This window comes from Erwinia psidii, from assembly GCF_003846135.1.
Taxonomy (GTDB): domain Bacteria; phylum Pseudomonadota; class Gammaproteobacteria; order Enterobacterales; family Enterobacteriaceae; genus Erwinia; species Erwinia psidii.
The window spans coordinates 1-51326 of record NZ_RHHM01000022.1; the positions used below are offsets into that span (position 1 = coordinate 1).

Below are 51326 nucleotides of genomic sequence, written 5' to 3' on the forward strand. Positions count from 1 at the left end.
AATACTCGCTTTGCCAGATCAATTCCGATAATTTGTTCCACGGGGTACCTCTTTATTTTGCTGTTGGTTTGCACTTACAGCATGGCTCAATGAAGCCGGTAAAGGGAGGTGTCCATTTCATTAATTCAGGATGTGAGCGATCTGAAGGTAAAACCCACATTGCAAGAGAACAGTCCTGAGTTTATGCATTTAAAATGTGAATAAAGTCTGAATAATTTAAATGGATTTATCAGGTTTGCGACACAGATAATGAGTTATTGCCTTTTTTTAATGGTAACTTGCTGTTTAATGGTTGTATTATTTAGTTGGTGACATAAAATGACAATATTTGACGATATCCTTACAGAAGGGTAAGCTTGAAATTGCCTTGTTGAAAAGTGAAAGGAAATATTAATTCAGGTTGAATTTACAAGGGGTTATTATGCGTGAAATTAGCCATCTTTATTTTTCCGTTATCTCTGGTGCCAATGCTAACAGTAATTACGAAGGCATAGGGGGGAATAATGGCAGAACGAAAAGTTCAAATAAAACCGGGCGTTCTGGCGGCGGATATTACGCGTCACTCGGTGAAGATGTCAACGCCTGTAATGATGGAATAATTGGGGGCATGGTGGCAGGTTCACCAGGCGGGTTCTGGGGACTTGCAGCTGGTCTTGTTGGCGGTGCTATAGCTGGTGGATGCTTCAGGGATCATGGAGACGGCAATGGCGGCGGTTCTGGCTCAGACACAAATTGTTCAGATAATTCTTGTTCCTGGTAAAGGAATTCAAAGTGAAAAGTAATCTGATACGATGCATATCTGTTTTTTTAGGAATACTCATTGCATCATCATTATTAAGTGGTGCGAAGGTCATTTTTCTTAACTGGTATGCCTTCCCCGAAGCACTATCTAAGTTTTTCGTGATGTTACTTTGCTTTTTCGGTGTAATAAAAATAGTGGAGTTGATTTTTCTCGTCTTTCTTAAAAAGGACCTGTAGTGTAAATTATAATTCAGGGCCGCTATGTGCGGCCTGTTTTGTTTCTGCAAATAGCGGCGCTAATAATTAGCGGGGAGACGGTAATTTAAATTGTGTCTCTGCCTGTTTTTGATATGTTCACTCCAACAACGGAGACAGGCAAATTATGGATGAGAAGAAACTTAAAGCACTGGCTGCTGAACTGGCTAAAGGTCTTAACACCGAAGCCGATCTCAACCAGTTTTCCCGTATGCTGACGAAATTAACCGTCGAAACGGCACTCAACGTTGAGTTGACTGACCACCCCGGACACGAAAAAATGCAGCCAAAACAGGCCCGTATACCCGTAATGGCTACTCGTTGAAAACAGTACTTTGCGATGATGGCGAGATTGAGCTGAATACGCCCCGCGACCGCGAAAACACGTTCGAGCCGCAGCCGATAAAGTAAAATCAGACCCGGATCGCGCAGATGGACAGCCAGATTTTATTCCTGTACGCCAAAGGCATGACCACGGGTGAAATCGTCGCCACATTCAAAATGTACGATGCCGATGTGTCGCCAGCGCTGATATCTGAAGTCACCGATGCGGTTAAAGAGCAGGTCACTGACTGGCAAAATCGGTCGCTGGATGCGTGGTATCCCATTGTGACCGTATCGTGGTAAAAGTTCGTCACAGCGGTAGCGTGATTAATAAAGCCGTATTCCACGCACCGGGTATTAATACCGCAGGCCAGAAAGAGTGGCAGGGTATCTGGCTGGCGGAAAACGAAGGGGCAGATTAAGCTTCATCTGATGATATATAAAATCAACACAGCCACGCAGGTTACAAAATAACATATCCCAGCAAACATCCACAGCCTTGACAGATATAACATCCAGCGACTCACAGTGATTTCATTTTCACTAAAAAATAAGTAAGCAGGATCTTCATGGCTGAGGAAATATATACGTTTATTTTTACCCAACTTAATGAAAAATCTGCACACTTGGTATGCGCCAAAAAAACCAACCATATGATAAAAAGAATAGGGGGCAGGGAACTTATATTTCTTCAGGAAAAGCGAAATCAGATCGTCATATTTCTTCCTGTTGAAAGCATAAATAAAGAAAGATATGAAAATAAGAAAGCTACCCAATAGCCCAGAGAATAAGCCCGCCCTGAATATGTAAAATTCAGTCACCAGTTGATCCCAGTAAAAAATCCACCGCCTTTTCCCCCACCTTACTGCCCAGATAACCACCGGCAAAGGCACCCACAGCCGCACAAGCAACACCTCCGGTCATTATACCTGTAACCGCGCAACCCGCTAATCCTGCGGAGCCTCCCCATGCACCACCATACATTCCGGCACCAGTACCAAGGGCAAATTTTGAATACTTACGTACAGCTATTTTCCCACACTCTCCTTCACGCCCAATCGTACAGGTATTGACCACACCATTCGTCACACCTGCAAACGAAAAGCCTATACCAATATACCCACCGGCCTTGAGGAAACGCGCTGCTCTTGCCGCATTGCCAACATAATATGAATACCCGGGAATACCACTCATTCCCACCGTAGACCATTCATGCACAACAGATTTGCTGGAGAGGTTTAACGCTTTTTTCATATTTTCATACTGGCGGAATTTCACGCTATAGCGGGCAAGGGATTTCAGCAGCGGTTTGTTAACCAGGGATTTCAGCTGATTGAGCAGCTGATTGCGTTCAACATAAAACTGTTGGCTGATTAGCGTCCCCTGCGTGCGAAACTGGTTTTGATAGCTGGCTTGAGGGTCTGCTCAATGCTGTTGAAGTATTTTTCACCGGCATCCCCGGCGGTGCTGAAGACTTTATCCCCGATAGCGGTCAGCGCGGCAATGGTTGCGTAATGTCTTTGCATAAACCCGGCGTCATCAGCGTCCACGCCGGTAAGGGCCGCACTGGTGGCATTTTTGGCCTGCCTCAGCGTGGTAAGCATGTGCGCGGTCAGTGGGGCGGGGGTATCGGGGTCGGCCACAATCAGAATCTGTCCCGGTTTCAGATAGGGCGTATCCGCATTGAGTTGCATAAACAGGCTGGTGGCAGGGGAGCGGGTGTTTCTGAACAGTTCCCGCGCCTGATTCTCCAGCGATCCCTGCCTCTCAACGATACAATATCCGGGTGCAATGTTACGTGCCATGAGTCCTTTCTCCGTCCGGGGTAAATGTCAGTGCCACAGGTTTAATAAAAACTGCGATAAATATAAATAAATCTGGTGCGTTAGGCAAAAAGAGTTGTAACCATGCAAGGCAGTGGTTACTGCGACACACCGCTTAATCATCGAAACCTCGTCATCTGGCGCGAATACCGTTGCGTCCCCCTGAAATCTCTGAGCTGCACCCGGAATACGGGTCATGATTGTCGTCGCCAGCGTTAAAGCGAGCTGTGGCAGATGAAACTTTTGCCAGAACAACCTCGACCCTGCCAACGGCCTGCTTCACCGCGTGAGAACGTTTTAGCCAATAACCGTGTTTTAACAGTAACTGTTTACCCTGTGCATGATTAAACAATGGTACAAAAATAGCGGCGGGGAGATGATTTAATGCTGGTCGCATCCATATCTCTTTAAAAAGATATTACAGAGTGGAAATATAAAATATGATTCTGATTATCAGAGAAAACGCCATTTTTAATCTGATGGAAAATCAGTTTTTTATTTCTGCTGGTTTTTTTGTTGTAACAGCATGATAAGGATAGTTTTAGTGCCGTTTTTATCTTAAAAGTTTTTCTTGTTGTATTTAAATAAATTTAAGATGTTGACCATTGCTATTTGGTTAGTTTAAGTTGAAGATAAATGTCATTTTAAATGAATAATTTTACTTATTTTTATAATTTTTTATTAAAAGTCTTTTTTTATAAAAATACAGGGGATATCGGGTATGTTTAATCAGCAGAACAGTATGTGTTTATACACTGCTGTCACAGGCAACTATGAAGAGTTAAACGAACTGACACCAGACATTGCCGGTGCTGGCATTGATAAAATTTGCTTCACTGATGATCCAACACTGACCAGCGAAACATGGGATGTCCGTGTTGTTAAACCCGCATTTGCCATGGACTCTGTACGCAGCCAGCGTATGCTGAAGATATTACCCCACCGAATACTGGCAGAATATAGATCCTCGCTTTATATCGATAACTCCATCAGCCTGAAACAGAACCCTGTAGATATTATCAATTTTTTCTGTGGCATTAGCGATATATCTGTACCACTTCACTCTTACCGCGACCATCTGTATGAGGAGTTTATTGAGGTTGCCAAAAGTGGCCTGGACGATCCTGCACGTATTTTTGAACAAATGAATCATTATCAACTGACCCACAGCGAAATGCTGCAAGCTAAACCTTACTGGGCTGGCATCATGATCCGTAATCATATGAATAGCAATGTTATTAATATGATGGAAACCTGGTACCAACATATTTTACGATACAGCAGGCGGGATCAGCTCTCACTGAAATATGCAGAAAAAGAGTCGGGGATTAAAATTAACCCAGTTATTATTGATAATTTCACATCAGAATATCATCAGTGGCCGGTGATTAATAAAAGGGATGATAAAAAGAGAGCGTGGTCATCAGGATTGTCGGGAGGAATGGACATTTTTGAAAAAATGCAACAGGCAAAAGAACTCGAAAAATCACTCGACATTACAATCCATGAGCTTGCTGGCGAATATGCCGAGATAAAAGAAAAATATGCGCTAAAGAAAGTACCCGCAGGTTTTATCCGGGAACGTTACTATGTGTTAAACCCGGATGTGGCCGCTGCCGGGATGGATGCGGCCCAGCACTATCTTAATTTTGGCTGGCGGGAAGATCGAAAATGGAAATAGTATTGAGCCGTAACAGGCTCAATACTTAAAATAAGGTTAAGATTTTAATGCGCTAACGCACCAGGTCTCTGCGTGATGCTGATGCAGCCAGCACCTTCTTACCCAGTAAAATCCCCGGTTTCTCCACGAACTTAAACAGCAGTGCCGCCAGCAGATAGGTGGGGGGGATAGCGATAGCACATACGGTGGCAAAGCGAATCAGATCGCTACTGTCATGCAGGCCTGTGTGCTTCAACAGCAGCGCAATGGTTGGGATCACAATCAGCAGATGTAACAGATAGACGGAGAAAGAGACGTCGCCCAGCCAGGTGCTGAGGCGGTTATTCAGCAGCCAGCGCGGTACCGCGACCAGCCGCGCTGCCAGGCCTCCTCCCTCGTGCTGCCAGAGAATGGCTGCCATACCAATAATCATTATCGCTTCCATGGCAATTTGCAGAGGAATGGCCTTTGGACCGATGATTATGCTGGCGACCGGGCCGAGCAGGGCCAGGACGACATAAAGCAGGGATTTGCGGCGTACCGCTTCGGCCAACAGCATTCCTGAGATAAACATATTCAGTTTAATCAGGATCATTGATGGCATTTCAAAGGCCAGATAATAATCAGACAGCAGGTAACGTCCCGCGCAACACAAAACGATAACCGCAATCAGCGCGGTGGCGTAGCCAAAGCGCATAACGGCCAGCATGATAAACGGGAACAGCAGATAAAACTGCATCTCCAGTCCAATACTCCAGTCAGGCAGAACGGTATTGAAACTCCACCGGGGCAACATGCCAAACAGGAAACTGAAATGGGTCAGGATATTCGCCAGAGACTGGTCGCTGTAGCGGGAGCTTTCCGTTGAGGTTCCGGCATAGAAGTGCGCAATGATATCGCGCATTTCACCATACCAGGGGCCGCAAATCAGCGCCACAATCAGCAGCAGATAGTAAAGCGGCGCAATACGAAAAAAGCGGCGCGTCCAGAATTTCCTGATGGTAGCGGAACTTTGCCACGGCTCTTTATGTTGACGTTCTGCATAATTTTTTGCCATCAGATAACCGGAGAGCAAAATAAAGAGATCGACACCGATACCCGGTGAGGAAATCAGCATGATATGACAGTGGGTCAGCAGGCTGATATGGCCCACCAATACCCAGAGTGACGCAATACCACGCAGTCCTTCCAGTTCTGTGGACCAGCCCCTCACAGACGACATATTTCAACCCCTTTGGTTAGTTTTTCCTGCTGGAATAGTAAAATAGTTGTAACAATTGGCAAGGCGTTGTGTTCCTAAAGTAAAATTTATCGGATTTTCCCTGGGGTAAAATAAAAAATGGTTGCAATACAGGCTGGACTGAACACGCATGGAAAGGCGTTAATAGACTGAAAATTAATATTTTCTTGCAATTTACGTCTTTCGTTTCTTTTGGAATCCCGTACAACAGGCTGTTTTGTTTTTACAGCAGATTAATGAGGGTTTTCCGTTGAAGAAGTGTCAGTTTGTCACCTTTGGTCTGGTTATGGCCGTTGCCTCAATGACGAGGGCAGACCAAAATTCGTTAGCCTTCCCCCTCACGCCTCCCGCGATTGATGCCGCCTCCTGGGTATTAATGGACGCCACCACCGGGCAGGTACTGACCCAGGGTAATGCTGATGAGCGCCGTAACCCGGCCAGCCTGACCAAACTGATGACGGGATATGTCGTGGATCGCGCCATTGACAGCAAGCGCATTAGCCGTGATGACATGGTGACAGTCGGAAAGGATGCCTGGGCTACCGGCAACCCTGATTTTGAAGGTTCATCGCTGATGTTTCTGAAACCCGGCGAGAAAATTTCGGTACGTGATTTAAGCCGGGGCGTGATCATTGATTCCGGTAATGATGCCTGTGTGGCACTGGCGGATTATGTTGCCGGCAGTCAGTCTGCTTTCGTGCAGCAGATGAATCAGTATGTGCAAAAGCTGGGACTGGCCAACACCCATTTCGAAACGGTACACGGGTTGGATGCGCCTGGTCAGTACACCACGGCGGGAGATCTCGCCAAACTGTCGCGGGCCATTATTTACGGTGAACCGGATTTTTATCAGATGTACAGCGAGAAATCCCTGACCTGGAACGGCATCACTCAGCAAAATCGTAATGGCCTGCTGTGGGATAAAACCCTGCACGTTGACGGGCTGAAGACCGGCCATACGCAAACGGCTGGTTTTAACATTATTGCATCCAGTGTTGATGGGCAGCGTCGTTTGATTGCTGTCATTATGGGTGGAAAAAGTGCCAAAGGGCGTGAAGAACAGGCGCGCCGGCTACTGGTCTGGGGACAAAATAATTTCGACACAGTCCAGCTGTTCCACGCCGGGAAAGAAATTGGTCATGAAAACGTCTGGTATGGTAACCCTCATCAGGTCGCGGTGGGTAGTGAAAAAGATGTCTTCTTCGCGCTTCCCCGTGAGGACGTGAAAAAACTTAAAGCGAAATATGTCATTGATCGCAAGGATTTACAGGCTCCGCTTGCACTGCATGAGCAGGTAGGCACCATTCAACTGGTCGATGGCGATAAGCAGCTGGCTTCCTGGCCGCTGGTGACACTGAATCCGGTGGCCAACGCGGGTATTCTGACCCGGATTGAGGATTACTTCAGGCAGAAGCTGTGAGAACAGGGCGGCCTTGCAGGTCGCCTTACTTTATGGATAAAGGTCGCATTTACCATGCCAGCAAGCAAGCTGTTCGGCATTTACTTATCCGGTGCCGAACTACTTTACGCTGGCCGGCACCGTTTGCAGGCAAATGATGCCACCCGGCACCGCGTAAAATCCTGCCAGCGAGGTAGTCAGTCGGGTTTACATGCGCGCGGCCAGTGGATGGGAAACGGCGGCAGGCCGACTTATGCAAGCTGCTTAACTGCACTGACGACGCACCATCAGGCGGCTTCAGCCATTAGCTCTGCGATATCACCTGACGCTGACGTAGTAAGCCGGCATCAGAGTCACGCTTTTGGTCATCAGCTTAACCCCGGCCATTGCCGGAACCACCCTCGCACAGTCAGTCGGCTTTCCCCCTTCAGAAGCGCTTAAAATGGTTAGATAAAGTAACGCCTTACGAACCACTGATTATGGTTCTCTGCAAATCAGTCGGGTGCCGCCCGGCAATAAATGGTGTCCCGATGTGTGTGATGCGTGGGGATCAGCCAGCACAGATCAATCTTCCGGCATTTTTATAAGGTATGATCGCCAGGTTTAACGTTCTCAGGAGAGATCTTTGCGTCCCGACAAGCCGCTATCGGCCCTTGAATTTACCCTGTACCGCAACTATCGCATTGTGCACGGCATTCGCATTGCACTGGCTTTTGTGTTGACCTTTTTACTGGTGCGACTGCTGGCGATCCCGGAAGGTACCTGGCCGCTGATCACCCTGGTGGTCGTCATGGGGCCCGTTTCGTCATGGGGAAATGTACTACCACGGGCGGTGCAGCGCATCGGTGGCACGCTGTCTGGTTCGGTCTCCGGGCTGATTGCCCTGAAGCTGGAACTGTTTTCACTGCCGGTGATGCTGGTCTGGTGCACGTTGGTGATGTTTTTGTGCGGCTTTTGGACGCTGGGCAAACACCCCTATGTGGCGCTGCTCACGGGTATCACGCTGGCGGTGATTTGTGGTGCGCCCGCGGGCGATATGACCACGGCACTGTGGCGGGGTGGGGATGTGGTGTTTGGTTCAGTTCTGGCGTTGTTGTTTACCAGCATCTTTCCGCAGAAAGCCTATATTCACTGGCGGATAAAACTGTCTGACTCACTGCTGGAAACGGCAAAAATTTACCATGCCGCGTTTTCGCCTAATCTGGTGGAGAAGCCCCGCCTGACGCGGCCATTACAACGACTGATGACCGGCGTGGTGAAGATGCGCGCGCTGATCGAACCCTCCAGCAAGGAAACGCGCACACCCCGCTCGGTGTTCGAAGGTATCCAGACCCTGAACCGTAATATCGCCTGTACCCTGGAATTGCTGATTAACGCCTGCTGGGCCTCGCGCGAGAGCCATCTGATTATGCTGCATGCGCCGGCGCTGCGGCGCGCCCAGCATATGACGGAGAGTACGTTGCGCGCGCTCTCCAGAGCCGTGATTGAAGGGCGCCCGGAGAACATCGCTGCCAACAGTGCGGTGCTGGCAGATATCAGTCGCGAGCTTCGCACGCTGATCGGCGAGTCCACCAGCAATGAACTGGTAGAGACGCCAATCCACGGCTATGTCTGGCTGAATCTTGAAATGGCCGGACAGCTGGAAAGATTGTCAGATTTAATACGGTTGGTACTGCGTAAATAAATGATTTGCATAACCTACTGCACGCGATGTCGCTTCGCGGTAAGATAACCACAGTCCGACTCAAGATTGCCACCGGCAGCGGTCATCCGTTAAGCCGGTGGTGATGATAATAACGCCTGTGTCAACAGGCCTGAATGAAAGGTGTTTCCATGGAAAATGCAAAGCAATCATTTCAGGACGTACTGGAGTTCGTCCGCATGTTTCGTCGTAAAAACAAGTTGCAACGCGAAATCCACGACAACGAAAAGAAAATTCGTGATAACCAGAAACGCGTTCTGTTACTGGATAACCTGAGCGAATACATCAAGCCGGGTATGAGCATCGAAGCAATCCAGGAAATTATCAGCAGTATGCGCAGTGACTATGAAGATCGTGTTGATGACTACATCATCAAAAATGCCGACCTGTCGAAAGAGCGGCGCGACCTGTCGAAAAAACTTAAGGCAATGGGTGAGCCAAAAGCGCACTGACCGTCTGACCGATCCTGCACGGACAATGGAAAAACGTTAAGGGCAATATTTTGTCTCTGCGCTGCGGTTAATGGCATTTTAACCGGAGACAGGCGCTTGAACATCGTGCATTGTTAGCGTTTGTTTTCTCAGTACCCCGTTGATGGGGTGCTGAAAGCAGCAGGTGGAGAGATGATCTGCTTTTTTACTGTTGCACTCAGCTCACCAGCCCCATCGTTGCCAAACCTGAATACTGTCTCTTATTGCTTTCATCAGTACGGATATTCCATCATTATCATGGCATGGGAAAGTATGATTCACCGGCAGGACATACGGTGGCATCGTCTGCTAATCTTCCCCTCATGCCGTTATCCGTCTCCTGCTCTCTGACAGAGCCAGTTTGCTTCCCGTACCCGTCCTGAAAGGCCGGTGTGGTGGCTGAATAACCGCTTATCCCCGTCCTGATGCCTCTGTGTCAGTCGGACCATGCAGGTTTGCGCCACCTGTACCTGATGTCTGATGTCTGATGTCTGATGTGGCAACGTCTCCCTTCGCCCGTGGTAGTGGCGACGGACAACCCTCACCGTGCATGGTTTTTTCAGCGAACTGTCCCGCGTGGTATATTCCCGTACGATGTGTGTTGATAACTGCATGCCGGGTGATGGTTTTTCCTGAAGCCTTAAATGGTACAGGGTGAAAAGAAACCGCGAAAAAGGCTTTGCATATTACGCAGGCTTTACCCATCATTTGCCAGAGCCTTCTTAACGCTTCCTCTTCTCTGGCAGGCATAACCTTGCAAAACTTCATCGCGACTCTGCTTCAGGCAATCAGGCATTCGGCGTGGTATCAGAAACGACATTCCTCGCGGGTTTTATTCTGGCGTGAGATTACCCCGCTGGCGGTGCCGATCTTTTTTGAAAACCTCTGTGTCCTGCTGATGGGCGTACTCAGTACCTTTCTGGTGAGCTGGTTGGGTAAAGAGGCGATGGCCGGTGTGGGGCTGGCGGACAGCTTCAATATGGTGGTGATCTCCTTCTTTGCAGCAATAGATCTGGGGACGACGGTGGTGGTGGCTTTCAGCCTGGGGAAACTGAACCGCGAACGGGCACAGGCGGCGGCGCGACAGTCACTGGTACTGATGACACTGTTTGCCATCCTGCTGGCGGCGGGGATCGAGTTTTATGGCGAGCAGATTATCGATCTGATTGCGGAAAATGCCGACCCCAGAGTGAAAGCGCTGGCGCTGATTTACCTTAATATCACCGCCTGGAGCTATCCGGCGGCGGCTATTGCGCTGATAGGCTGCGGTGCGCTGCGCGGTGCGGGCAACACCAGGATCCCGATGTTGATCAATGGTGGCATGAATATCCTTAATATCATTTTCAGCACCGTGATGATCTATGGTTGCTTTGGCTGGAAGGGAATGGGCTTTGCCGGCGCGGGGCTGGGGCTGACGCTTTCACGCTATGTTGGTGCAGTGGCGGTGATTTATGTGCTGGCGATCGGTTTTAATCCTCAACTGAAAATTACCCTGCGGAGTTACTTCTCCCGGCTGGACAGCAGCATTCTGCGGGAAGTGCTGGGTATTGGTGTGCCTGCCAGCATTGAGTCGGTACTGTTTAACGGTGGCAAATTACTGACACAGGTCTTTGTGGCGGGCATGGGCACCGATGTGATTGCCGGCAATTTTATCGCGTTTTCAATCGCATCAATCATCAACCTGCCGGGTAACGCGCTGGGTTCCGCGGCCACCATCATCGTTGGCACCCGGTTGGGAAAAGGTCAGCTTGGTCAGCCTGAACGTCAGCTGAAGAATATTTTTTGGTTATCCACCGTTGGCCTCTGTCTGTTGGCCTGGCTGTCCGTGCCTCTGGCCGGGCTGCTCGCCTCTTTTTACACCAAAGAAGAAGATGTTATCCATGTGGTAAAGGTACTGATTTGGCTTAACGCCGCCTTTATGCCGATCTGGGCAGCATCGTGGGTACTTCCTGCCGGGCTGAAAGGGGCGCGGGATGCACGATTCACCATGTGGGTTTCGATGCTGGGTATGTGGGGGTGCCGGATCGTGGCAGGGTACACGCTGGGTGTGGTGCTGGGCTTTGGCGTGGTGGGGGTCTGGCTCGGCATGTTTCTTGACTGGATGGTGCGGGGCGTCTTCTTCTACCGAAGGATGACCAGCGGACGCTGGTTGTGGAAATACACCAAACCGGCACCCTGATACTGTGTTGGTGAATTATGTCGCAGAGATAACGGACAATCTCAATATGACCATCCTTAATCAGGGCCTGACCGTTACTGAGGGCCATCATGACGATATGCAATAAGGTCGGCGCCGGATGTTTACCGGTTTCTCCTGGGGCGGAGAGCTTCCTGTTCACTTCATGCTGGAAGAGTCTGGTAACCGAGGGGCGGCTTATCTCAGTGGAAACGCCAGCCAGCCAGGGGGATAAACTGGAGGGGGCGTTCCAGCAGGCGGTACGCAGTGCGTTTGCTGCCGCAAGGGCAACGGGCATGGTACGGCCACTGCTGGTGGGGGCGATCCCTTTTGATACGCGCCAACCATCCGCGCTGTTCATTCCCCGGCACAGTTATTTTTTTAACCGACGGCAGTGGCAGCCAGCAGGCATACCAAATGGCGGGCAGTGGCCGCCGGAAGCAACTGAACAAAGGGCGCTACCGGAAAAAGCGGCTTTTATGGCGATGGTGGCAAAAGCGGCGCAGGCCACCGCAAGGCCGGGGCTGGATAAAGTGGTGCTGTCGCGGCTGATTGAGATAACTACCGCCCAGCCATTACACCCCGCCGCCGTTGTTCACCGGCTGGTGGCGCTGAATCCGGGCTGCTACCATTTTTATCTGCCGCTGGCAGACGGCAGCAGTTTACTGGGCGCCAGCCCTGAACTTCTGTTACGTAAATCTGGCCATCATTTTTCCTCGTTGCCGCTGGCCGGTTCAGCGCCGCGCGACCTTACCAGCCTTCAACAGGATCATGATATTGGGGCACGGCTGATGCGTTCGCAGAAAGATCGCTTCGAGCACCAGCTGGTGACGCAGGCAATGCGGCAGCTGCTCCAGCCTCGCAGTTTATCGCTCGATATATCGCAACAGCCAACGCTGATTACCACCCCGACACTATGGCACCTTGCCACGCAGATTGAGGGCGAAGTGCGATCTGAGCAGGAAAATGCCCTGTCGCTGGCCTGCCTGCTGCACCCCACGCCAGCCCTGAGCGGCCACCCTCACGTGGCGGCCCGACAATGGATTACACAGCTTGAGCCGTTTGACCGCCAGTTGTTTGGTGGCATAGTCGGCTGGTGCGATGAAGCAGGTAACGGCGAGTGGGTGGTAACCATTCGCTGTGCCACGCTTGCGGGTAACCGCATTCGGCTGTTCGCTGGGGCGGGGATTGTTCCGGCTTCGGAACCGGAAGCAGAATGGAATGAAACCGGAACAAAACTCAGCACCATGCTGAAGGTTTTTGGTCTGCGATAAAAGAGGGGGCAATGTTATTCTCACCCAACCAAAGACTGCATATTCTGGCGGTTTGCCAGATGCCAGATGCCAGATGCCAGATGCCAGATGCCAGATGCCAGATGCCAGATGCCAGATGCCAGATGCCAGATGCCAGATGCCAGATGCCAGATGCCAGATGTGGGGAATATGGCCTGACGCCCGGCGGCACAAGGGATGAAAACTACCTCTGTTGCGTAGGGTGTTGCAATACGGCCAGGAGAACTTGATCCCTGACGGAGAATCTGCGGCTGATTTGGCTTAACATCAACCCCGTTCAATCAATGAAAAGGAGTTTAACCCGCATGACGGTAAAAAAACGCTTTCCTGAGGGGTTTATGTGGGGCGGAGCCACCGCCGCGAATCAGGTCGAGGGTGCTTATGATGACGACGGCAAAGGGCTGTCAATTGTTGATACCATCCCCGGCGGCAAAGCGCGTCTCGCCATTGTCTCTTCCCCTGATTTTGACTTCGCGCTGGAGCCTGAGCGCTACACTTATCCCAACCATAAAGGCATCGATCACTATCATCGTTTCCGCGAGGATATTGCACTGTTCGCGGAGATGGGATTCAAATGCTATCGCTTTTCCATCGCCTGGACCCGTATTTTCCCAAACGGCGTTGAAGAGCAGCCAAACGAGGCCGGTCTGCATCACTACGATCGGGTGATCGACACATGCCTGTCTCATGGTATTGAGCCGGTGATCACTCTTTCCCACTATGAAATGCCGCTGCATCTGGCAAAAGCGTTTGGCGGCTGGAAAAATCGTGAGGTGATCGATCATTTTGCTCGTTTCGCCAGCACGGTGCTGCAACGCTATGGGCAGAAAGTGAAATACTGGATGACCTTTAATGAGATCAACAGCGCGGCACATTTCCCGATGATGAGCCAGAGTCTGACGGTGAAAACGGGCGCGCTGGAAGCGCAGGCGAAGTATCAGGCGTGGCACAACCAGTTTGTAGCCAGTAGCCTGGCGGTGAAAATGGCCCATGAAATTAATCCGCAGACCCGGATTGGCTGCATGATCCTTTTTGCCACTACTTATGCCTGGGACTGTAATCCGGTTAACCAGCTGGCGGCGCTGAAGGAGAATCAGGCCTTCAACTATTACTGTACCGATGTGCAGGCAGGCGGGAAATACCCTTATTACGCACAAAACCTGTGGCAATCGCTGGGCGTGACGTTGGATATCCGGCCCGGTGATTTACAGCTGATCGCCGATAATACGGTGGATTACATCGGCTTTAGCTACTATATGTCCACCACGTTGAACAAAACCGACGATCTAAAAGCCGAAACGCAGGGGAATCTGCTGGGCGGGGCGCGCAATCCGTTCCTTGAGGCCAGCGACTGGGGCTGGGAAATCGACCCGACCGGTCTGCGTATTGCGCTGAACCAGCTCTATGATCGTTATCAGAAGCCACTGTTTATCGTGGAGAATGGCCTGGGCGCGGTGGACAAGCCGGACGCCGGTTTCAATATTGTTGATGATTACCGCATCAGCTACCTGCGTGAGCATATTCTGGCGATGGCCGATGCGATTGACGATGGTGTCGAACTGATGGGCTACACGCCGTGGGGGTGTATCGATCTGGTAAGTATGTCCACCGGCGAAATGAGCAAGCGCTACGGCTTTATCTATGTCGATCTGGATGACGCTATTTCCGGCAGCGGTAATCGCTACAAAAAGAAATCTTTCCACTGGTACCGGCAGGTAATTGCCTCTCACGGCGAGGATTTGAGCTGACTGAGCGGGGCGGCTGCCGTGGAATGCACGGCAGCCTGAATATTACATCCTTTCTTCACTGTTCAGGGCAAACAGCCAGGGCGCCACCGAACTCAGTTTTTCACTGGTTTCCTCCCATTCCCGTTCTGGCATTGACTGTGCTACCAGGCCGGCACCGGCACGCAGCCAGCAGCGCTCACCATCACAATAGGTGGCACGCAGCACCAGTGCGGCATCCAGCTGTCCATCGCTGTCGGTAATCAGTACACAACCGCTATACAAACCACGTCGTTCACGCTCGTGGCGACGGATACTTTCCAGCGCTGCCGCCTTTGGAATACCGGATGCGGTCACGGCGGGAAACAGTTTCTCAAAAGCGGTCCAGGGGCTGGCATCATCAGCCAGAATGCCACTCACCTCTGAGGCGAGATGCTGCACGCTGCCGCGCTCCAGCACCGACATAAACGCATTTACCGTCACGCTCCCCGGGCGACAGACCTGCTCCATTTCTTCTGTCGCCAGTTTCACCGAAACGGCGTGTTCGGCAATTTCCTTGCTGTCGCTGAGCAGCTGCTGTCGCAGTTGCGCATTGGTCGCGGCATCGCCGGTCAGGGCACGGGTACCCGCCAATGGCTGTGTGGTAACCTGTCGGTTGGCGTCCACCGCAACAACAATTTCCGGGCTGAAGCCATAGGCCTGAAAGTTACCCTGTTGTAACAGAAAAGATCGCGCTGGGGTGTTACGTTGTCTGCCTGCATAATAGCTCCCCACCATATCCACCGGCGTTGTCACCTCCACCGTCCGCGAGAGGATCACTTTCTGATAACGTCCTTCCTGCATATCCTGAACAGCAGAGGCAACCTGCTGCTCATAAGACTGTCGTCCTGTGGCACGGACATCCACGCTGACCGGCGTGATGCCGTGCGGCAGGGGAAGCCGCCCGACATCGCTCAGCTGTTGTCTTATCCATGCCATATCGTCGTCGTTCAGTGCGCGTAACTCGGCCACAGAGGGACGGAGACGAATTTCGTAACGAGGGAGGGTTAGCGTCATTAACCTGCCTGGGTGAGGGTGATGTGCCACACCACAGGCAAGATAGGACAGCTCGAAATCGGCATGTCCATAGGCTCGCCAGCCGATAAAGGGTACTGTTGCCAGTGCCTTGTCGAGCGCGGCGGCGGGAGAGGCGGCCTGCCAGCACTCACCGTCACTGCGTCTTACGCTGCCATCGGCCTCAACGGTGATCTCCATCACCGACCCTACGCCGAGCGCCCACTCGCCATGCCGTTCATAAAGTGCCACACTGCTGTTTTGCTGTCGCAGATACCCGAACAGCTTTACGGCAAGATCAAGAGGCGTATCGCTGATAGCCACGCTCTCCTGTTGGTAATGCCTCATGTCGCTCGTTGTTGCGATACGCTTTATGGCAAGGGTGACCAGCTGACGTTTGTCTATTTTCCTGGCGGCGGTCAACGGCCATTCTGCGATGGCCTCAATCTGATCCGGTATCTTATAGTCGCTTATCCCCCGTTCGCGTAGTTCTGTCTTGATATACGCCGGGTTGATTGCCCGTCCGGTGGTTTTGATAAAGACACAAATCCTCTCTCCCATCAGGGGATCCGGCACGCCTACGGCGACGGCAGCGTGAACGCCATGCAGGGCGCTGATTGCCTCTTCCACCTCGGCGGCAGAGATTTTTTCCCCGGCGCGGTTGATTTGCTCCTTGATGCGCCCCTCAACGATCAGATTGCCCAGCGCATCGCGGCGTACCAGATCGCCAGAACAGTAATAGCCATCCATCGTGAAAGAGGACGCGTTGTGTGCTGGCGCACGGAAATAACCCCGGATCGTGTAAGGGCCACGCGTCAGCAGCTGGCCGGTTTCACCCTCTGCCACGTCATTATCCTGCTCATCGACAATGCGGATTTCATCTTCCGGCGACAGCGGTCGCCCCTGAGTTTGGATAATGGTGTCCAGCGAGTCGTCAAGGCGGGTGTAGCAAAGTAACCCTTCTGCCATGCCAAACACCTGCTGTAACTGACAGCCCATCACTTCCACCAGCTGGCGGGCCAGTCCGGCCTCCAGTCTGGCACCTCCAACCTGAATCACCTGCAGGCTGGCAAGAGAGCTGTCTTCCCACTCACGCCCCTCCACCCAGAGTTTTGCCAGCGGCGGCACCAGTGCCACATGGGTGACGTGCTGTTTTTCTATCAGCGGCATGGTTTCGTCACAGCTGGCTGAGGTGGTAGTGACCACCTTGCCACCACACTGCCAGGTGCCGAGTACACCCGGGGATGCCAGGGTGAAATTATGTGCCGCAGGGAGAACGGCCAGAAATACCATACGGCTGTTAAATCCACACAGCCTGGCTGACGCCGTAAAGTTGTAGAAGTAGTCGTCATGTGTCCGTGGGATCAGCTTTGGCGTTCCGGTGGTTCCGCCGGAGAGCAGCAACAGTGCGGTATCACCCGGCTCTGGTTCTGGCTGTGGACAGGTCGCACCCCACATTTCAGTCAGACTGGCGATGCTCGCGCTGCCCGGGCCATCGCTGACCAGTAGCCGCAAAGTAGGGTGTTTTTGCTGCATCCGGTTGGCGAGAGCCAGATATTCCGGTCCGTCCGGGATAAAAAAGGCTACCGGTGTCGCAAGCTCAATCAGAGCATTAATATCCTGTTCGCGCTGGTTGGGCATTGCCATCACCGGGATGGCGCCCAGCCGCAGCAAGGCAAAGAAGACCGTGTAAAAACCCAGGGTGTTAGGCATCTGCACCATGGCATGATCGCCTGCCCGCAGGCCTCTGGCATACAGCCCGGCAGCAATCTCTTCGACGCGCTGATACAGCTGCCGGTAAGATAGGGTCTGTTCCTGCTCGTTCACCAGCGCAATCCGGGAACCATACAGCTGTGCCCAGTGTTGCAGGCAGTGACTGAGGAGAACCGGTTGAACGGTCTGTTCTGGCAATAAAACTGCGTTGTCGGTCATGACAATATTCCTTACCTGAAAGCGTATGAATCGCTTCTGTCAAAGCAGCGCCTGATGTGTTCAAGAAAAGCGGCAGGACGCCGCGTGATGTAAAAATGGTCGCCGGAAACGGATACCGGTCCCAGTGGGTTGTTGAGCCACGCTTTCCAGTCAGCAACCTCAGCGGGCGATGCCTCAGGATCGGCACTGCCGCAGACCAGCAGAGTCGGTGTCTTCAACCGGTCAGCAGCAGAGGGCAGTGACGCATGGCGGTACTGCTCCGTGGCGGTAAAATCTGCCCGTAGCATGGGCATAAAAATGGGCCACAGAGCAGGCTCGTCAGTCAGCGTCTGCGAACAACCGCCCATCGCCACCAGTCCGGCGATAAACTCATGATCGGCGAGATGGCCGATCGGTTTTCGCCCGGTGAGGTGTGGTGCATGGCAACCAGAGAGCACCAGGCCGCGTGGAAAGATATTCCGGTGCTCCAGCTGTCGGCACACTTCAAATGCTACCTGAGCACCCATACTGTGACCGGCAATCACCAGCCGCTGCGGCGCAATGCTGTTAAAACTGCGTTGCTCAAGCAGATCCTTAGCCAGCGCATTGATGCTGTTCACACAGGGTTCTTTCATCCGGCGATCGCGCCCCGGATAGACCGCCAGCGACACTTCAATCCCTCCTGGCATACTGTCGCGCCAGCCCTGGAAGGCGCTGGCGCTGCCACCGGCAAAAGGACAGAGCACCAGATGCAGCCCGACGGAACATTCTCCGACAGTCTGCCCCGCCAGCAGCTTATCCATTTGCTTCTCCTGTCGTGGGTATGGCGTCGGTCAGCGCCTTGCAGCTAATCAGCGGTGGTGGTGTCAGCTGCCTGGTTACGGCGGGAACGGCCTGCACGATGTCGAGCCACAGGCGGGCCAGCGACAGCTGATACCCTGAGTCAAAGGCTGCGGGAACCGGACTACCTGCCAGCACCTTGCTCATTGACTGTAATATCTGCCCGATGGCGGTAGCGGCCTCCACTTCAAAAACATCCCGCCAGCAGCTCTCCACCGGATGTAGCACCACCGACGTGGGTTGTGCGTAACTGTCGACTTCACTGGCGTAGCGATATAGCGTGCGGTCGCAGTTATGGTGCTGTGCATCGTGGAAAGCGCCCGTCCATACCACCGGACCGTGGCTTGCGGCCAGCGTCAGATAGCCGGATCGCCAGAACAACGTGGCCTGATGCATTACCAGGCTGAACATATCCGGGTCGGCAGGGTCCAGCCAGGATTGCAGGTGCAGTGTCGCCTGGCCTGCACCGGGCAGTTGCAGGCCAACCAGTGTGAAGCCGTCGTTTGCGTCACCCGCTGTGGCGACAGTGACCTGTCCTGCATCTGTCACACCGCAGGTCTGTAATAGCAAATCCAGCGTGGAATAGAGCAGCTGGCGGCTGGTGGCAAGATGAGCGGCGACGGGACGTTCACCGTCCAGCAGTGCCGTAACACGCTGTGCCTTATCAATCCAACAACGGCATGCCGGAAGATGAGGGTAGAAACTGTTCACCCAATAAAGCAGATTGCGTTGCTGTGCCAGCTTCTGCAGACGGGCAATATCGTCAGGATGTAACGGATGCTCCTGTAAAACATGGATACCGCGCTCCAACAATTCAGCTGCCAGCTGGCTACCTTCTCCCCCGGCAACCGTTGAACGGATCACCACGCAGGCGATGTCAATATCGTCCGGGATCTGTTCCGCGCGGGTCCACAGCGGGATGCCAAAGGCGTGCGCCAGTTGTTGAGCGCGGCGGCTGCCTCTGGCATACAGCCCGGCCAGCTCAAGCCCTGCCTGCGGCTGCATAAAAGCGTTAAGGTAAATTTCACCGAATTTGGCCCCGGCGACTAACACCCGGCGGTTCTTTTTGACAGCGGTTGTATTCATGGCATTTGCTCCTGACAGGATATCTGGTTCAGCCACTGAGTGACCAGCGAGGCCAGCTCTCCGGCGATTTCCGGGTCATCCATTAGTTGCCAGTGAGTGGCGTCGACAGTATGACGTTGAGATGATGCTTTCCATCCGGCCCAGTCCTCTTTCGTGGGCGTCCAGTGCGACGGACGAGATCCTGCCTCCAGCCATAAGCAGGGCACCGGAACCGCCGGACCTGGTTGATACTCCGCCTGCAGCGTGAGCAGATGTAAGACGCGCGTCAGCCACGGCCGCGCTTCCCCGGCGCTCATTGGCTGGGCTATCATGCCAGCGGCCAGTGCATGGGTAATAAAGGCATCAATGCGGGCATTTTCCGGTAACCGCTCCCAGCTGTCCGGCAGGGAAATATGGCGTTCCCTGAGCATCAGGCGCATCAGCGCCGACAGATCGCCTGGCGCGAAATCCCTGCCACACACCGGATCAATCAGTACCAGCCGGATAGCCCTGCCGCGCTGATGTAGCAACTGGGCTATGGTCGCAGCGACGCTTGCGCCATACGACCAGCCGACCAGGGTCAGCGTTTGTCCTTCGGCCAGGTCGTTAATTGACTGCACGTAGGCTTCTGCCAGCGCGGTCAGGCTCTTTTCCGTGATGGTTTCCGCGGCCTGAAGTCCCCACACCGGCTGCGTCAGCGCCTGTGCGAAGCACAGATACGGCGTCACGCCGCCATCCGATGCATGGCAGACCAGCACGGTTTCTCCGCTGCTGCCCTGGGTCAGCGGCACCAGCAGCGGATTGATGGCCTGGCGGCGACCGCTGAGGGTGCGGCAAAAACCGGCCAGCGTCGGTTGATCAAACAACGCCTGCAAACTGGCTCCGGCAATACCGGCACGGTTAAGTTGCGCGATCGCTCTGGTGGCAATCAGACTGTCGCCGCCGCTCTGGAAGAAGTCCGTTTGTGCACTGACCGGCCTGCCAAGCAGCGACTGCCAGACCCGCGCAACCTCTTTGATTAACGTCTCATCCTGCGGTGTAATGTTATCGGACGCGGGTATGGCTGAGGTGCCCACTTCTGGCTGAGAGGGGCGCGGAGTATCGTCGTATGCACACAGCGTCAGCGGTTCGCATTGCACCACCGATAGTGCGGGAGCGGTCGCGGCGAACTGTCGCTGTAGCACCTGTTGCAGTGCGGTGCAGTCCGCCTTCGCTGCCCGGGTCATCCGCGCCACAATCACATGCTGATGCAACGGAGAGACCGCCTCGTATGGCCAGGCAAGCTCAGGAATAAACCCGGCCTGTTGCAATGCGTCGTGCCATTGCTCAAGGTTCAGCATGGCGCGATCTTCAAGCAGGCGGTAATCCTGATAGTTGCCCAACCCTTCGATAAAACCGACGCTGGCCATCTGCAACTGGCTGTCGCGGTTTGTCGCTTCAATCAGCAGCAAGCGCGCACCCGGTTTCATCAGGCTGGCGAGACGTTTCAGCGAACGAACAATATGACTGGCGTCGTGCATTACCTGTGCCGCCACTACCAGGTCGTAACCTTCGGCGGGATGCTGCGTATAGTCCACCGGCTGATTGATATCAAACAGGCTCCATGCCATATCGTCCCGTGTTGCAAAACGCGTGCGGGCATCATCAAGAAACAGGGTGGAGACATCAGTGAAATGATAGCGATGGCACTGGTCACCAAGCCCGCTCAGCACCGACCCGGTGGTGGCACCCGTACCCGCACCGACCTCCAGAACTTGCCATGGCGTGGCGGAGGTGGACTGTGCCGTCAGGGTATCCACAATGTGTTGCACATTTGCTGCAACACATTGTGCTGCCGGGTTGTCGGCGTAGAGCGCGCGGGTTACCGCATGGTCGTCCACAAAGAAGAGTTCCAGCGCTGAGCAGCTGCCCTGCAATAGCGCACTATGCTGCCCTATGCTGCGATCGAGATAGGCGCTCAGTGCATCGCCCCATCGGGATGAAGGTATCCCGGACGATGCTGGTACCTGCCTGAGCGAACGCTGACAGGTGAATGTAGTTCCTTCCTGGGTTAGCCACCCGGTCTCTGCCAGCGCGCGTAACCATTGCCGCACCAGGCGTTGGAACTGCGGCAGTACCTTCAACCGCTGCCAGACTTCATCCAGCCCGGCCCGCTGTCCCTCACGGATAAACAGGTCGTGCTTCACCAGTGTCATGGCAATGCCATGCAGGGCATGGGCTTCCAGCCCGTGCCATATCGCATCAAATTGTGCCTGCGCCGTGGCATCCAGCCCGTTCAACATGGGAAGAAGTGATGAAAGCGCTGGGCTGTGTGACACGGAATAAGCACGTTCAGCCGCCACCACTCTGACGGACAGTTGGTCGGTTTCAGCGTTGCATTGTGCCGCTGCCAGCAGAATGCCGGGCTGTTGACGGGCGGCCTGCTCCACATCACGCAGGCTAATGGGGGAGCCAGGAATCACCGCTGGCCAGCAGGGAGGTACGGTGTCGGAAAGCGCTCTCTGCCACTGACGGGGTTGTTCCATAAGCGCCGGGTCTTCTGCTACCGCCAGCAGCAGGGCGCCGAAATCATTGAACATCGCTTCTGCCGTGCCTGCGGCGAGCACCTCGTCCATGCAGTACCAGCTGAACACCAGCTCACCGTCAATTTCCATCACCTGGTGATCGAGCCAGACCTGCGGCGTCTGGGTAAAGACATGGACCGGATCGCCGAGTAAACGAGTCATTGCCTGGTCAATCGCCAGGCCATCAAGGGTCATCCCCAGCATACTGGTGAAGACCACCGGCATCAGCGGCTGCCGTGACTGTCCACGCAGACGCCCCAGTTCACGCAACAGCTCCACGCCATTTACCTGACTGTGCGCCAGGCGTTGCCGCAAACGGTGCTGGGTCTTTTCAATAGCCTGACGCAGACTGACGGATGCATCGTCCAGATCAAAGTCAATCAGCAGCACTGAAGTGAAATCACCAATCAGTTGCTGCATCTCTGAATGCACCGCCCGACGGTTGAAAAAGGTCAGATTAAGGGTAAAGGCGGGCCAGCGCGCCCAGCGTTCCAGCGTGACGGCGAACAGTGTCATCAGTGCCGCTGATGGCGTCACGCCCCAGCGCTGACAGGCCTGTTTTATTTTTGCCCAGCGGTCGGCGTCCAGCCGGTCCTGCCAGGTGGTGAAGTGCGGCTGGGCGCGGGTCTGCGTTGGCGACAGCGGCAGGGCCGGCGCCGGGGGCAGATCGGTGAGCAGTGTCTGCCACCAGCACCAGGAAGTCAGCCAGGCCGGTTGCAGGCGCTGAGCCTGTTCGTTAAGAACATAATCGCGAAAGGTAATCTGCATCGGTTCCGGGTTTTCACCCTGGTAGAACGCAGTGAGATCGTCCATCATCACCTTGAAGCTCTGCACATCGAACAACAGCAGATCGAGATTCATATGCAGCCGGTAATGTTCGGGGTCGCATTCGCTGGCGATCAGTTCAAACAGCGGCCAGCGGTCGGTTGGCAAAACGCGCGAGCAGAGCGCCTGCCGCGTGGTCTCAAGTGCCTCCTGGCGCTGTTGCGCCGGCAGATGGATTAGCGTGTGCCGGGCGATTTTGTACTCTGGCACCTCTGCCAGAATGCGCTGCAGCCCGTTGTCGGCAATCACCATGCGTAACATATCATGGCGACGCACCAGCGCATTCCATGCCTGTTCGAGACGGGGGAGATCAAACTGGTCATGACGTAAATCCCACTCAAACACGACATGGCAGGCGACGCCACCAAAGTCGATCAGGCCAGTACGTCCCATCCAGTAGGCATGTTGGATCGGTGTCAGTGGGAACGGATCGAACCGTCCCGCCGCGTCGTGTTGCAGCTGTACGCTGTTGTCTGGATGGGGTCGGGCGCTGTCTGCCTCACTGATGATCAGCTGGCTCAGACCGTTTACCGTTAAGTCTGCGTATGCTTTTTCGGCGTCGATTTTCACCCCAAGACGTCGTTGAATAGTACTGTTCAGTTCAAGGAACAGCAGCGAGTCCAGCCCCAGCTGGACCAGATCCCGCTCAGGTGCCACTTGTGCGGACGTATCCAGACGTAGCTGTGCCGCAATCTGCGTCATCAGCCACTTCGCAACCGCTGCCGCATCACGCAGTTGATCGGCTGGCAAATCGCGGGTTGTCTTGCTGACGCTTGCAGGTGATGGAATGGGCTCATCAACCGGGAGAGGCGTTGGCTGATGCAGCCCCAGAAGTCGCTTACGCGTTTCATCCAGCCTGTCTGGCAGCATACGCATTGCCAGACGCCAGGGTGCCGCACGGGAAATGGCCTGTTCCAGATGCCACACGCCTTCGGCATCGCTCAGTACTCCCATCCCTTCTGCGGCAAGGCGTTGCTGCATTCCGGCCTGTGCTGCATGACCGGTTTCGCCCCAGGCTCCCCAGGCAATCGATATAACCTGCACGCGTTCGCCGCGTGAGGCATACGCCAACCCGTCGAGATAAGCACAGGCCAGCGCATGGGCCGCCTGGCCTGCACTGCCCAGGGTGGCAGCGGCAGAGGAATAGAGTAACAGCCATGCCGTTTGGTCTCTTGCGGCCAAATAACGGTGCAGCGTGGTGGCAGCATCGGCCTTTACCGCCAGCACCGGGGCCAGCCGCTGAGGGTTAAGCGCCGTGACAGGATGGTCGTCAAGAATACCTGCGGCATGGATCACCCCGGCGATACCACCGTCGCCGTCAAGTTTCGCCAGCGTTGCTGTCAGCGCCGCAGCATCGGCCACGTTGCACACCAGACAAACAATTTTGCAGACAGTGCTGTGTTGCAAGTCGGCGAGCAGTGCGGCGCTGTCTGCATTTTCCTGCCGAACCAGCAGGGCAACGCGGCGTGCACCTCGCTCAATCAGCCAGCGGGCGCTAAGGCGTCCCAGCCCACCCAGCCCACCGGTGACGATATACCAGCCATTTTCCGCCAGGCTTTCTGCACTCAGTGCAGGTGCGGCCCACGGTTGAGGTACCAGACGCGGGAACCAGGCTTCACCCTGACGGACAACAACGCCCGGTTCGCCGCCGCTTATCGCTTGCAGGCCGATGGCCAGATCCTGGCAGCCCGATGCGGGTGAAAGATCGATCATCGAGACGGAGCGACTTTGCCTGCCAAGCTCGGTGGCGGCGGTGCGCATCATCCCCCAGATCGCGTGCTGAATGGCGTCCACCGTCTCCCCTGTGTTGGGTGCCCAGGCCGAATGTGTCACGACCACAATGCGCTGGATGCCCGTCTCTGCGAGTATGTCGGGCAGCGGGGCGGACACGCCAGCCAAATCCCCGGCACGGGGAACAAGCACCAGCACCGCGTCGCTGGCCGGCATTACTCCGGCCTTCCTCAGTGCGGTGGCCAGCTCACCATCGGTATCTCCGACCAGACGGAAGTTACCCGCTGACAATACTGCAGGTGTTCCGCTATTTCCGGCGCGCTGCCATGACCAGTCATAGTGCGTTTCGGGCACGGAAGCCTGCGGCAGGAGGGAGTGAGGGGTGAGGGATTGCCAGTGTCCATCCGGGCGACAGAGAGCCACTTCCATCCACGGCGTTCCCCCCGGTCTGCCGTGCCATTGCAGCCGGACCAGACTGAGCCATTCCGGTACATCCGTTGTGGGCAAAGGCGCTGAACGCCCGTTGCCATGACGACGGGCCATTTCCGCACAGGCGGCCTCCAGGCGATGCCGCCAGGCCTCCTGTTGTCCGGCACAGTCTGACCAGTCCGCCAGATAACTGCCTTCGTTGCTTAGCGGCTGGCCCAGCATTCCCTCTGCCAGCGCCAGCGTACCCTGTGTGGCAACGCTACCGGGCGCCGTCGCCAGCACAATATGCTCACTGATCCCCGCGGTGGGCGTGCCATCTTCCGGCAGCCATTCCACCTGGGCAAATCCCGCCGCCAGGCACTGTTCGCGCCAGCGTCCTGTGGTGAGGAAAAGTTCGCCGCCGCGCGCCGCTTCATCGTGCAGTGGCAGTACCAGCGGTCCGAAAACGAAATCAAACAGCCGCATTGGTCGGGTGATTTCGCGCATCAGCAGTTTGCCCCCCGGTTTGAGTAGCGGCAGCAGATTTGCCAGCGTGTTCCCCACATGCTGGGTGGCGTGGATCACATTGGCCGCAACGATCAAATCAAAGCTGCCCGGATCAAAACCCTGGCCGGCGGCCCCTTTTTGCAAATCGAACTCGCGGTAGCTGACAAAGTTGTAATCAGCGAACTTTTCTGCGGCGCGCCGGGTGAACAGTGGCGAAATATCGCTAAAGGTATAGTGGACACCGGTATGTTCTTTCAGGGCAGGCAGCACCCATGCCGTTGTGCCGCCAGTACCGCCACCCACCTCAAGGATACGCCAGGAGCTGGGTGGCCGCCCGCCGCTCCGATGCTGGCGCAGCAGGTCGGTTACCACCCCTGCCGCAATCTGGTTGAAGTAACGACCAAAGCTGAAATCCTGGTAGAGTACTTCGACGCCGCGGGATGCGCCTTCCGGGAATATCACCGCAACGGGTTCCACTTCCCCACTCATCATGGCGTAGAGGTTTTCTCCGGCGCGCTGCACCGTGTCCGGGATAACATCCAGACCTTCACAGCAGGTCTGCAGGCTGTCCAGCAGCGCCGGGAGATCGGCATGGGGCGCGGGAACAAGCGTGGTATAGCTATCGTCGCTGCGTTGCAGGTAGCCATCTTCGACACAGGCATTAAGCAGACGCACCAGAAGCTGGCGGTGGCGCGGCAACAGCCTTCCGCGGCGCAGGATCGCCAGCGCGGTGACGCCGCGATCAACAGCGTCTCCAACGCAGCGGCGCACCAGCCGGTCGACATAAATCGCATGCAGGCGAATGACGCAGCGGTAGAGCGCCTCCAGACGGGGAAGATCCAGCTCGCGCCCTTCGCGGTCCACCACACTGTGCGCGCTGGGCAACTTTGTTGGCAGGAGAACGGTTTCCCTCCCGATATCCATGCCAGCGTCACGCCAGTAGCGCTGTTGTGCAAAAGGATAGAGCGGCCCGTGGCATTTTCTGCCGCCAGCTGGGAAGAGCGACGGCCACGGCAGTTCGACGCCGGCGGCAAACAGGCGCAGTAATACCTGCTTCATCTGCTGTGCGGCTGGCTGATTACGTCTGGCGCTGGCAATCCAGCAGGCAGCATCGGGAAATTCCCGCTCTCCGCTGCTGGTTAGCGAGGCCTCTGGCCCCATTTCAAGAAACAGTCCGACCCCTTTGTCCACCGCGTGCTGCAGGCACTGGATAAAGCGTACCGGCTGGCGCATATGACGTCGCCAGAAGGTGGAATGATTTAATTCTTCCGCCGAAACCGCAGTACCGGTCAGACCGGAAATCAGTGACAACCTGCCTTCCTGAGCCTGCAACGTTGCGCAGGCCTGTTGAAATTCGTCCAGCACCGGATCCAGCATCAGCGAATGTGCCGCACCGGTGACGTTAAGCAGATGAGTGCGGATGCCCCGGTCATCCAGTGTTGCCGCCATCTGTTTTATCGCCTCCCGCTCGCCTGAATAAACCAGGTGTCGCTGGCCGTTGTAAGCGGCGAGGTCAAGGTTCAGAAGCTGTGCCACTGGCAGCGTTTCTGCTTCTGTTGCAAAGACCGCAAGCATGGCACCGCCGATGCAGCTGTCCATCAGCGCGCCACGCCGCCGTACCAGTGGCATGATCTGCTCCGCACTGTAATGTCCGGCCACCACGGCAGCGGCGAACTCTCCCACGGAGTGTCCGATAACCTGGTCAGGCACCAGCCCATGAGCCTGCCAGTGGGCCGCCATCGCCAGCTCGAAGGCTACAATGGCGGGCTGAGCAAACGTCATCTGCTGCAACAGATCGTGGTCTTGCTCTAACAGGGCGCGGCGAAGATCGTCATGGTAGTGACGGTCGATCTGTGTGTCGAAGATTGTCAGAGCGTGATCGAGAGCCGCTGCAAAGGCCGGAGAGTGGTCATACCAGTTTTTCGCCATGCCGGGCCACTGCGATCCCTGACCGGTAAACAGCCATACCCGTTTGTCAGGTGTGCCGTGCCCAGAGTGTACGAGGATCTCCTCTTCACCGACGGAGAAGGCGGCCAGCGCCTCAGCTGATTCCGCGCATACCGGTACAGCCAGACGCCAGTCAAGGTTGAGTGCACGTCCATGCAGGGCGGTATATACCAGATCCGCTACGGATTTCTGTTGCAGATCCTGAGCGTATGCTCCCGCCAGCTGTCGTAATGCCTGCTCGCTACCCGCACTGAGCAACAGCGCGGCTTGATCGCTGCGGACTTCGCTGGTGGTGTTTTGCGGCGGGCGCAACGCCTCCGGCAGTGATGCCACTACCATATGGCAATTGGTCCCGCCGATGCCAAAGGAAGAGACGCCTGCGATACGCACCGGAGGGTTCCATGCCTGTGCTGTTGTTGGTACACAGAATGGGCCTTGCTCCAGATGCAGGGCCGGGTTGGCCTCGCTGAAATTTACCGTGGGCGGAATGATGCCGTGGTTGACCGACAGCACTGCTTTCAGGAAGCTGGCAACACCGGCGGCGGTATCGAGATGACCGAGGTTGCTTTTCACTGAACCCAGTGCGCAGATTGGTCCTTCACCGGACGCATGAAACAGCCCGTGCAGCGCCTGTAATTCGATGGGATCACCCATTGGGGTGGCGGTGCCGTGGGCTTCAATCATGCCGATTTGCTGGCTTTTTACCCCAGCAAGGCTCCAGGCATCGGCAATGACCTCGCGTTGACCAGCAACGGAAGGCGCGGTGTAGCCCACTTTCTGGCTGCCATCATTATTGACCGCGCTGCCCAGCACCACCGCCACCACCGGGTCGCCATCGCGCAGGGCGTCGGCCAGGCGGCGCACCACCACGGCGGCCACGCCATTACCGGCAAAGGTTCCCTGTGCCTGTGCATCAAATGGCCGACAGTGGCCGTCAGGGGAGAAGATCATCCCCTGCTGCCAGAGGTAGCCACCCGTTTGCGGGAACGATACGGCCACGCCCCCGGCAATCGCCATATCACACTCGCCGGAACGCAGACTTTCGCAGGCCATGTGGATCGCCACCAGCGAGCTGGAGCAGGCCGTTTGCACGGTGAGTGCCGGGCCGCGCAGATCCAGCTTGTGCGCCACTCGCGTGGCAACATAATCCTTGTCATTGCCCATCAGCGACTGAAGACTACGTACATGAGCTACCTCAGCCAGTTTAACAGGCTCACGTCCGGGGTAAGTGCTGAGGCGTGCAGCCGCGAAGACACCGGTTTTATGCGCCACTGAACCTGGCGCATATCCGGCATGTTCCAGCGCATGCCAGGCAATTTGCAGGAACAGGCGCTGCTGCGGGTCGATCAGTTCTGCTTCCTGACGGGAATAACCGAAAAGCGCCGCATCGAAGGCGTCCGCATCTTCCAGCACGGTTCCGCAGGGCACGTAGTTGGGATCGTCAATCAGTGCCGCAGGCTGGCCCGCGTCCAGCAGTTGCTGGCGCGAAAAATGTCGGTTGCATTCCCGTCCCGCCAGCAGATTGTCCCAGAAGGCATCGCTGTTTCCGGCTTCAGGAAAGCGGCAGGCGTGCCCGATCACCGCCAGCGGCTCGCTGTCGGGGTAGTGGTGATTCAACAGTTCTTCAATAGTCATGATGTGCTCCGACGACGGCGTTCTGCCCTGGTTTTACGCTGAGCCAGCAGATCCCGGCGCGTATCATTGAGGTTTCCCTTGTTGGTATTGTCACCGGATAAATCCTCCAGGTGGGTTGCGAGTGCCAGCGGTGAGGGATAGGCGAATAAGTCGGTGACCTGCAGATTCACGTAACCGTGTTGCGTAAGGTGAAGATGTAACCGCACCAGCTTCAGCGAGGTGGCTCCGGCATCGAAAAAGGTTTGGCGAGGCCGCACTGGCTGGCCAGTAACCTGCTGGAAATGGTTGCACAGGGTGCGTACCAACGGGCTGTCTGCGACGGCAATATTATCGTCCGGTGGCCTGCTGGCGGGGTGAGTGGTGCTTTTTTTCTGCCTGGTGGCGATCCGCGGTAGCCCGTCGCTTTTCAGTGGAGGTACAAGCGCTTGTAACGGCAACTGCCAGGTGTGGCTATCCGTCGCCAGTCGCCGTAGCAGGCTGACATATTGTTCAAACACCTCGGCTATCTGTTGCGGTGCAAACAGCTGATCAACATAATCCCAATTGAAGCGAAGCTCACCTTCAGATTCATACACCTGGTGGTCGAGCCACACCTGCGGCGTGTGCGACAGGCCCCAGGTGGGCTTCATCCAGCCGCTTTCTGCCAGAAAGCGATCCTGCTCAAAACCCAGCGCACTGGTAAACACCACTGGCATGGCGACAGCCTCGCCATTACGCTGGGCCAGCTGACGCATTACCTGGATGGCGGAAACATCCCGGTGCAGCAAATCCTGGCGCAGGCGCTGTTGCAGCCGTTGTGCGCTGCCTCGCCAGTCGGATACCGGTTGCCAGGCGAGCAGCAGCAGGGTGGTGAAGTCGCCCAGCACCTGTTCGATTTGGGGATGGAGTGGCTGACGATCAAACAGCGTCAGGTTGACGCAAAATTCTGTCTGGCGGGCCCAGGCTGACAGGATGCTGCACCAGGCGGAAAGCAGTAATGCTGAAGGTGTCAGATCTTCATCGCGGGCGCGGGTTTTCAGCGCCTGCCACTCGGTTGCGTTGAGTCGGGCAGACAGACGGGTAAAATGCGGCGTGTCGATTTCCGCCGGTTCACAACGCAACGGCAGGCAGGGCGCGGCAGGCAGGTTCTCCAGACGACGTGACCAGTAAGCCTGAGAGAGAGGGTTGGCCTCTTGCTGGCGTACATATTGCTGATAGTCACGAAAACCAATTTCCAGTTCCGGCAGCGTCTGCGGAACCTTGAGACAGAGGCTCTCCAGCTCCGCCAGCAGGATCTGCATACTCAGACCGTCGAGCATCAGGTTATCCAGGCAAATCATCAGGCGTGCCGCACTGTGGCCAGGGACCTGGACGGCCTGGATATCGAATACTGGCCAGCGAGTTGGATCGAGCACCTGGCGTGCCAGCCGTTCACGCAGTGCCACACTTTCCGCGCCATCAAGTGCGGGCACCTGGTGACATGGCAGTACATAAGGCGGCACCTCAGGCAACACAAGCTGCATATCATCACGCACCACCGTACGCAGTGCGTCATGCCGATGGACCAGCTGATTGACCGCTTGCTCAACGTGTGCGACATCCAGCGCGGTAACGCTGAATTCAACGAAGAAATGTGAGCCGACGCCGCCGAGACTAAAGCCCGGTCGGCGGCCTACCAGATAAGCCTGCTGAACGTCGGTGAGCGGGAAGGGCTTATAGCGGTTTGCCGCATCATGCCGCAGTTGTGCTGCCTGGATGCTGTCGCTGCTACGCAGGGTGGCGGCAAAAGCGCCGAGCGTCGGGAAGTCGAACAGATCGCCCAGCGTCCCCTGGTAGCCCACGCGGCTCAGTTCCCCGGTCAGCCGGGTCGCCAGCAGGCTGTCGCCTCCCAGCCGGAAAAAGTGGCTGTCACGCCAGATATCATTGGTTTTCAGCAGATCCCGCCACAGTGCGGCTACTGCCCGTTCTGCTTCGCTGGCTGGCGACTGGCGTTCAACATTTGCCCGCTGTCGATCCTGTGTGCAGTGGTCCAGCAACGCGCGCTGGTCCACTTTGCCATTGGCGGTGAGTGGAAGCGTATCCACAAAGATCAGGCGCTGCGGTACCATGTAACCGGGTAGTTGTTGATGCAATGCCGCCGACAGCTTCGTGCTGTCGGGAACCCAGACCGTCTCCGGCGCGCTCAGCAGCAGCCATTGCATATCGCCAGCGATGCCATGCCTGACCGTACGCATCCCATGATGTTCCAGCCGTTTCTGCCACCATGCCGTGGTGTGCAGCCTCTGGCTGACGCCACTTTCCTCGCCGCCAGCCAGCAGGTCGCTGCTTACCAGAGTCAGGCAGGCGGCTTCACTCAGCTCCTGCACCCATATCAATGCCGAAGGTGCAGCCAGAGCCAGAAGCGCCCGGATACCGTCATCACCCAGCCGGTGGAGGGCGTTATTTGCCAGTAGCAGATCGGCCTGATGCCGCTCATCGTGCGGCAGATCTTTATGCCAGCGCCGTGCGGTGCCGTGGTGTTGCAGATGCGCCGAGGCACGCAGCACCATCTCGGCAGATTCATCCCAGGCGGTGTATTCCACCACGCCCGCATCAAGCTGTTGCAGAAGTTTTATCGCCGCCGTCGCGCTGCGGGCGCCCACTTCATGAAGGCGTACCGGTCGTCCAAGCACTTTTGCCAGAGCGGTCACCGTAGTAACAAGTAGCGCAAGGCTGGCCTGAGCGGATGGATCGCGTAACAGCAATTGCTCCGGTGCCCAGAATGGGTGATTTAGCAACGTTTGTACCGCCCGTTCACCACGTAGTATCTGTTCCAGCGACTGATGATGAGTGGAGAGTGCGCTGGCGACGTCTGATAACGGATGGTCAGCGGAGGGGTGCCAGAAGTCTGGCAATGATTCTGTCTTGCGGTAAGCTCCGCCCGGCTGTGGGCGCAAAAAGCCTGCTTCGCACAGATGTTCGAGCCACCGGGCGAGAATGAGGCGGTGTTCTGGTTGAACGCCATATTGAATGGCGACATTGCTGATGGTGATGATGTCGGTGAAATCAACGCCCTGGCGGCAGAGATGCTGCCAGAGAAAACCTGCCACCAGCTGCGCCATATCGTCTTTTTCTGGCCGTATGGCCTGGCGTACTGCATTAAAATCCGGCACCAGGGAAGCGTAATCTGCTGGCAGCATCGCATCGGCATGACGTGCACTTAGCAGTGCTGTTCCCTGTGGTACTACAAAGGCGGCCAGCGTTTTTTCCCTTTCACCCTGGGCGACAGCTACTGCACTTTTGATTCCGTCTACTTTCAGCAATGCGGCATCGATTTCGCCCAGTTCGATACGATAGCCCGCTACCTTAACCTGCTTATCACGGCGGCCGAGGAATTCCAGCATGCCATCCGGCCAGTAACAGCCCATATCACCGGTGCGATACCAGCGTTCGCCGTTGTACATCACAAACTGCTGTTCGGTACGCTGCGGATCGTTGAAATATCCCAGCGCAACGCCCATGCCGCCAATCCACAATTCACCGGGTACCCAGTCGGGGCAGTCACGCCCCAGACTGTCCGCTACGCGGTATTTCTGTCGCGCCAGCGGATAGCCATAGGGAATAGATCGCCACGCTGGCGACACTTTGTTCACATCATGGATGTTGGACCAGATCGACGCTTCGGTTGCGCCGCCCATCGCCACAAATTGTCCGTCCGCACGAAATTCCCGGTAGCGGGCTGGCAGATCCAGACCGATCCAGTCCCCTGAGAGCATCACCAGCCGCAGTTTTTCCGGTGTGCGAAGTGCGAAGCCGTCGCACCAGGTGAGCATCATATCGAACAGAGCCGGGACGCTGTTCCACAGGGTGACGCCGTGGCGTTCGATGGCGTCGCACCAGGCGGCCGGATCGCGGCGCTGTGCATCGTCCACCAGCACCAGCGCTCCACCGGCGCTGAGCAGGCCGAAAATGTCATAGACCGAAAGATCAAAATGCAGCGCAGAGAGAGCCAGTACGCGGTCGTTAGCACTCAAGGCGTAGCGCCTGTTCAGTTCATGACAGGTATTAAGTGCGCCCTGATGAGAAATGATCACGCCTTTCGGCTGCCCGGTGGAGCCAGAGGTATAGATGATGTAAGCCGGTGAGCTGGTGACAACCGTGCGGAGAACGTTGAGGGGAGCATGTTCGATGGCATCCTGCCAGGCCAGCAGGGTGATAGCCTCCAGGGCCTCACTCGTGGCATCCCGCCTGCAGGTCAGTACCACCTTGACGTCCGCCCCCCGGTAAATGGCCTCGCGGCGTGGCAACGGCTGATCATGCGATACCGGCACGTAGACCGCACCGGCCAGCAGAACTGCCAGCACCGCGATAATCTGCCCGGGGCCGCGTGACATGCTGATGGCAACCCGATCGCCGGGTTGTACCCCGTGCGCCACTATTGCCCCGGCACAGGATTGCGCCTGGCGGGCCAGCTCACCATAGCTCAGCTGGCTGGCGCCGTGGAGCAGTGCAACGGCATCCGGCTGTGTCTGCACCCGCTGCCAGAAACCGTCATGCAGCAGTTTCGCAGGTGCAGGGGGGCTTTCAACATTGTTGATGCTGTCCCGTATCTCACGCTGTTGCGCGGGCATCAGGTCAGGGATCGGTTCCTGCCAGGCCTGCGGGTGTGCGATCAAATACTGAACCAGCCCGACATAGGCGCGAAACAGTTCGCCGATCAGGCCGGGGGGGAACAGCGCCTCGTTGCTGTCCCACTGGAGGACTACTTCACCGTTGTGTTCAAAGGCCAGATGATCGATCCACACCTGCGGTGTCTGCGAGATCCCCCAACCCGGCTCACCCAGTGTACGCGTTACATCCTGACCAAACAGTGGTTGTCCCAGATTGCTGGTAAACACCACCGGTGCGCCATGCGGGAAGGCACCTTGCGTTTTACGCAGTTCACGCAGCAGTTCCACGCCTGAAAGGTGACGGTGCTCAAAGGCTTCGGTGAAGGTGTGCTGATTGGCCTGTGCCAGAGCGGCAAAATGTTCACCTTCCCCAACGATATCCAGTAGCAGAATGTTGGTGAAGTCGGCAATCATTCTGGCCACCGACGGATGCAGCGGCTGGCGGTCAAAAAGGGTCAGGTTGAGCAGCAGCCGTGGCTGGCTACACCAGCGTGCCAGCACGGCGCTGAAACAGGTTGCCAGCGCCATGGTTGGGGTGATACCAAATCCGGCGGCCAGTGAGCTGAATTGCGCCCAGTCTTCGGCGCTGATTTTGTGGCGCTGGCGGGTAATGCGCACTTTTCCCGCCTGTTCCGGTTCGCAGGCCAGAGGAAGGCGAGGGGCGTCCGGCAGGGTGCTCAGCCGTGGTAGCCAGTACGCCTCTGCCTGTTTCCGGGCATGTTGGTTTTCATGGGCGCTATGTGCCAGATAGCTACAAAAATCATATTCCCGGGACACCGGAGGCAGGCGTTCGCCGCGCAGAAGTGCGGCCAGTTCGTCAAATACCAGGCTGAAACTCGCCGCATCCATCACCAGAAGATCAATATCTGCGTGTAGCCGATGGCGTCCACCAGGCAGCAGGGTGAGCTGAAAATCGATGTTCTCACCCTTTTCCACGGACAGAACCCGATGCCCGTTGCGTTCGCGGACCGCCTGCAGATGGCTTTCGCATTCCGCAGCTGAGGAGGTTTGCAGGTCGTACAGGGTCAGTCCGCGCCAGCGGGTAGTTGGGCGATATTGTTGGCGGCCATCTTCCAGAAAAGACACGGTTAGCATCGGATGCCGCTCAATCAGGGTGCTGACAGCCTGCCCGACAGTATCAGCTTCCAGTCCTGTGCCGTCGAACTCCTGGTACAGATGGCAACCAACGCCGCCCAGCGTCTGATGCGGTGCACGGCCTACCAGGTAAGCATGTTGAACCGGGGTCAGAGCGAAGGGCGTTTGATCTGTCATGGTTGGCCAGCCAGTAAGGTGAGCCTGAGCGGGTGTTGGGACGGCTGCAGGCGCGGCTGGTGACGCAGGGTTGTCGGCCAACAATCGGCTCCATCCTGCCAGTGTTGGCTGCTGATACAAATCTTTCAGTTTGATCCTGTGGCCGCGTTTACGCAGCCGGTGTAGCCAGGCCATCATTCGTATCGAATCCAGCCCCAGTTTAAGAAGGCTGTCCCCAGCCGCCAGCGTCTTGGCGGGAATGCGTAGGTCGCTGGCGAGCTCCTGGCGTAACGCATCGTTCAGCTGTTCCGTCCCGCTGTACCCCATTGGCACTATTTCTGTCATCAGAACCTTCTCCGTCAGTCTGTTTCAGGGAGTGGAGGCGATGTCGGATAACCATAAAAGCCCCGTCTTCAACGCCCTGATAGCAAAAGTGGCAACCTGACTGGTGCCCTAAATTACTGGTTACATACCAGCATGTTGTGTTAATGGAACTTTCCGACTCAATTCGCCTTAGTTGCCAATAGAAATGATAATAAGAATCATAATGATAATTATTTACGTTGATGGGCGTAGGAAATCCCGGTATGTGTTTATTTTGAATGAGTTATAAATCTGCCTGCCAGGTTGTTGGGTACGTTTTCATGTTTGGCGTGGACTGAGTACATCTGACAGGGAATACTGACCAGCACTTGTTACAGCCAATGTTAATTAAACATTGGCAGCGTGTGCTAACGGTTTACGGACGGAATTTGACTTTTTCGGAATTTTTATTCGTTGCCCAGCCGTCTGTCGAAAAAGGGTGGCAGACTGCCAAAAGGCAGGGTAACAAGGTTGGCGGACAACGCAGGGTATTACGTTGACCGCTTTACCATCATACCATTTACAGTGAACGGGTGCGGGTGACGTTAATTACAGCCCGATGCCTGTATCTCTGTGCTGTGGGTCTGGAGTGATGCCGAGCGCACACTGCTTGGGAGAGATCCCGGTGTGGTTGCGAAACACGCGGCTGAAATGGCTCAGGTTTCCAAAACCACAGCAGGCGGCGGTTTCGGTGACGCTGGCACCACGTTGCAACATGGTGACGGCGGCATCAAGACGAATACGTGTCAGACAGGCATGTACCGAGCAGCCAAACATGGCATGGAACCCGGACTGTAAACGCTTTTCATTCAGGCCAATGAGGCGTGAAAGAGACTGTACGCTCCATTCCTTTCCATAGTCTTTTTCCAGCATGACACGCGCTTCATTCAGCAATGACCGGTCAGCAGGGACGGGCAGCTTAATCTGCTGCTGGGTGATATTTTCGCGCAGGAAGCAGGCCAATACTTCCAGTGCTTTTGCCCTCAGATAGATATCCCGCGAAATACATGCGCCCGGCCAGCTACACTCAAAACCCAGTAATCCGCAGGCAAGACGCTGAAGAGCGCTGGAGGCGGGCATTGACCCAAGAAATGCATCAATGTGTGCCTGATTACCTTTAACGGTAGTAATGCGCTGACGAAGGTCGTCCAGTTGCAAACCGGTCAGGCCTGCAACCGCCGCTTCCTGCATATGGATGCTGACCATGCGAAAAGCGCCTTCGGATTTTCCGTCCAGCACATCCCAGCCCGTTGCATACTGACCGGTTGCCATCATAATCGCCGTACCTGCCCTTGCATCGAGCACGGTGCCATTGTCAAAGGCGGCCTGCATCCGACCTTCAATAAGAATATTGATGCTGAACGCCGGTGGTCCTTCGGCGTTAAATGCCCATTTACTGCCGGGGCGTCCGTTAATACAGTTGATACCCAGTCCATCGCAGGGCTGGTACATGTGTACGACGTGTCGCCACTCTTCCTGAATCCCCGCTACGTGCTCTTCCTGCAACCTGTGCGGCTTAAGCGCAGGTTGTACGGATACTCTTTGTGCATTCACCGTCATAAATATTTCCTGAAAACAGCAAGTTTTTCCTGAAAACCGTTAGCACCATCTTTGAATTAGCGTAATGATACTCACTATCACTTACAACATTTTTCGTTGCGAAAAGACATAATTGCTATCGGCAATAGTCGAAAAATCGCCTTTTGAATCAGAAATATACCCTGTAAAAGGTACGGACTTCCGGCATGTCAACTACTCCTCGCGCTTTGTCATTGCTACGCCCCCGGCAGGTTTTACCGGCGATTGCCGGAATTTATGTCAGCCAGACCATTATCACCGCACTGACCACGCAGGCGCTACCGTCGCTGCTACGCGAGGCGGGTGCTTCTTTGCAGGTGGTGGGGCTGACAGCGCTACTGTGGATCCCGTGGGGATTGCGTTTTCTGTGGGCACCAGCCGTTGAGCGCTGGCGTTTACCCGCCGGACGTGCCGAACGGCGATCGCGTACGCTTATTCTGGCAGGGCAGTGGCTGATTGCGGCAATCCTGATGGTGATCGGCTCATTGGCGCTGGCCGGGCATCTCGCTCTGGCCTCTTATGCCGGATGGATAGTGGCTGGTCTGCTGGTGGCGTCGCTGGTGGCGGCGACTACGGATGTGGCCAGCGACGGCTTTACCGTCGAACAGCTTGCCAGCCAGCAGCGTGGCTGGGGAAACGTGGCGCAGGTGGGTGGCAGCTATGTTGGGGCGATGCTGGGTGCGGGAGGGTTTTTGCTGGTGGCTGGCAGACTGGGACTGCCCTGGGCGCTGTTCTCGGCCTGCCTGGCGATCCTGTTGTTGAGTGTGCCGATGCTGCTATTGCAGGAGCCTTCGCGCCATGTAACGGCTGACGTGAACAAACATCGCCCCGGACTGTTCAATGCGCTACGCCGCTCACCGATCCGCAGGGGTCTGCTGTTGATGCTGCTTTCCAGTATTGGCGTGCGTTTATCACTGGGCATGTTTGGCCCTTTTCTGCTTGACCGGGGGTTGAATATTGAACAGCTGGGCTGGTTTTTCAGCTCGGTTTTTATTGGTGCCGGCCTCAGCGGGACGTTTCTCGGTGGGTTGCTGGTACGGCTCGCCCCCGGCTGGCGTGCGGTGTGGATTGCCGTCGCTGTTAAGGGCTGTATGCTGGCGGCGCTGGCGATTGCAGCCCCTTCTGCTTCTCTGGGGCTGTTGATGACCTTCATTGTGCTCATATTCGCCGCGTTGGGATTTGTTTGGGTCGCGCTTTATTCCGCGCTGATGGGATTGACCTCACCATTGCAGTCCGGGGTGGATTTCACCCTGTTTCAAAGTGCCGATGCGCTGCTGGCTATGCTGGGCGGTGTTGCAGGCGGATGGCTGGCACAGCATTTAGGCTACCACGTCTGTTTTGGGTTGGCGGCTATGTCCGCTGGGGTAGCGGTGCTGGTGGTCAGACAGCAGGCGACGATATTGGATTGCCCCGATCGGCGGCAGGGATGATGTATGCGTAAAGATAACCGACGTCAGGTACCTCACATGTGGTCGATTCTGAGGCCCGTGCGCGGGCAGATCTACTTCGCTATGGTGCTGGCAGGACTGGCTTCTGCCGCAACACTGGCTGCGTTATGTGCGCTGGCGTTGGCGGTGTATGGCCTGTTGCACGATGCGGATCGGTTTCCGTGGCCGATGTTGATGCTGGCGGCGCTACTGACGGTGTTTGCCTATGTGCTGAGGCTGACTGCGTTTAATCAGTCACATTTTGCCGCCTTCCGGCTGGAGACGCGGTTGCGTACCGATCTTGCCACGCATCTGGCTGGCGTCCCACTGGGTTTTTTGCAACAGATCGGCTCAGGGGCGCTGACAAAAGTGATGATGGAGGATGTTAAGGCACTGCATGTGTTCGTTGCCGACAGTACGCCGCTCTATGCCAGAGCGTTTGCCTCGCCATTGTTAACCTTTGTTTTGCTGTGGTGGTTGGACTGGCGTCTGGCACTGGTCGCCACAGCGGTGCTGGGGGTCGGTGTGATCGTGGTTTCTCTGGCGATGCGTGACAGTGACGGGATGACGCAGCGTTACCATTCTGCCAGTGAAAATATCAGTCGGTCAGTCGTGGAGTATGTGCAGGCGATGCCAGTGGTGCGTACCTTTGACACAGGAACCTCCACCTTTATGCGTTATCAGCGGGCGCTGGATGCCTTTCTGGATGTCGTGTTGCGCTGGTACAGGATGGTGGGTTTTTCGTCGCGACTGTCGGTTGCCATCCTTAACCCACTGCCGACGCTGGCTGTCTTGTTGTGGCTGGGGGGATGGCTGGTAAGCCGTGATGAGCTGGCAGTGTCCAGCTGGCTGGCGGTGCTGTTGGCAGGAACCGGAATGGCCGAGTCGCTGTTGCCTCTGATGTCGCTAAAACACCTGGTGGCCAAAACGCAGATGAGTATTCAACGTATTCATGAACTGCTTGCAGTGCCGGTGATGCCGCTGGTGGAACCGGCCAGCGCCAGAGAGCCAGTGGATCATAGCGTGCGCTTTGAACAGGTCGATTTCAGTTATGGTGTTGATGGTGGCCAGGTATTACATAACGTGAGCTTCACCGTGCCAGAGGGGAGTGTAACGGCGCTGGTCGGCCCTTCCGGGGCGGGAAAAACCACCGTAGCGCGGTTGATCCCACGTTTTTGGGACGTTAGCGCGGGCTGTATCCTGGTGGGAGGCGTGAACGTACGCGAAATGCTGCCTGATACTCTGATGCAGCAGGTCGCTTTTGTGTTTCAGGATACCTTTTTGTTCTCCGGCACCATCGCCAGCAATATCACACTGGGTATGCCAGGCGCTACCCGGGAGCAAGTGGTTGCCGCGGCCACTGCGGCTCAGGCCGATGATTTTATTATGGCGCTGGAACAGGGTTATGACACTCAGGTCGGTGAGCGCGGCGTGTTCCTGTCGGGGGGACAGCGCCAGCGTATTACCATTGCGCGGGCGATCCTGCAAAACCGGCCTATTCTGGTGCTGGACGAGGCCACTGCCTTTGCCGATCCTGAAAATGAGGCGGCACTGGTGGCGGCGCTTTCCCGTCTGATGCGCGGTAAAACCGTGTTAATGGTGGCGCATCGACTCGCCACTGTTCGTGATGTCGACCAGATCCTGGTGTTTGACCGGGGTCGGTTGGTCGGGCGTGGGCGTCATGAGGCGCTGGTGTCGCAATGTGGGGTCTATGCCCGGCTATGGCGTAATTATCAGCAAGCGCAGGACTGGATGGTGACGGCAGAGAAAACGGGAGAACCATCATGAGCGCCTCTCCGCCAATTGCTTCATTTCGCCAAAGCTGGCGTTTACTGATGCGATGTGCCCGCAGCCGGATGCCTCGTTTGCGCGCCAGCCTGGCGGGTCTTGCGCTGGCCGCAGTGGTTCAGGGGCTTGCACTGGCCTGCCTGATGCCGCTGTTTATGGCTCTTTTCCCTGTACATGACTGGCCAGAAGCGCTGCGGTGGTTGACGGGAATGACGGTGCTGATGCTTATCAGTACGGTGATCCGGTGGTGGGCACAGGGGTTTGATTACCGCGGCGATATGGTGCATACCACACATGAACTGCGTACCGAACTGGGTGAGCAGTTACGCCGTATTCCTTTGGGGGTTTTGCAAAACGCCCGTACCGGTGGCGTGAATGCCACGATACTGGGCAGTGTTGACGAGACGCTGAGCTACATTCTGACCATTGCTAATATGATGGCAACGGCACTGTTTACGCCGCTGACCGTGGCGCTGGTCGCGGTGTGGTTCGACTGGCGGATGGGGCTGGTTTTACTACTGGTTTTTCCGCTGTTGATCCCGCTCTATCGTTGGCGGCGGCCTGCCTATGGGCGCGGGATGCGTATGCTGGCAGAGGCTAACGAACGGGTGAGCAGCGATATTCTGGAATACATTCAAGGGCTGCCGGTATTGCGCGCGGCCTGTTGTGTGGGGGAGCGGGCGGCAGCCTTTCAGGCCGGACTGACGCAGCTGGAAGCTATCCAGACTATCGGGCAGAAAAAAGGTGCCAGGCCAAACCTGATCCTCGCGACGGTGATGGAGTTGATGGTGCTGCTGGTGGTGTTTATCGGTACCCTTTTGGTTGCCAGCGGGAGTCTCGATATTGCAGTTCTTGCCGCGCTGATGGTGATTGTGGTGCGTTTTGGTGAACCGTTAGCAACCTTTGTGCTCTACACCAAAATGATTGACCTTATCGAAACGGCGCTGGCGAAGATCGATGCGTTATTGAGTATTGCGCCTTTGCCACAGCTAACCCCGGCACGGGTGCCACGGTCATTTGATGTTGTCTTCGAGGATGTCTGTTTTAGCTACGGTAACAAGCCGGTGTTCCACCATTTGCAGGCCCGGCTACCGGCACGAAGCCTGACCGCGTTGGTGGGACCCTCCGGCAGTGGTAAAACCACGCTGACGCGCCTGCTGATGCGCCATGCAGATCCCCAGTCCGGGCGCATTACCCTCGGCGGTGTCGATCTTCGGGCCGTGACACCGGAAGCCCTCAATACATTGATTTCCGTCGTATTCCAGGACGTGTATCTGTTTGACGATACCATTCTTGCCAATATTCGCATGGCGCGGCCTGATGCCAGTGATGAAGAGATTGAAGACGCTGCACGTGCTGCCTGCTGCCACGAATTTATTACTCGTCTGCCAAACGGCTATGCTACCCGCGTTGGGGATGTGGGCGGACATCTGTCAGGCGGCGAACGACAGCGCATCAGCATTGCTCGCGCGATCCTGAAAAATGCACCTGTGGTGATCCTTGATGAGCCTACCGCCGCACTGGATGCGGAAAGTGAAGTTGCCGTTCAGCACGCCATCAATGCGCTGGTGCAGGAGCGGACGGTCATTGTCATTGCTCACCGTCTCTCCACCATCGCGGCGGCGGACCAGATTCTGGTTATCGATAGCGGCCGGGTGGCAGAACAGGGAATACATGACGAACTGATCGCTCTTGAAGGGCGCTACTTTGCCATGTGGCAGGCTCAGCAACGCGTCAAACGTTGGCAGACTGACCCACTTTAGCTTCCGGGCTGGCGTGAAAGATGAAATTTGCCGCAGTGCCCTAAACATCGTGCATTTCGGTGAATAACAACGTTGTTAAAGATTTCTCATTTATTCGTTGCTGCGGCACTGTCTGCCGACATTTTTATCTGGCACTTGTTCTTTCAGGGATACACCATATGCAAATAATACGACTCTGCCCGCTGGCCTTTACCGGCTTACTGTTTTCTCCTCTGGCGTTGGCCCAATCCTCTCCAGACGATACAGCGCTGGTGGTGACTGCCAGTAAACAATCTTCCAGGTCGGCGTCGGCGCAAAATGTCTCTTCCAGCATTGCCACTGGAGAACAACTACATGACGCCAATGTTACCGGCACGCAAAAACTCAGCCGGGTACTACCCGGACTGCAAACAGAAAACAGTGGTAGCCTGCTTTACCCGATTATTTCTCTGCGTGGCGTCTCGTCAGCACAGGATTTTTATAACCCTGCCGTCACCATGTATATCGACGGTGTGCCGCAGCTTGCCACCAACACTTTCCAGGCACTAACCGATGTGCAAAGCGTTGAAATGCTGCGTGGTCCGCAGGGAACGCTTTATGGCAAAAGTGCTCAGGGCGGCATTGTCAATATTGTTACCCAACAGCCTGATGGCACGCCGCGTGGCTACCTGGAAGGGGGGGTAAGCAGCCGTGAAGGCTATCGCAGTAAACTGAACCTCAGCGGGCCGCTACAGGACGGGCTGCTCTACGGCAGCGTTACGCTGCTTCGACAGGTAGATAATGGCAATCTGCGAAATCCGTCAACGGGCAGTGATAACCTTGGCGGCACGCGCAGCAGCGTCGGCAATCTCCGCCTGCGATTAGCCCCTGACGACAGCCCCTGGGAAGCCGGACTCTCGCTGACGGAAGATTGCACCCGTGCCACTCAGGACAGCTATCTGCCATTTAATGATATTAAGGGGCGGACACTCAGCATGGCGGATGGTGCGCCCGATCCTCGCCTGAAACGCTGTACTCACAGTCAGTCACTCAGCGGTAAATATACCACCGAGAACTGGATTTTTAATCTGGTGGGGGCCTTTCAGCAGCAGAACTACGATCGCCGTTTTGCCAACGGATCGGTGATCGCCAGCATGCCAGAGCGTTGGAACCAGGACGTGCAGGAAATACGCGCCTCAACCTATGGCAGTGGCCGCGCCGTGGATATGGTTTTTGGGCTTTATCGCCAGAAAACCCGTCAGAAAATCGATCTCGCGTATGATATGCCCACCTTCAATTATATGACAACGCACTCTGCCACTTCATCTGAAACGCTGGCCAGCTACGGTGATTTGACCTGGCACCTCACCGACCGGCTTGATCTTGGCGGCGGACTGAGGGTGTCGCACGATCGGTCTGACACACGCTATCACGGTACTGTGATGGATACGGAGTTTGGCGACAGCAACAGCCACCATGACAATCAGCTTTTGGGCCAGCTTTCTGCAGGTTATCGGCTGATGGACGGTTGGCGGGTATATACGCGCGTTGCTCAGGGTTACAAGCCTGCGGGGTTTAATATTATCCCGACGGCTAATGTCGAGGCAGCACCCTATGCAGCGGAAAAGTCCATCAACTATGAGATTGGTTCCCGCTACGAAGAAGATGATCTGATGTTGCAGGGGGCGGTGTTTTATACCCACAGCAGGGATATGCAGCTCTATTCCGGGCCGGTCGGGATGCAGACCCTTAACAACGCGGGCAGCGCGGATGCCCGTGGGCTGGAGTTTAACGGCAGATGGCGGTTTATCCCCGGCTGGTCGTGGGATCTGAATGGCAATCTGATCCGCTCCGAATTTACCGGCGGCAGCGAGTTGTATAAAAATAATAAGGTGCCGTTTGTTCCTCAGTACAGCGCCAGTAGCAGTGTGAATGGCGCCATCAATACGGAATATGGCCTGTTGCAGCCGCGTCTGGCGGTGAATCTGGTAGGCGCTCACTATTTTGATGGTGATAATTTGTTGCGCCAGGGGGCATACGTCACCACCGACTTCCGCCTTGGCTGGCAGGCAACGGAGCGCCTTAACGTCGCTATGTATGTTGATAATCTGTTTGACCGGCGCTACCGCACTTATGCTTATCTCAGCGGCGATACGGCGTTTGCGCAGGTGAACGCAGGGCGAACGGTAGGTGTGGATTTCCGGGTGGATATGTTCTGACCCGCGGCGGGTGACTGAGACAGGCCATGCGTTGCTTTACCTGGCCTGTGATGATTGTTAACTGCAACATGCTCATAAGGTTAATCATAAACGTTGACATCCTGGCCGGCTTTCAGGCAGGGGAGGATGTCAAACTTTACTCATAATTTCAGAAACGCTTATCGCACGCATGTATTTTGCAGGACTATCATTTTGTGCTTTCAGTGCACTGAAATCTGCTGTTGCCACGCACTTCATCCTGATACTGCCCGGAGCGGCCTTCGGTGCCGATTGGGGTAATATCGTAGACAGCAGCGACCGCACGACTATCGTCAAGCCGCAGCATTTGCGAGTTGTTCTGAAACTCCATCCACGGTAACAGATCGGCAAACGACGGGCCTTTATGATACGCAGCGTCAGCCGCCTGCTGCATAAGTTTCTCGGTGCGGGAGCGGGCTCATTACATGGTCTCCACACGTTCGCCGGGCAGGGCATAATGCACGCGCGGAAAAATGGTGCTGTATCCCGGCACTGACTGGTGTTGGTTCACCTTCCGTCAGGTGCGGGTACACCTACATCACCCTATCGGGATTGGGCAGACGCTTAAAGCGGGTCTGAATTTCGTTAGCTGCTGTGCAACAGCCTCTCAGCCATTCTGCCGGATAAACCGTTGTAAAGTAATTCAGTTATATGAGGAAGCAGGATATTGACCGTCGATATTATTGCTCAGCACCGACTGATGGAGGGAATAACCGTCCTGATGCAGTTTTTGTAACTTTCATGCTCCCGCGTATGTTAAACGATAATCGTCAGGCAATCTTACAGACTTATCTGGCTATAAATGCGGTAATAATGCCCAGTGCTAATTATGTTTTTGCTAATTAATTATTTTGTGGGGAATTAAGTGGGTTTGTTGAACTTTCACTATGACTAATATCTGGCCCGCCATGGCTATTTAATTTGTCATTTTGTATCTGTCCTGCGCCCCATATTTTTACGTACTCCGTATATGTGCCGGTTTTCCTTCGCTGACCGTGTTTAAATTCCCTACCCCGGTAACAACTGATGGGGCAGACGCTAAAAATCCCGGAAAAATTAAGTGGGGGTTATTTGATTTTTGCGTTACCGGGTATTCAGATTTTCCTGTGAAAGAGGCAAGGTAATCTGTCCGGTGTCCTTATAGTTAAGAATCTTCCGGCAATCTTCTGTGTGAATGATGTATCCATGATCTAAGTCAATATTATTTGCAATGTTTCACTTGCGCCCTGTTTTGTATGATGTTGGCAAATTTATATTCTTTGATTATTGTTTTCCCTGCGTAAGATGTTGCTAATTTCAATATTTTTACAAGGTAAATATCTTTTTTGTGGTGGAAAGTTATCGGTGTATTTGTTTGGTCAATTTTTTGAACTACTTCATTGCTTTATTCTTGTTTATTGCTCTATTATTTTGCGTGAAAAAAACAGGATCCGATATAGCACGCAGCAATAAACTGAGGGACGACGTTATGGCAGACAGCTTTCAGTCTGAGGTGCCGAAGGCACGTATTAATTTAAAATTAGACCTGCATACAGGGGGCGCGAGCAAGAAAACAGAATTACCGCTAAAATTACTCGTCACCGGCGACTTCAGTAATGGTCAGGAGACAGCGGCATTATCAGAGCGTAGCAAGGTTAATATTTCCAAAAACAACTTTAGCAGCGTCCTTTTTGAATATTCCCCGAACGTTAATCTCACCGTTAAAAATACCCTTGCTGATGACGGCAGCGAAGACAATATCAGTCTGACCTTCCGCGACATCAATGATTTCACCCCGGAGCAGGTTGCGCGTCAAATTCCGCAGCTGAAAGCCATGCTTGCCATGCGCAATTTATTGCGCGATCTCAAGGCGAATTTGCTGGATAACCAGACTTTCAGGAAAGAGCTGGAAAAAGTGCTGCTTGATCCGGCACTCAGTGCGGAGTTGAAAGCCGAACTGTCTGCTCTGGCCCCGAAACAGCCGTAGCGCTCACGATGATTTAACGGATTAAAAAGGAAGATGCTGATGTCTGTAAAAAATGAGAATGCCGCGGGTGGCGAAAGCGTGGTGCTGGAGCGTCCTGCCGTGGGCGGGGTTTATGCCTCCCTGTTTGAAAAAATCAATCTTAACCCGGTCTCTGAACTGAGTGCGCTGGATATCTGGCAGGACGCGCAGGCGATGTCGGATGCAACTGCGGATGAACGTTTAACGGCCGGGATGCAGGTGTTCCTGGAGTGCCTGAGCAAGGCGGGGGCAAAAGTCGATAAGCTGGACAAGAATCTGATTGACCATCATATCGCTGAACTGGACTGGCAGATTAGTCGTCAGCTTGATGCTGTTATGCACCATGAAGCCTTTCAGGCGGTGGAAAGCCTGTGGCGTGGGGTTAAATCGCTGGTGGATAAAACTGACTTCCGTCAGAACGTGAAGATCGAGCTGCTGGACCTGTCCAAAGAGGATTTACGCCAGGACTTTGAGGACGCCCCGGAAATCATCCAGAGCGGGCTGTACCTGCAGACGTATGTCGCCGAGTACGACACCCCGGGTGGAGAGCCGATTGCCGCGCTGATTTCCGCTTACGAGTTTGATGCGTCGGCGCAGGACGTGGCGCTGCTGCGTAATATCTCCAACGTGTCCGCCGCAGCCCATATGCCCTTTATCGGCTCCGCCGGGCCGCAGTTCTTCCTGAAAGATTCCATGGAAGAGGTGGCCGCCATCAAGGATATTGGCAACTACTTTGACCGCGCGGAATACATCAAGTGGAAATCCTTCCGTGAAACGGACGATGCCCGCTATATCGGCCTGGTGATGCCGCGGGTGCTGGGTCGCCTGCCGTATGGCCCGGACACCGTACCGGTACGCAGCTTCAACTACGTGGAAGAAGTCAAAGGCCCGGATCACGACAAATACCTGTGGACCAACGCCTCGTTTGCCTTTGCTTCCAACATGGTGAAGAGCTTCATTAACAACGGCTGGTGTGTACAGATTCGTGGTCCGCAGGCGGGCGGCGCGGTGCAGGACCTGCCGATTCACCTGTATGACCTTGGCACCGGCAATCAGGTGAAAATCCCGTCAGAAGTGATGATCCCGGAAACCCGCGAGTTTGAGTTTGCCCGGCTGGGCTTTATCCCGCTGTCGTACTACAAAAACCGCGACTATGCCTGCTTCTTCTCGGCCAACTCCACACAGAAACCGGCCGTGTATGACACCGCGGATGCGACGGCGAACAGCCGCATCAATGCGCGTCTGCCGTATATCTTCCTGCTGTCGCGCATTGCGCATTATCTGAAGCTGATTCAGCGTGAAAACATCGGCACCACCAAGGACCGCCGCCTGCTGGAGCTGGAGCTGAACACCTGGGTGAAAAGTCTGGTCACCGAAATGACCGATCCGGGCGACGAGCTGCAGGCCTCTCACCCGCTGCGGGATGCGAAGGTGACGGTGGAAGATATTGAGGACAATCCGGGTTTCTTTCGCGTGAAGCTGTACGCGGTGCCGCACTTCCAGGTGGAAGGGATGGACGTCAATCTGTCGCTGGTCTCCCAGATGCCAAAGGCGAAATCATAAGGCGAGGGGAAATCAGGGATGAAGATTTATCGTCCGTTATGGAATGAAGGGGCACTGCTGGCCCCTCAGCAGTTTCAGCAGCAGTCCCGCTGGAGTGAGCACGTTGCCAGCATGGTCGCCCGGATGGGTATTTCTCATCCCTGGGGCGTGGTGGCGGCAGAATTTGACGATGCAGCACTGGCGCTCTCGCGCCTGAATGCCACCCGACTGGTCGTACGTTTCCAGGATGGCACGCTTGTTGATACGGATCTGGCGGATAATCTTCCACCGGTCTGTGATTTATCCGCCGCAAACGGCTCTGAGGCTGTTGAGGTGGTTGCCGCACTGCCGCTGCTGAGCGCCAGTGGTGGCAACCTGGATGACGGTCAGGACAGCGAACGCCCTAAGCGCTGGAAAGCGGAGCGTGTGGTGGTCCAGGAGCTGGCCGGGCATGAGAGTGGTGAGCTGGCGATACTGCGTCATGCGATGACATTGCGCTTATCCACCCAGGAAAACGGGGCGTATCTGACCTGCCTGGTGACCCGTCTGGTGCGCAATGCCCAGGGGCAGTGGAGCCGTGACCCGGCCTTCATTCCGCCGATGCTTACTCTGTCCGCCAGCCCGTGGCTTGCCACCGAACTGGGTGACCTGCTGGTACGCCTGCAGGCGCGTCGTCGTCGCCTGATGGCGATGCGCCGTGAAAGCAACGAACGTATGGCAGATTTTGCCGTAGCCGATGTGTCCCTGTTCTGGCTGCTCAATGCGCTGAACAGCGCCGAGCCGGTGCTGACGGAACTGCTGCAGACGCCCGATCGTCACCCGGAACTCCTGTACCGTGAGCTGGCCCGTTTGGCTGGCAGTCTGCTGACCTTCTCACTGGAGCATGACGCTGGCGATATTCCTGCCTATCAGCACGATGCACCGGAACGGGTATTCCCGCCGCTGCTGGCACTGCTCGATAAGCTGCTGGAAGCGAGCCTGCCGTCACGGGTGGTGAGTATCCACCTGGAACATCAGGACCAGATCTGGAAAGGTGCCCTGTACGATGCGCGCCTGCGCGAAGGGGCCGATTTTTATCTCTCGGTGCGTTCCTCCATGCCGAATCACGAGCTCCAGACCCGGTTCCCGCAGCTGTGTAAGGCGGGCAGTTTTGAGGATGTCTCGGATGTGGTGAACGTAGCGCTGAGCGGGATAGAGATCAAACCTCTGCCCCATGTTCCGGCCGCTATCCCTCTGCGTCTGGAAAACCAGTACTTCTCGCTGGACCTGAGTTCTGACGTGGCCCGGACCATGCTTGAAATGGGCAGTTGTACCTTCTACACCCCGCGTTCTCTGGGAGAGGTGAAACTTGAACTCTTTGCGGTGCTGCGCACATGAATACATCAGAAATGAGTCAAATTGAGCGTGCGTTCTACCCCGGCTGGCTGATGGCCAGTCAGCTGCGGGGCGGACAGGAGGTCCGCGACGGGGAAGGGCTCTGGCGCCGGGCCTGCCGCCTGGTGCAGGAGGCGAAAGCCGCGCTGACGGAGGCGGGGTACAGCGATATCAGCCGGGATCACATGGTCTATGCGCTGTGTGCCCTGCTGGATGAGAGCGTGCTGAATCGCGGGTCGACAGATGACGGTTACCTGACGTGGCGACGCGATCCGCTGCAGGCGCATTTTTTTGGCACACTGAATGCCGGTGAAGAGCTCTGGGAGCGTATTCGCAACCTGCTTAAAGAAACGGCACCTGACATGGCGGTGCTGACCTGTATGTACCGTACCCTGCAGCTGGGCTTTGTCGGGCAGTACCGGGCTGAAGACGATGAACGACGCGAAGATGTGGTACGGGCATTAGGTGAACGGGTGCCTGCCTTTACGCTTTCGCAGGATGCGCCGATTGTCGCAAGGGCCTCCCGTTTGCGCAGCGGTCGTCGTCTGTACTGGCTTTCCTGGATTATCGGGGCGGCCGTACTGGTGGGGCTGTGGTTCTTCCTTTCTTCCTCCCTCACCGAACTGGTGAGTCAGACGGTCAGACCGGGGTAAAGGATGCGTGATGTTTACCGGAGTCTGTTAACCGCCCTGGCGGGCGTACTGGCACTGTGGCTTATCCTGGGCTTCTGGCCGCTGTCGGTCGGCAGCCGTGTGGCACTCAGCCTGCTGGTCATTCTGGTGTGCGGGGTAATGCTCTGGCGTCAGCGCCGGGCATCACAGCTGCGGGCTCAGACTTTCAGGGATATTGTGGACGAGAGTCTGCCCCCGGAAGATTTTCAGGGCGCGGTCATTCTGGTGTGTGGCGATAACCGCGCACTGTTCGCTGAGTCTGTCCGGCATCGTGAAACCCGTCAGGGCTGGTATCTGCGGGTAAAAGACGCAGAACAGCTCCCCTTGCTTGCCCGACATCTGAGTCTGATCCGCCCGGCGCTGGTGTCGCAAATCTCCGTCATGCTGGCGGTGATGCCAGAGCTGCACACATCCGGTGATGATTTTACCCAGTCTCTGCGGGGCTGGCAGCGTGCTGTCGTCCAGTGTCGTGCGGCATTTGGCACTCTCCCCCCGCTGTGGACTGTGACCTGGGTATCGCCCCCTGTGGTCTGTGCTGACGCGGAGCCGGTCTGGTTTACCACGGTAAGCCAGCGGAGCGGTATTCAGGTGTATCAGCGCGGTCAGGGCAATGTGTCACTGACGGAGTGGACCCTGGAGACCGGGTCAGACGGACGTCTTTCCTGTCTGAGTTATGGCCTGTGGCTGGGCAGCCTGCTTGCCTGGCAGCGCAGCGCGGTGAATGACCTTCTGTCGGTACGGCAGGGCGAACTGCCGGTGATGAAGCCCTGTGTGCAGGGCATGTGCATGGTGCCGGTGAGCGGTATCGCGGGCAATCTCTGGCAACAGCACATTACCTCCGTGACGGCGCTGCCACCGGATGCGGCCGTGACCGCAGAGCCACTACCGTTGCCTGAACAGCTGCTGCCAGCACTGCCGCGCCGACGTGGCGTGAGCCGCAGAATGGTGTTCTGGCGTTACGCCGGATTACTGGGTGGGATTTTTCTCGCGCTGGCGATGCTGGCGTCCTGGATAAACAACCAGCGCCTCATTCGTAATGTTGGCGATCACCTTGCGTTGTATCACCAACTGACGGGTCAGCCTGTTGCACCGAAACTGCGTGCACAGCAGCGTCTGCGGGCCGATGGCGCATTACTGGACGACTGGCAGCGTCGCGGGGAGCCACTACGATATCGCCTGGGGCTGTATCAGGGGCTACGCCTGGTTTCGCCCGTTGAGGCCGCCATCAGTGACTGGGCACCTCCGCCGCCGCCACCTCCGGTCATTAAGAAAATCATTCAGGGTCCGAAAACCATTCGCCTCGACAGCATGTCGCTGTTTGATTCCGGCAAATCCGGGCTAAAAGCGGGTTCCACCAAAATGCTTGTCAACTCACTGGTCGGTATCAAAGCGAAGCCGGGCTGGCTGATTGTGGTCGCCGGGCATACCGATAACACCGGTAATCCGCAACTGAACCAGACGCTTTCACTT

Annotated in this window: 26 protein-coding genes and 5 pseudogenes; 19 read left to right on the plus strand and 12 right to left on the minus strand. The window is 55.7% G+C overall.

Going from position 1 to position 51326, the window contains the following annotated elements:
* The first annotated feature begins 421 nt into the window (after positions 1–421).
* The 3 genes and pseudogenes from EB241_RS21205 (at position 422) to EB241_RS20990 (ending at position 2099) form a co-directional block, all read left to right on the plus strand.
* On the plus strand, positions 422–760 hold the full coding sequence (locus EB241_RS21205; protein WP_199737403.1) for a hypothetical protein: 339 nt from the start codon (positions 422–424) through the stop codon (positions 758–760).
* 363 nt (positions 761–1123) lie between these two features.
* A pseudogene (locus tag EB241_RS19725) lies at positions 1124–1736 on the plus strand (transposase); the annotation flags it as partial.
* A gap of 153 nt (positions 1737–1889) precedes the next feature.
* On the plus strand, positions 1890–2099 hold the full coding sequence (locus EB241_RS20990) for a hypothetical protein (RefSeq protein ID WP_158612431.1): 210 nt from the start codon (positions 1890–1892) through the stop codon (positions 2097–2099).
* A gap of 34 nt (positions 2100–2133) precedes the next feature.
* Here the strand turns inward: EB241_RS20990 and EB241_RS19735 are convergent.
* Positions 2134–3125, minus strand: a pseudogene (locus EB241_RS19735) (hypothetical protein).
* A 151-nt stretch (positions 3126–3276) separates the two neighbouring features.
* Positions 3277–3540 (minus strand): hypothetical protein, encoded by a 264-nt coding sequence (locus EB241_RS19740; protein WP_124234784.1) that lies wholly within the window; start codon positions 3538–3540, stop codon positions 3277–3279.
* Positions 3541–3864: 324 nt separating this feature from the next.
* On the opposite strand from EB241_RS19740, the gene EB241_RS19745 reads away from it, so the two are divergent.
* Positions 3865–4824, plus strand: a complete 960-nt coding sequence (locus EB241_RS19745; RefSeq protein WP_124234785.1) for a glycosyltransferase domain-containing protein — start codon at positions 3865–3867, stop codon at positions 4822–4824.
* A gap of 52 nt (positions 4825–4876) precedes the next feature.
* Here the strand turns inward: EB241_RS19745 and EB241_RS19750 are convergent, their stop codons facing one another.
* Entirely contained in the window at positions 4877–6025 is a 1149-nt protein-coding gene (locus tag EB241_RS19750) for an acyltransferase family protein (protein WP_124234786.1), read from the minus strand.
* Positions 6026–6293: 268 nt separating this feature from the next.
* Here EB241_RS19750 and dacD point away from each other — a divergent pair, with 268 nt between their 5' ends.
* The 6 genes from dacD (at position 6294) to EB241_RS19785 (ending at position 14830) form a co-directional block, all read left to right on the plus strand.
* Positions 6294–7463 (plus strand): serine-type D-Ala-D-Ala carboxypeptidase DacD, encoded by a 1170-nt coding sequence (dacD, locus tag EB241_RS19755; RefSeq protein WP_124234787.1) that lies wholly within the window; start codon positions 6294–6296, stop codon positions 7461–7463.
* A gap of 604 nt (positions 7464–8067) precedes the next feature.
* Positions 8068–9126, plus strand: coding sequence for an FUSC family protein (locus EB241_RS19760; RefSeq protein WP_124234788.1), 1059 nt, complete (start codon positions 8068–8070; stop codon positions 9124–9126).
* 149 nt (positions 9127–9275) lie between these two features.
* Positions 9276–9596: a DUF496 family protein gene (locus EB241_RS19765; protein WP_034935372.1), complete on the plus strand. Its 321-nt coding sequence runs from the start codon at positions 9276–9278 to the stop codon at positions 9594–9596.
* Between the two features lie 772 nt (positions 9597–10368).
* Positions 10369–11793, plus strand: a complete 1425-nt coding sequence (locus EB241_RS19770; RefSeq protein WP_124234789.1) for an EmmdR/YeeO family multidrug/toxin efflux MATE transporter — start codon at positions 10369–10371, stop codon at positions 11791–11793.
* An 89-nt stretch (positions 11794–11882) separates the two neighbouring features.
* Positions 11883–13064 (plus strand): isochorismate synthase, encoded by a 1182-nt coding sequence (locus tag EB241_RS19775; protein ID WP_124234790.1) that lies wholly within the window; start codon positions 11883–11885, stop codon positions 13062–13064.
* A gap of 323 nt (positions 13065–13387) precedes the next feature.
* Entirely contained in the window at positions 13388–14830 is a 1443-nt protein-coding gene (locus EB241_RS19785) for a glycoside hydrolase family 1 protein (RefSeq protein ID WP_124234792.1), read from the plus strand.
* A 42-nt stretch (positions 14831–14872) separates the two neighbouring features.
* Here the strand turns inward: EB241_RS19785 and EB241_RS21685 are convergent, their stop codons facing one another.
* The 7 genes and pseudogenes from EB241_RS21685 to EB241_RS19815 form a co-directional block, all read right to left on the minus strand.
* The gene (locus EB241_RS21685) at positions 14873–16207 is read right to left on the minus strand and encodes a salicylate synthase (protein ID WP_233592660.1); all 1335 of its coding nucleotides are present in this window, start codon (positions 16205–16207) and stop codon (positions 14873–14875) included.
* 18 nt (positions 16208–16225) lie between these two features.
* Positions 16226–17791: pseudogene (locus EB241_RS21690) on the minus strand ((2,3-dihydroxybenzoyl)adenylate synthase); the annotation flags it as partial.
* An 11-nt stretch (positions 17792–17802) separates the two neighbouring features.
* Complete coding sequence (locus EB241_RS19795; RefSeq protein WP_124234794.1) at positions 17803–18573, minus strand: thioesterase II family protein; 771 nt, start codon at positions 18571–18573, stop codon at positions 17803–17805.
* A complete protein-coding gene (locus EB241_RS19800; RefSeq protein WP_124234795.1) occupies positions 18566–19696 on the minus strand; it encodes a Gfo/Idh/MocA family oxidoreductase in 1131 nt (376 codons plus the stop codon). Before EB241_RS19800 ends, EB241_RS19795 begins: the two co-directional genes overlap by 8 nt.
* Entirely contained in the window at positions 19693–29292 is a 9600-nt protein-coding gene (locus EB241_RS19805) for a type I polyketide synthase (protein ID WP_124234796.1), read from the minus strand. Before EB241_RS19805 ends, EB241_RS19800 begins: the two co-directional genes overlap by 4 nt.
* Positions 29293–29411: 119 nt before the next feature.
* Positions 29412–35516, minus strand: a pseudogene (locus EB241_RS19810) (amino acid adenylation domain-containing protein); the annotation flags it as partial.
* Between the two features lie 567 nt (positions 35517–36083).
* Positions 36084–37094 (minus strand): helix-turn-helix transcriptional regulator, encoded by a 1011-nt coding sequence (locus tag EB241_RS19815; protein WP_124234798.1) that lies wholly within the window; start codon positions 37092–37094, stop codon positions 36084–36086.
* Positions 37095–37279: 185 nt separating this feature from the next.
* On the opposite strand from EB241_RS19815, the gene EB241_RS19820 reads away from it, so the two are divergent.
* From EB241_RS19820 to EB241_RS19835, 4 genes are all read left to right on the plus strand, one after another.
* Positions 37280–38542, plus strand: a complete 1263-nt coding sequence (locus EB241_RS19820; RefSeq protein ID WP_124234799.1) for an MFS transporter — start codon at positions 37280–37282, stop codon at positions 38540–38542.
* Between the two features lie 3 nt (positions 38543–38545).
* On the plus strand, positions 38546–40327 hold the full coding sequence (locus EB241_RS19825; RefSeq protein WP_124234800.1) for an ABC transporter ATP-binding protein: 1782 nt from the start codon (positions 38546–38548) through the stop codon (positions 40325–40327).
* Positions 40324–42090 carry an ABC transporter ATP-binding protein gene (locus EB241_RS19830; RefSeq protein ID WP_124234801.1) on the plus strand — a complete coding sequence of 589 codons (1767 nt, stop codon included), beginning with the start codon at positions 40324–40326 and terminating at the stop codon, positions 42088–42090. Before EB241_RS19825 ends, EB241_RS19830 begins: the two co-directional genes overlap by 4 nt.
* A gap of 158 nt (positions 42091–42248) precedes the next feature.
* Complete coding sequence (locus tag EB241_RS19835) at positions 42249–44267, plus strand: TonB-dependent siderophore receptor (protein ID WP_124234802.1); 2019 nt, start codon at positions 42249–42251, stop codon at positions 44265–44267.
* Positions 44268–44454: 187 nt separating this feature from the next.
* Here EB241_RS19835 and EB241_RS19840 read toward each other — a convergent pair whose 3' ends face one another.
* Both EB241_RS19840 and EB241_RS21695 read right to left on the minus strand, forming a co-directional pair.
* Positions 44455–44679: a TraC family protein gene (locus EB241_RS19840; protein ID WP_124234803.1), complete on the minus strand. Its 225-nt coding sequence runs from the start codon at positions 44677–44679 to the stop codon at positions 44455–44457.
* Positions 44680–44706: 27 nt separating this feature from the next.
* Positions 44707–44881: pseudogene (locus EB241_RS21695) on the minus strand (TIGR03751 family conjugal transfer lipoprotein); the annotation flags it as partial.
* An 872-nt stretch (positions 44882–45753) separates the two neighbouring features.
* Between EB241_RS21695 and tssB the strand changes: the two are divergent.
* From tssB to EB241_RS19870, 5 genes are all read left to right on the plus strand, one after another.
* Positions 45754–46251: a type VI secretion system contractile sheath small subunit gene (gene tssB / locus EB241_RS19850; protein WP_124234807.1), complete on the plus strand. Its 498-nt coding sequence runs from the start codon at positions 45754–45756 to the stop codon at positions 46249–46251.
* Positions 46252–46284: 33 nt separating this feature from the next.
* Positions 46285–47832 (plus strand): type VI secretion system contractile sheath large subunit, encoded by a 1548-nt coding sequence (tssC, locus tag EB241_RS19855; protein WP_124234804.1) that lies wholly within the window; start codon positions 46285–46287, stop codon positions 47830–47832.
* Positions 47833–47850: 18 nt separating this feature from the next.
* Positions 47851–49188: a type VI secretion system baseplate subunit TssK gene (gene tssK, locus EB241_RS19860; RefSeq protein WP_124234805.1), complete on the plus strand. Its 1338-nt coding sequence runs from the start codon at positions 47851–47853 to the stop codon at positions 49186–49188.
* Positions 49185–49838 (plus strand): type VI secretion system protein TssL, short form, encoded by a 654-nt coding sequence (tssL, locus tag EB241_RS19865; protein WP_124234806.1) that lies wholly within the window; start codon positions 49185–49187, stop codon positions 49836–49838. The genes tssK and tssL overlap by 4 nt, the downstream gene beginning before the upstream one ends.
* A 3-nt stretch (positions 49839–49841) precedes the next feature.
* Positions 49842–51326: OmpA family protein (locus tag EB241_RS19870; RefSeq protein WP_199737404.1), on the plus strand; the 1485-nt coding region annotated here is incomplete at its 3' end.

Bases quoted from the DNA above. Each gene is read 5' to 3' on its own strand.
- EB241_RS21205 (WP_199737403.1), top strand. From the start codon at position 422: ATGCGTGAAATTAGCCATCTTTATTTTTCCGTTATCTCTGGTGCCAAT.
- EB241_RS20990 (WP_158612431.1), top strand. From the start codon at position 1,890: ATGGCTGAGGAAATATATACGTTTATTTTTACCCAACTTAATGAAAAA.
- EB241_RS19740 (WP_124234784.1), bottom strand. From the start codon at position 3,540: ATGCGACCAGCATTAAATCATCTCCCCGCCGCTATTTTTGTACCATTG.
- EB241_RS19745 (WP_124234785.1), top strand. From the start codon at position 3,865: ATGTTTAATCAGCAGAACAGTATGTGTTTATACACTGCTGTCACAGGC.
- EB241_RS19750 (WP_124234786.1), bottom strand. From the start codon at position 6,025: ATGTCGTCTGTGAGGGGCTGGTCCACAGAACTGGAAGGACTGCGTGGT.
- EB241_RS19765 (WP_034935372.1), top strand. From the start codon at position 9,276: ATGGAAAATGCAAAGCAATCATTTCAGGACGTACTGGAGTTCGTCCGC.
- EB241_RS19775 (WP_124234790.1), top strand. From the start codon at position 11,883: ATGACGATATGCAATAAGGTCGGCGCCGGATGTTTACCGGTTTCTCCT.
- EB241_RS19785 (WP_124234792.1), top strand. From the start codon at position 13,388: ATGACGGTAAAAAAACGCTTTCCTGAGGGGTTTATGTGGGGCGGAGCC.
- EB241_RS21685 (WP_233592660.1), bottom strand. From the start codon at position 16,207: ATGAGGCATTACCAACAGGAGAGCGTGGCTATCAGCGATACGCCTCTT.
- EB241_RS19795 (WP_124234794.1), bottom strand. From the start codon at position 18,573: ATGGATAAGCTGCTGGCGGGGCAGACTGTCGGAGAATGTTCCGTCGGG.
- EB241_RS19800 (WP_124234795.1), bottom strand. From the start codon at position 19,696: ATGAATACAACCGCTGTCAAAAAGAACCGCCGGGTGTTAGTCGCCGGG.
- EB241_RS19805 (WP_124234796.1), bottom strand. From the start codon at position 29,292: ATGACTATTGAAGAACTGTTGAATCACCACTACCCCGACAGCGAGCCG.
- EB241_RS19815 (WP_124234798.1), bottom strand. From the start codon at position 37,094: ATGACGGTGAATGCACAAAGAGTATCCGTACAACCTGCGCTTAAGCCG.
- EB241_RS19820 (WP_124234799.1), top strand. From the start codon at position 37,280: ATGTCAACTACTCCTCGCGCTTTGTCATTGCTACGCCCCCGGCAGGTT.
- EB241_RS19825 (WP_124234800.1), top strand. From the start codon at position 38,546: ATGCGTAAAGATAACCGACGTCAGGTACCTCACATGTGGTCGATTCTG.
- EB241_RS19830 (WP_124234801.1), top strand. From the start codon at position 40,324: ATGAGCGCCTCTCCGCCAATTGCTTCATTTCGCCAAAGCTGGCGTTTA.
- EB241_RS19835 (WP_124234802.1), top strand. From the start codon at position 42,249: ATGCAAATAATACGACTCTGCCCGCTGGCCTTTACCGGCTTACTGTTT.
- EB241_RS19840 (WP_124234803.1), bottom strand. From the start codon at position 44,679: ATGCAGCAGGCGGCTGACGCTGCGTATCATAAAGGCCCGTCGTTTGCC.
- tssB (WP_124234807.1), top strand. From the start codon at position 45,754: ATGGCAGACAGCTTTCAGTCTGAGGTGCCGAAGGCACGTATTAATTTA.
- tssC (WP_124234804.1), top strand. From the start codon at position 46,285: ATGCTGATGTCTGTAAAAAATGAGAATGCCGCGGGTGGCGAAAGCGTG.
- tssK (WP_124234805.1), top strand. From the start codon at position 47,851: ATGAAGATTTATCGTCCGTTATGGAATGAAGGGGCACTGCTGGCCCCT.
- tssL (WP_124234806.1), top strand. From the start codon at position 49,185: ATGAATACATCAGAAATGAGTCAAATTGAGCGTGCGTTCTACCCCGGC.